We start from the raw sequence: 55,211 nt of genomic DNA on the forward strand, positions 1-55,211 counted from the left end.
TATCTCGGCACCGCTGCCACGCAGCGCCTGCAGGGGAATCGCGGGGGTGGACATGGCTGGTGAACCTCTTTTTTAATAGCTGCTACCGCTTGATGAATAAAGATTTCAAGTGCTTTTCATGCTGAAACCAAGGAGCAGCAGGCGCAAGCAGCTCCTTTATTTTTCAAATCACCTTGACGGCTTGCCACTCCAGAAAAAGCCGGACCACCTTTTGCGCCAGCGCTTCCCCAAAGGGACGAGAGAGCAGGGCAGGGAGCGCAGCGCCTAAAACCGGCAAGACCCGGACGCTTGTATCTGCTCAGCCCTCCAGTGCCATCCACATCTCCCGGTCCCGTTCGGCCGTCCAGATGCGCGGGTCGGCATGGCCGCTGGCCTCGTCGTAGGCGCGGGTCACATCGAACGGCATGCAGTGGTTGAAGATCACCCAGTGGCCGTACTTGGGCTGGAGCCTGGCAAAGGCCGCTTCGTAGACCTTGCGCAGGTCCTGCCTGGCATCGGCCCCGGCCTTGACCTCGGCCCAGAGATCGCTGATGAAGGCGCGCGTGCCTGCAAGACCGGCCTGCACAGCGGCCGGTGTCTGCAGGGCCGCGCCGCGCCCGGGAACCAGCTTTTCGGGCTGGAGGGCGGCAATCGCATCCAGGGTGCGGGGCCAGTCCTGGAAGTAGGCGTCGCCCGCATAGGGCGTGGCGTCGAACTCCACGAGATCGCCGCTGAACAAGACCTTTTCCCCGGGCAGCCAGACCACGGTATCGCCCTTGGTGTGGCCGCGACCCAGTTGCAGGAGCTGCACCTCCAGCTTGCCCAGCCACAGCGTCATCTTGCCCGTGAAGGTCAGGGTCGGCCAGGTCATGCCCTCGGGCACGCTCTCCACGTTCTGGAAGAGGCGCGGAAAGCGGCCTATCTCGCTGGCCTTGTCCTGCTCGCCGCGCTCCACGATGAGCTCGTAGGTGTCCTGGCTCGCAATGATGTGCTCGGCGCCATAGGCTGACGCGCCGAGCACGCGCACCGCGTGGTAGTGGGACAGGGTCACGTACTTGATGGGCTTGTCCGTGACCTCGCGTATGCGGCGTATCACGTCCTCGGCCATGACGGGCGTGGCCTGGGTGTCTATGACCATGACCGCGTCATCGCCGATGACGATGCCGGTGTTGGGGTCGCCCTCGGCGGTATAGGCCCAGGCATGGGGCGAGAGCTGCTCGAAGCTGACTTTCTTGACCTCAAGATCGGCCGCAGAGGCGAAGGTCTTGGTGCTCATCGGGGTGAGTCCTTTGATTTAAACGAATGAATTCGCTTTTGTTGAATTTCTGAATGCTAGATAGAAATTCAACAATAAACAATCAATTTGACATAGTGAAAAACCCGGAGTGAGCAAGGGTGCAAGGCCTGGGCTCACAATGCGCCCATGCCCGAGACATCCGCTTCCGCTTCTGCCGCCGGTCTGGCTGCCGGCCCACTCCTGGTTTGTGAAGACGAGCCCGTGCGTGCGCCGCGCGGCATCCAGAGCGTGGAGGTCGGCGGCCAGCTGCTCAAGGTGCTGGCGCGCACGGGTCGGCGCATGGCCTTGAAGGACCTGGCGCGCGAGGCCGCCATGAGCCCGGCCAAGGCCCATCCCTATCTGGTGAGCTTTTGCAAGCTGGGCCTCATGGAGCAGGACCGGGCCAGCGGCCATTACGGCCTGGGGCCGCTGGCGATACAGCTGGGCCTGATCAGCCTGCAGCAGGCCGATCCCGTGCGCCTGGCGGTGGCCGACCTGCCGGACCTGGCCCAGGAGCTGGGCTATACGGTCTCGGCCGCGATCTGGAGCCCGCAGGGGCCGGTCATCATTCGGGTCGAGGAAGGCCCGACCCATGTCTATGTGGCCATGCGCCATGGCACGCCGGCCTCGCTGCGGCATACGGCCACGGGCAAGATCTTCGCGGCCTTCGGGCCCGCCGCGCGCATCGCGCCGCTGCTGCAGGCCGAGGGCTACAGCCTGGAGGAGAGCGCCTTCGCGCATGAGCTGCAGGTCATACGCGCGCAGCATCTGAGCCATGTGGAAAACCAGCTTCTGTCCGGCATCAGCGCGCTGGCGGCTCCGGTTTTCGACGGCTTCGGCCATCTGGTGCTCGCGCTGGCTGCCATAGGCCCTTCGGTCACGCTCGACGTGAGCCCGCAAGGGCAGACCGCGCAAAAACTGCAGGCCCAGGCGCGGGCTTTGTCGCTGCGTCTTGGGTATGGCGTTCCTTGCTGACGGTCTTTCCGCCCGATGCTGCAAGGCCCATCGGCCTTTGGGGCTGACACAGAACTGTTACGTAACCGTCGTCCATATTTCATTTTTGCTTTGCAAAATGCCTGGGTGCAGGCAAGTGGCAAAGGCTGCGGGCTGTGCTCACCACAAAGAGGGAGAACAGGTCTATGGACGCGCATACACTTCTTGGCAGCCAAATACCCGAGCCCGCTAAATCCTCTTACGCTCCACTGATTTCTCCTGCCGGGGCCGGGGCTTCGCCCTCCAGGCTGGAAGTCCGCTGGGCGCGGCATCTGGATGAAGTGCGCCAGGTGCAGCGCCTGCGGCATGCGGTTTTTGCGGGGGAGATGGGCGCCAGGCTGCAGACCTCGCTGCCCGGGCATGACATCGATGCATTCGACGACTTCTGCGAGCACCTCATGGTCTGCGATGCACAGCGGGGCGTGGTCATAGGCACCTACCGGCTGCTGACACCTGCCCAGGCGCAGCGCGCCGGCGGCCTCTACAGCGATCAGGAGTTCGATCTCGCCGCACTGCAGGCCTGGCGTCCGCGCATGGTGGAGCTGGGGCGCAGCTGCGTTCATGCCTCGCACCGCCAGGGCGGCGTGATCCTGGCCCTGTGGGGCGCACTGGCCGAGTTCATGCAGCGCAACCGCCTCGATGCCATGGTGGGCTGTGCCAGCATCCCCATGCAGTACCCGGGCCTGGCCCATGGCGAAGGCCCGGCACGCGTGTGGCAGCAACTGCGTCAGACCCATCTGGCCGCCCCGGAGCTCCTGGTCACGCCACGCGTGGCACTGCCCGAGCAACTGGCCCATGTGAGCGCCGGCGAGGCCTCTGTGGAGCCGCCGGCCCTGATCCAGGGCTATCTGCGCACGGGCGCCAAAGTGCTGGGGGCGCCGGCCTGGGACAGCGATTTCAACACCGCCGATCTCCCCATCATGATGCGCATGCAGGACCTGCCTGCACGTTATCAGCGGCTGTTTTCGCGCCGCCCGTAAGCGGCTGGCCGCGACAGGTCGCAAGCCCCGGGGCTTGGGCACAATCCCTTCCTTTTGCGAACAACAAAAAGGGGGAGCCATGGGATGGACTCTGTCGGTTCCTGCATTGCAGAGCTTTACGCTGGCCATCGTGCTGTTTTTCATCGGCCGGCATATGGCGCAGCATTTTGCGGTGCTGCGCCGCTACAGCATTCCCGAGCCGGTGCTGGGCGGCGTCTTTTGCGCGGGCCTGGTGGGCCTGATCTACGGCCTGGCCGATGTGCGCATCGAGTTCGACCTCGAGATGCGCAATGTCTTGCTGCTGTATTTCTTCAGCGCCATAGGGTTGAATTCCGATATCCGCAGCCTGCGCGCAGGCGGCAAGCCCCTGCTGGTGTTGCTGGTGCTCGCGGCCCTGTTCATCGTGCTGCAGAACTTGCTGGGCATGAGCGTGGCCCGACTCTTCGGCCTGGATGCGAGGGCCGGTCTGATGACGGGCTCCATCTCCCTGACCGGTGGTGTCGGCACCACGCTGGCCTGGGGCCCGCACTTCGTGAACAAGCTGGGCATCGCCCAGGCCGTGGAGCTGGGCATGGCCAGCAACATGGTGGGCCTGGTCGCGGCCTGCGTGATCGGCGGGCCCATGGCCAGCTTTCTGATGCGCCGCCACGATGTGCGCGGCAGCGCGGCGCTCCCCCTGGATGTGGGCGTGGCGGCCGTGCAGACGACGGTCTCTCTGGACTATTTCGGCGTGCTCAGGGCCTGGCTGTGGCTGAACCTGGCCTTGATGCTGGGCAGCGGCCTGAACTCCTGGCTGCTGGGCACGGGCCTGCAACTGCCCGAATTCGTGGGCTGTCTTCTGGCCGGCATCGTGCTGCGCAATACGGTGGGGCAATGGATGGTGAGCCGCAAGGAGGGCAGTCTGGCCGGCGAGCACTGGAGCAGCATGCGCGGCGGGCTGGCGCTGATCTCCGACCTGTGTCTGAGCATGTTTCTGACCATGGCCCTCATGGGCCTGCAGCTATGGGTGCTGCAAGGCGTCATGGGCTTTGTGCTGGCGGTTCTGGCGCTGCAGATTCTGCTGGCTGCAGGCTATACGTTGTTCGTGGTGTTCCCGCTCACCGGGCGGGACTATGAAGCTGCGGTGATTTCGGCGGGCTTTGGCGGTATCGCCCTGGGCTCGACGGCCACGGCCGTGGCCAACATGACGGCGGTCACGCGCCAGCATGGCGCCGCACACAAGGCCTTCATCGTCGTGCCCCTGGTCTGCGGCTTTTTTGTGGACCTGGCCAATGCCGTGGTGATCCAGTTTTTTGCGAGTTGAGCGCGGTCTGCATTTCCATCGCCATGGAGATGGCTCATGGAACTGTCACAAAAGTCCGGCATGATGGCTGGCGTGGGCTGATGCAGACTCCGGACGGACACAGGCAACCTGTGCCGCATTGTTCCGGGCCTTGGTCCACGCCAATACCAGGCCGCAGCCCTTTGGGCTGCGGACCGATCAGCTGCAGAGCAGGCGCTGGTGCTCGATCTTGACGCAGCGATCCTCTACCGCAACCAGGCCTGCGGCTCTGGCCTTTTGCACGGCTGCCTCGTTGAAGATCTCCTGCTGCAGCCAGAGGCAATGTGCGCCTATGGCGATGGCCTCGTCGGCAATCGGCGGGATGTCCTGGCTTTTGCGAAAGCAGTCCACCATGTCGATCTTTGTTCCCTGGGCTGCCAGAGCCGCAGCAGCTTCGGTCACGCTGGCATAGGCCGGCTCTCCCAGAATCTGTCCGCCTTCGCGTGCAACCACGGGGTTCACGGGAATGATGCGGTAGCCATGCTGCTGCATGTAGCTTGAAGCCTTGTGGCTGGGGCGCTCGGCCTGGGGGGACAGGCCTACCACGGCCAGGGTGCGACATTGCGTGAGCAGGCCGCGCAGTTCGTCATCGGTTGTCGTGTCGTTCATCGCGCCAGTGTAAGCAGGAGAGACCAGCCCATGCACCTTGTGGAGCGGGGCATGGGCATGCGCCGTGCTTATTCGCGCGCCACATGCTCGGGAGCCAGCTCTTCGGTCAGCAGGCCGAGAACCGACAGCACCAGCATGAAGACCAGAAAGAGATAGGCTGCAGTCGCCATGCCCAGGCTCAGGCTGAAGCCCCAGCGCAGCAGCGAGCAGGCCGTATCCGCGCCAGAGTACAGGGCCAGGCATTGGCCGGGGTCCGGCATGTGTACATACCAGGTCACGGCCAGCCACATCGCGGCTGCAACCACAAGACCATTGCGCCAGCCATGCGGGTGAGGATGGTAGAGCGCGTAAAGCAGAGCCAGCGGAACGGCCAGTCCCCAGGCAAACATCAAAAGCCAGCTTGCCACGGGCATGCCCCTTAAGGCGGATTGCAGCCATTGCATCTTGGGCAGGCTGTTGATCAGACCCAGCACATCCCAGATCAGGGGCAGAACAATGCCTGCAGCGGCCAGGCTACCCAGCGTGAGAATCAGCAGAAGACCTCGGGCGCGCGTGCGGTGGTGTTCCGTGGAAGCTTTATGTGACCGAGCAATGAGTGCATGCATGGCCGACCTCCTGTGCATGTCAGTCAGGGCGGGCAGTTGCCGCTGGAAAAGGCGGATCCGGAACAAAGCGGCAGCTGCAGCGCCGTGCAGTAACAAGGTTTCCGGATATGCCCAGTCTAGGCCTGGCGGCATGACTTTGTACGTAGGTCTAAACCTCGCCCGACGCGCCAGAGTCTCGGGGTTTGTCCGAGGCCTCAAAAGCCCAGGCTGGCCAGCAGATCGTCCACCTGGGATTGGGAGGTCACCACATCAGGTGTGCCCTGCGGATCGACCACGGGGCCCGCCAGCTGCTGCGCCGGCTTTTCCTGTGCGCTGCTCAGGGCTGGAGGATGGGGCGAGGTCTGTATCAGCAGCTCCACAAGCTGAGCCTCGAGATCGGCGGTCAAGGCCACGACGCGCGCGATGACCTGGCCCGTGAGATCGTGGAAGTCCTGGGCCATCATGATCTCGGTCAGATGCTCGTCCGCCTGGCCGGTGCTTTCCTCTACTTCCTGCAGGAAGTTCATGAACCGGCCCTTGGCCACGGCCGCGACGGGATCCTGGACCAGCTCGGCACGCATGTTGCGTACGCGTTCGGCCAGCAGATCCTGGTGGGTTTTGGCCTGTTCCACGCTGCCCAGGACCTTCTCGGCAGCGGCGCCCGTGAGGCGTGCGATATAGGACAAGCGGTTTTGGGCGTCGGGTAGTTCATCCATGCTGCCGCGCAGGCGGCTTGCATAGCCGAGCTCGTTGAGCGAGTCGTGCAGTTGGCGCGTCAGAACACCGATTTTGTTGTGGACGCTATCGGGGACATCCTGGCTGTTCATGATTTACATGCTGAGCTTCTTGAGGATGAGATTGACCTTCTCTTCAAGAGTGGCCTTGGTGAATGGCTTGACGATGTAGCCTGCAGCCCCTCCCTGTGCTGCTGCCACGATGTCCTCCTTGCGGGCTTCGGCCGTGACCATGAGTACAGGCAGATGCCTGAGCTTGTCATCCTGCTTGATTTCCGTGAGCAGTTGAAAGCCGTTCATATTGGGCATGTTGATGTCCGTGACCACGAAGTCGAACTTGCTGTTGCGCAGCTTGTGCAGCGCAGCAACGCCGTCCTCGGCTTCATCGGCCTCGGTGTACCCGCTCTCCTTGAGCAGGTTGCGCACAATGCGGCGCATGGTGGAGAAGTCGTCAACGATCAAAAAACGCAGGGCATTAGCCACGTCAGGCCCTTTCAGTCGGAAGATGAGGAAACGCTGATAACAAGTGCAAGCTGTTAAGGCGATGCGCGGGAGTTTTCCAGGTTTTCGGTGGATTCGGTGAGCAACCCAAGCTCTGTTACAAACTTGTCGTCGGTCGCGGCGGGCGTACTGCTTGGATCGGGGGCTGCTTCAGGCTTGCCCAGCAGGCGTTTTTCGGCCTCCAGGGTCAGAACCGTAATCGTGATGCGGCGATTCTGGGCGGCACGTGGCTCGGCAGGATGCAGCAAGTCGCTGTCGGCAAGCCCGACGATACGGGCCAACTGCTTCAAAGGCATGCCTGCGGCCACGAGTTCGCGGCGTGACGCGTTCGCCCTGTCGGCCGAAAGCTCCCAGTTGCTGTAGCCACGATCGGCATTTCCATAAGGCGCTGCATCGGTGTGGCCCGAGAGACTGATGCGGTTTTCTGCCCCCGCCAGAGCGTTGCCGACCTCGCGCAGGATTTCACGCATATAGGGCTTGAGCTCGGCGCTTCCACTGTCGAACATGGGACGGTTTTGGTCGTCCACGATCTGGATCTGCAAGCCGTCGGGGGTCATCTCGGTATGAATCTGCGAGCGAAATTCATGAAGGCGCGCGTTGCTGTTGATCAGGGTTTCGACCTTGTTCTTGAGCGCGTGGATGCGGCTGGCGTCCTGTATGGCCTGTTCGGTGCGGCCTGCATCCTGGCTGTTGCGACGGTTCGAGTTCTCGGCCGACTCGGAGCGACGCACCTGGCCGTGGACCTTGGACAAATCATTGCCTCCGCCGGGGATGATGCTGGAGCTGTTTCCCGAGCCGTCGCCTCCGGCCATGGCGACCTTGAGCGGTGAGGAAAAATAGGCGGCAATGCCCTGCAGCTCGCCCTTGGCGGTCGAGCCCAGCAGCCACATCAGCAGAAAGAAGGCCATCATCGCGGTCACGAAATCCGCATAGGCGATCTTCCAGGCGCCGCCATGATGCGCATGGGCTTGCCTCTTGACGCGCTTGATGATGATGGGCTGGAGCTTTTTCTCGGCCATGGCGGTACGGCTTACTTCTTGCTCTTGACGTGGGCTTCAAGCTCCAGAAAGCCTGGGCGCTCGGTGGAGAACAAAACCTTGCGGCCGAATTCAATGGCCGTTGCCGGGTTGTAGCCCTGCATGCTGGCGAGCAGCGTGGCTTTGATGCACTGCAGTTCCTTGGCCGCATCCTGGGAGCGCTGCTCCACCAGGCCGGCCATGGGTTCAACCAGCGCATAGGCCAGCAGGATGCCCAGGAAGGTGCCGACCAGGGCCGAGGCAATCATGCCGCCAAGTACCGATGGCGGCTGGCCGACCGAGCCCATGGTGTTCACCACGCCCAGAACGGCTGCAATGATGCCGAAGGCAGGGAGTGCACCTGCGAGCCGGTTGAGCGCATTCACCGGTCCGTGGGCCTCTGCATGGTGAGCTTCGATCTCGCTGTCCATCAAGGCTTCGATTTCATGCGAGTTGAGGTTGCCGGAGACCATCATCCGCAAATAATCGGTCAGGAACTCGATCACGTGCGGGTCGGCCATGAGTTCGGGGTAGTTGCTGAAGATCGGGGATTCTGCTGGGGCTTCCACATCGCCCTCTATGGACATCAGGCCTTCCTTGCGAGCCTTCTGCAAGAGCTCGTAAAGCAAGGCCATGAGCTCCATGAATCGCTCCTTGGTGTGGCGCGAGCTCTTCATCACGGAGGGGATGGCCTTGACCGTGGCTTTGAGCACCTTGGGTGGATTGCAGACGATAAAGGCCCCCAAGGCCCCTCCGCCGATGGTGACCATCTCGAACGGCAGGGCCTTGACGATGACACTGACATTTCCGCCATGCAACACGTACATGCCGAAGATGCAGCCGAAGGCGACGACATAACCAATGATGACAAGCATGGGAATGGATTCTGGCGAAGCCTTTTGAGGATAAAGGCCAGAAGAGACTTGTAAAGACAATCCAGTTTTTGCATTGGGTCTTAGCGTGTTCACGATCTCCTTGCGGCGCGCCTGCGTAGAGATCGTGAGCACGCTCTTAGCTGCCGTCTGGCGGCGGCCTGGCAGGCCCGGAATTGATGAGGCGCGAGCCGCTTGGGCGTGCTGAAAATCGCCTGAAGCAGCGCGGCACAAGTGCGTGCGTGCATCGTTCCCAGTCTTGCTCTCCATCCTGCACCACGCAGGCTGATTCAGCGTCGCTCCCAACCCGGCTTTCAGGCGACCGGCTGCCGATGACCGAGCGCAAGGCGCGTTGCACGGCCAATACCAGGAGAGCTGGCAAGCAATGCAAGCCGGCGATGCGCTTCGAGTGCCTGCGCAGGCCGAAAGCCACTGGATGACGCGACATTCGGCGCCCTTGCAAGGGCTGAAAAGGGCGGTGAAGGCATGTTTGATTCAGCCTGCACAAAGGCACTCTTTCCCCGAGATCGCCTGAATGCTGGAGGCGCACAGTCCAACCTGCATTCACTTTGGCTGCCTGGCTGCCCGTGCAAACTGGCCAGGCGGCATTGCCGAGGTCTGTCCCAATGTCTTTTGTTCTTTCGGAACCGGCTGCCAAGCGGCTGGATATGGTCAGGGAGCTGGCTCGCATACGTCAGATGGTCGAACGCATGCAGTTCCTGGAAGCTCTTGGTGATCTGGCGCAACTGCTTGCCCAGGATCCGCACAACGCCCAGGTCTGGATGCACATAGGGTTTGTCTATGTGCGCATGAGCATCTGGCCCCAGGCCATGGAAGCCTTGCAGGCCGCCTTGCAGATCGAGCCCCGAATGCCGGATGCCCAGCGGCTTCTGGCCATGGCTTACTTCTGCATCGGTCAGCGTCAGCGTGCTTGTGAGCTGATCGACGAGGCCGTGCGCAGCAAGAAGGGCGATAGCGCGCACTGGATGACGCGAGCCTATATCCATGCGCATATCAGCAGCGACCCGGTCAAGGCCCTGGCGGTTGCACGGGACTGGGGGCGACGCTTTGCCGATCCGCTTACGCGGCAGGCCAAGCCCCTGGTCGTGCGTGACCGCAGTCCGGGAAAGCGTCTCAGGATTGGGTATGTCACCGCGGATTTTCGCCAGCACTCAGTGGCGTTTTTCATGCAGCCCGTGCTGGAGCATCACGATCCGCAAAACGTGGAGGTCCATGTTTACTCCAGCGGTCAACCGGACCACTTCACCGAGCGCATGCGAGGCCTGGTGCCTTTCTGGCACGAGGTCGGCGACTTGACTGAGGAGGAGCTGCTGCAGCGGATCCGCTCCGATGGCATTGACGTACTGGTTGACTTGTCCGGCTATACGCAAGGCAACAGGTTGGGGGTTTTTGCGCGGCGTGCGGCTCCGGTGCAGGTGACCTGGATAGGCTACCTGCCGACTTTGGGCATGAAGGCCATGGATTACCGGCTTGTGGACGAGAGCATTGCGCCTGCCAGCCATGCAGCGTATTACGCCGAGTCATTGTTTCAGCTGTCCTGCAGCGCCAGCTATGTACCGCCCGATTATGCGCCGCTGTGCGAGCAGCCCCCGATGCTTGACAACGGCTATCCCACGCTGATCTCTCTCAACAGCTCGGCCAAGATCACGGACGACATGCTCAGGCTCTGGGCGCGTGTCTTGAACGAGAGGCAGGATGCGCGTCTCATCATCATGGTCAAGGAGCAAAGCGGCGATGCCGCACAGGCCCACATGCAGCCCAGGGTGCAGGCTGCGGGCATGCCGCTGGACCGGGTTTCGGTGCTGCACCAGCAGTCTCTGAATCGATTCATGGAAACCGGCCATATCGCTGACGTGGCTCTGGATACTGCGCCAGTTTCAGGCGGAACCACAAGCTTGCATGCGCTGTGGATGGGCCTGTCCATTGTCTGTCTCGATGCCGAGCGCGGCGTCGAGGCCTGCACCGCAAGAACACTGCAAAGCCTGGGGGCCGGCGGCATTGTTGCCAAGAATGAGGATGCCTATGTGCAGGCGGCCCTGGAGCTCATGAATGACCCCGAACGCCTGCAGTTGCAGCGCCTGCACTGCCGGGCGCAAATGCAGGCCAGTCCCTGGATGGACCATGCAGCGAGGGTGAAAGAGGTGGAGAAGGCCTATCGCCTCATGTGGCTGAACTGGCTGGATGGCAAAAAAAGCCGCTTGAACGCGGGCCTGGACCTAGGTCTGGGGCCGCTGCAATCTGGCCTTGAGGAGGATTCCATATGACACGGGCTTTAACGTCTGAACCTCTTGCTTTTCACCAAGTGTTTGAGGGCGGCTATCTCCCCCCATCCATGCTCGAGATGGAAACAGCGCCTTGCTCTGCGGCTGAGCCCATTCATGTGACTCAGCCGGAACTGCCTCCCTTGGGCGAGTTCGTGGACTATCTCGAAAAAATATGGAGCAGCAAGGTTCTCACCAACGGCGGAACCTTTCATCAGCAGCTTGAGCAGGCGCTGTGCGAGTACCTCGGAGTGAATCATCTGGCCCTGGTCTCGAATGGAACGCTGGGGCTGGTGCTTGCGCTCAAGGCCTTGAGAATCGTAGGTGAGGTGATCACCACCCCGTACTCCTTTGTGGCCACAGCACACTCCCTGCTGTGGAACGACATCACGCCTGTTTTTGTGGACGTGGACCCGGCTTCGCTCAATCTGAATCCGCAAAGCATAGAGGCCGCAATTACCCCGAGAACCACGGCAATCATGCCGGTGCACTGCTATGGCCGGCCTTGTGATGTCGACGCAATACAAAAAATAGCAGATAACTACAACCTGCGCGTTATCTACGATGCCGCTCATGCATTTGGCGTCAAGGATGAGCAGGGCAGCATCTTGCGCCATGGAGACCTGTCCGTTTTGAGCTTCCATGCGACCAAGGTTTTCAACACCTTTGAAGGTGGAGCAATTGTTTGCCCTGACGCAAAAACCAAGCAGCGCATAGATCACTTGAAGAACTTTGGCTTCATCAATGAAACAACCGTGGTTGCGTCAGGAATCAACGGGAAGATGAGTGAAATCAATGCTGCCATGGGACTTTTGCAGCTCAAGCGCATTGATGAGGTCATAGAGAAGCGCAGAAGAATAGATATTCTCTACCGACAGAAGCTGAGCGCTATCAGGGGCATTTCCTGTCTTCCCTACCCAGTCGGTGGATTATCAAATCATGCCTACTTCCCAGTCATGGTTGAGACCGAATATCCGATCAGCCGTGACCAGCTATACGATCATCTCAGGGCAAGCCATATCTATGGACGGCGCTACTTCTACCCGCTTATTAGCGACTTTCCCATGTATCGAGGTCTGCCCACAGCAGACCGATCTCAGCTGCCGGCTGCCACTGCTGCAGCAGAGAAAATAATATGTCTGCCCATGCATCCTGGTCTGAATGCCGAGCATGTTTCCTATGTGGTTCAAAAGATTCATGAGGCTGCCTGATGAGGATTGCAATCATGCAGCCTTATTTTTTTCCTTATATAGGATATTTCCAGTTATTGAGCTCTGTTGAAAAATTTATCTTTCTTGATGACGTCAATTACATCAAGAATGGATGGATCAATAGAAATCGTATTTTGATGAACGATCGTGCAAAATACATAACCGTGCCAGTCATGCGTGCCAGTTCATTTGTGAAGATAAATGAAACAAAGATTCATGATGCAGATGGCTGGAAGATAAAAATTCTTTCCCAGTTGAAACAAGCTTATAGGCGTGCGCCTTATTGCCGTGAAGTGATTGCTCTGGTTGAGGAGGTTTTTCAGGAGAAATCTGAAAATATAGCCAATATTGCAAAAAAAAGCGTTCTCAAGGTATCCAATTATCTGTCTTTGGAAAAGATCTTTTGTTTAAGTGCGAGTGAATACAAAAACCAGCATCTCAAGGGAGAGGCAAGAATTCTGGATATATGTAGGCAAGAAAAAGCCTGTCAATATATCAACTTGCCCGGTGGCAGGGGTCTTTACTCTTTTAAGGTATTTTCGGATGCAGGTATTCTTTTGAATTTTTTGGAAAAACCTTATGAAGTTTACGCTCAAACAGGGAGTGATTTCTTCCCTGGGCTGTCTATTCTAGATGTGCTGATGTTCAATCACCCCTCGAAAGTCGTGGAGATGCTGAAGGTATGAGTCCGGGGAAGAGAGCCATTGGTGGCTACTTTGAGTTGGAGATGGCTCCTGCTGGATACTATTTTCAGCAGAATTTCTATGCCTATCAATCGGCGCGATCTGCCTTGCTCGCATTGCTGGAGAGGTTGCAGCCTAGCCGGTTGTGGTTACCTCATTACATATGCGGCTCTCTTTTGAAATCCATTCATCGGGCTGGAGTGAGGATGGAATTCTATTCCATTGGATCGGGCTTCGAGGTTTTAGAGGATGTCTGTCTTGGTGAAAATGATTTTTTTTATTATGTGAATTATTTCGGATTGTGCATGGGGAATGTGAGACAGTTGTTATCAAAAATATCTCCTAAGCATGTCATTTTGGATTTTGCCCAGGCATGGTTTGAAAAACCTCCTGAATGTCAGGCCGCAATATATTCCCCCAGGAAGTTCTTTGGTGTTCCTGATGGAGGGCTTCTATATACTCAGATGACAATGGAGAGGTTGAGTTTTGAGACAGGCTTGGAGATGCAAAGCATGAGCCACTTGTTATTGCGACTTTGCGCTGAACCTGAGGCAGGCTATGAGGCATACAAAAATTCAGAATCAGCTCTGAGTGATGTAGGTATCAAGTCCATGTCAAAAATGACGCATAAAATTCTGGCCTCCATTGATCATGAGAGAGTTTGTGCAGCAAGAAGTGAAAATTACTTGACTCTACATAGGCTGCTGGGGGCAAATAATCTACTCGATCTACCCGTCTCTGCGAATGGGCCGCTATGTTATCCATTTCTCATGGAAGACGATAGGCTGCGCCAGAAGTTAATGGAAGAAAGAGTGTTTCTTCCCACTTACTGGAGCGATGTACTGTGCAGAGTCGGGCAAACTTCTGTGGAAGCTGGCTTGTCCAAGAATCTTCTGCCGATTCCTCTTGATCAGCGTTATACGAGTGAAGATATGGAGAGAATTGCCCATGTCATCAATCCATAAAAGATTGAAAATACTTGTTTTTCCATGTGGCGCAGAGAATGCCATGGAGATATTTGATGCCTTGAGATACTCTGTCCATGCGGAGGTCTTTGGAGCATCTTCCGTTGAGGATCATGGCCGCTATGTCTTTGACAACTATATTGGGTCTGTTCCGAATATAAACGCTGAAAATTTCGATGCTGCATTCAGCAAAATAATTTCAGAGCGGGAAATAGATCTGGTGTTTGCAACCCATGATTCCGTGATTGAGCATCTTTCAGTCAGGGCACCATTCATGGGATTTTATCTGGTTAATGGTGATCCTCAAACCACGGCGATTGCGAGGAGTAAGTCCGCAACCTACAAAAAATTTTCAGCCCATGCATGGGCACCTCGATTTTTTTCAACCCTTGAAGAGATAGACCAGTGGCCCGCCATCATAAAGCCTGATCGAGGCCAGGGTGGACAAAATGTTCAGCTCGTTCACAGCCTGCGAGAGGCAAGACTTTGTGAGCTCACAGTGGAAAATCCAGTCTGGATGGAGAATTTGCCTGGGAAAGAACTGACCGTGGACTGCTTTACCGACCGAGAGGGGATACTGAAGTGGTGCTCGGCAAGAACCCGGGAAAGAGTCAAGGCTGGTATTTCCATGCACAGTAGATTTCTGTCTCAGGAAGAGGAGATAGAAAGCATTGCTGCAGATATCAATCGGCAGGTGAATCTGAGAGGTCCATGGTTTTTCCAGGTCAAGCAGGATGCAGGCGGCTGCTGGAAGTTGCTGGAGTTTTCATGCCGGGTGAGCGGAACCATGGTGGCCCAGAGAGCCAGGGGCGTGAACTTGCCATTGATGGCATTGCATGATTACTTGGGGCGCAGTGTTTCAGCCATGCCCATGCCATGCATCAAGGCTGTGGACAGGCGTATCTCGACCAAGGCGCTGCTGGACCATGAATATCACACAGTGTTTATGGATCTTGACGATACGCTGGTGATTGCTGGGTCCGCTGTTCCCATCGCCATGGCCTTTGTTTATCAAGAAATATCCAAAGGGAAAAAGATAATTTTAATTACAAGGCATGAAGGAGATGTCTTGGCTGAATTACATAGAGCCAAAATTCATGAAGGGATCTTTGAAAAAATAATACACATTGATGATAAAAGCCATAAGTCACAATATGTGCATGAATCTTCGATATTTGTCGACAATCACTTCCCGGAGAGAAGCGATGTCTTTCTAAACTGCCAGGTACCGGCCTTTGATCTGGATGCTCTGGAATTCTTGATGAGGTGATCATGGAAAGTGTTGACTGGCATTTGAAAAAATCCGGAAATCCAGAAGAGTTCATTGAGATTCTCAGATCCGAGCGCAGAGATATTCTTGATCGACTCAGGGAAACAAGATTCAGTCTTTTGAAAAATGGCTATCCCCATAGTCAAGTCATACCCTACGCAAGCTATTCTCCGTGGCTTGCTGACGAGCTATTTCTGAATGTGTTCAGCATGGCCAAAGAAAATACCATGGTGGACATTTATCGTTGCTATGAGCTCTATTGTTTTGCCAAGCAAATGGTTGATGTTCCTGGGGCGTTTATGGAGGTTGGGGTATGGCGTGGCGGCTCGGCAGCTGTCCTGGCCAGCGCCGCCCCTCACAAGGAGGTTCACTTGTTTGATACCTTTAATGGCGTGGCCAAGGCAGACCATCGCTTTGACACGCTGTATGTGGGGGGGGAGCATGCCGATGCCAGCGAACATCAGGTCATGCAGATATTCGAGAAGATGGATCTGAAATGCCATATCCATGCTGGAATTTTTCCTGAAGAAACACTGTCCGGGCTTCCTGAATGTATTTCCTTCGCACATATTGATGTGGACACCTATTCTTCTGCCAAGGACGCATTCAGGGCGATATGGGCAAGAGTGTCTCCTAGTGGCATGGTGGTTTTTGATGATTACGGGACCTTCGGCTGTGAAGGTGTTTCCCAATTGGTGCAGGAGCTTGCACAGGCGTTCAGAAATGCGGTTTTCATTCACAACCTGAATGGCCATGCCATTTTTGTAAAAAAGCATTGAGCCTGTGCGGAATATCGACAGGCAGCGTCATTCGAAACCCCCGCACGATTGGTGAATGCTCATGAGTCTTACAAGTGGTCTGGATGAGTTTCAGCGGGCCCAGCAACTGCTTGAGCAGTGGCAGCTCGAGTCTGCCCACGAGGCCTATGCCCGCGCGTTGGAGCTGGAGCCCGAGCATGCAGAAGCCTTGCATGGAATGGGTTTGCTGCTGGGCTTATACATGCTGCGCAGCGCTGAAGCGCTGCCTTATCTTGAAGCTGCGATAGGTGCCAGACCCAGAGAGTTTTCTTTCTGGCGCACCTATATCCACACGCTGCTGCGTGAAGGCTTGTCGGACATGGCTTGTTCGCTGATCGAGGTCGCGCGCACGCATGGCATGCAGGAAATAGCACTGGAGCAATTGCAAAAAGAGGTAGCCCTGGTCCAGGGCGCTCAGGCGGCGAGCTTTCTGGAGCAACAGGCTGCCCTTTGGCCCTTGGGCGAATCCACTTGCGCTGCAGGCGAAGCCACGGCCCGGGCGGATATGTGTGGCTGTCGCGTGCCCGACGCACAAATCGCCTTGCTGCAACAACTTTTTTTCGAGAAAGAGCATCGGCAACTGAGCCTGCTGGCGTCTCAACTGCTGTGTATTCATCCGAACAGCGGTGTGCTCTGGAAATTCAAGGCTGCAGCGGATAACGCGCAAGGTCTGCTGGAGACTGCCTTGGAGGCCGCCAGAAAGGCTGCGAAGCTGTTGCCCAGCGATGCTGAAGCACACTTCAATCTGGGTGGGGTTTGCTGGCAGCTCGAGCTTTGGACTGAAGCTGAACAAGCCATGCAGGATGCGCTGGCGCTGAGGCCCCATTGGGCCCAGGCCTTTATGTACCTGGGTGATGTGCGAAAGGCGCAAGGCCAGGTTGCTGGCAGCTTTCCTTGTTACGTCAATGCTTTGCTGCTGGAACCTGCGAATGTCAAGGCCCTGTTGCGGCTGGCTGCTGCTTTGCAGGAAACGGGCAGGCAGGATGAATGTGCCCAGTTTCTGGCGTTGCTGCTGCGCGAGCCTCATCTCTCTTCCGAGCTGTGTCTGGTCTGCGGCAATTTGCTGCGCAAGTCGGGCTGGCTGCTGCAGGCCGAGACGGCCTATCGCATGGCCTTGCATGAGCAGCCCGAACATGTGGAGGCCTTGCTGAGCCTGAACCATTTGCTGAGTCACAGCGGCCGCATGCATGAGGCCGAAGTCTGCTTGCGTCGGGCCTTGGTGCTGGCGCCAGAGCGGCAGGAATTGATCTGCGAGTTGGGGTTTCTGTTGTTTGCTCAAAAAAAATGGGACCAGGCCATGACACGGCTCGAAGCCCTGTTGCAGGAGAGGCCAGACTTTGGCCGGGCCCATTTTGTGTATGCGATGGTGTTGTTGGAGCGAGGGGATTTTGGCGGGCTGGATCAGGCCCTGACCCGAGGACTTTCGCGTCTCCCTGATGACCGCAATCTGATGTTTCTGCGCGCAGGCTATTGGGACAAGATGGGCCATGGGGAGCACCGCCTGCAGCAACTGCAGGACTTATTGCTCAAACATCCCGACTACGAGCCCGCCCATAGCGCCCGCTTGTTTGCCCTGCTCCATGCTCCAGGCGCCACGGCACAGAGCGTTGGGCGCAGTTGCCGGGATTACGGGGCCTTCATGAAGCAGCGTTATGCAGGCCAGGTCAGGCTGGAGCATGGCAATAGCCGGGACAAGGCCAAGATCCTGCGCGTGGGTTTCGTTTCAGGGGATTTGCGCGGGCATGCCGTAGCCACGTTTTTCCTGCCGGTCATGTGCAAGCTGGCCCAGCGCAAAGATCTCGTATGCGTGGCTTATTGCAATAACGAGGTGTATGACGATACGAGCAAGGCGTTCCAGCGCATGTTTGCCTTGTGGCGCGGCATACGTGACATGGAGGTCTGCGCCCTGGCCGACCTGGTGCGTGCAGACGGTATAGACATACTCATCGATCTCAGCGGCCACACCAAGGGGAACAGGCTGGACCTGTTCGCCATCAAGCCGGCTCCTGTGCAACTGACATGGATCGGGAATCCAGCGAGCACCGGGCTGGAAACCATGGATTACCTGGTGTGCGGAAACCCTATGCTGAAGACTTCGCAGCTCAAGGCCCAGATCACGGAGCAGGTGATGCGTCTTCCCATGGCCTATGTGTTTGAAGGCGGGTTTCATCAGCATCCCGTCATGCCTTTGCCGGGCCTGTGCAATGGCCATCTGACCTTTGGCTCGTTCAACCGTCATATCAAGATCAACCGTCAGGTGATTGCAGTCTGGGGCCAGGTGCTGCGGGCCCTGCCTGCTTCTCGGCTGGTGCTGGGCTGCTGTCCTGCCACAGGCCCGTCCAAGGACTTGAGGGAATGGCTGAGCGAGGAGGGCGTGGACGAGGCACGTGTGCGCTTTGCTCCGCATATGGACTTCGATCAGTACCTGCAGGCCCATCATGAAATAGACCTTTGTCTGGACACTTTCCCGTTCTCTGGCGGAGTGGTCACCAATCACGCCCTGTGGATGGGAGTGCCGACATTGACCTTGGTGGGGGATCTGCTGGCTGGTGCGCAGTCGGCAGAAATCCTGCAGCGGGTTGGGCTGGCTGAGGCGTTTGTTGCTGCAGATGTGCCCCAGTTGTTGCTCAAAGCCAGGCACTGGAGTGAGCATCTGCCGCAGCTGCAGGCCATACGCCAGGGCTTGCGGGCGCAACTGGAGGCCTTGCAGCCCACGCAGGCCGACATCGTGGCTCAGTCGCTGGTGCTAGGGCTGCGCCAGGCGTGGGAGCGCTGGTGTGAAGGTTTGCCGGCTGCCGACCTTTGTGCCAACCCGGACGGGGTGACTTTTTGAGGCCATGACGGGGATGGCGGTTTCCGAGGTGTGCGATCTGGCAACGAAAAAATCACAGCACCTCTAAAGTTTGAAATCCAGACACCGAAAAACAACTCAGCACAAGGACAAGAGTCCTGGGCCCGCCAAGCACCGTTTCACCTTTGAACGCAAGCGGTACTAGGTCGGTAGTGGGGTCGCCGCTTGCTCTGCTGGATAAAGAGAATGTGGCGGCGATGTCTTGATTTCACTAGGAGCTGTCATCCATGGCCATGACTATCAACACCAATCTGCAATCGCTCAACGCTCAACGCAACCTGAGCACTTCGCAGTCTTCGCTGAGCACCACCATGCAACGCCTGTCCTCGGGCCTGCGTGTCAACAGTGCCAAGGATGACGCCGCCGGTCTGGCGATTGCCGAGCGCATGAATGCGCAGGTGCGCGGAATGAATGTCGCCGTGCGCAATGCCAACGATGGCGTGTCCATGGCGCAGACCGCAGAAGGCGCGTTGTCCAAGGTCACCGACGCCCTTCAGCGTATGCGTGAGCTGGCCGTGCAGGCTCGCAATGGAACCAACGGTGCCAAGGACCAGGTGTCGCTGAACAAGGAGTTCGCTGAACTGGGCAAGGAAATCAGCCGCGTCGTTTCGGGGGCCGACTTCAACGGCAAGAAAATTCTGGGTGCCGATGCCACGGCGATCACTTTCCAGGTGGGCGCCAATACCACGACCAATGACGTGATTACGGTCACAACCTCCAATCTGTCGACGGATGCCACGATCACGGCGGTCACCGGTGCCTCGATCGGCCCGGCCGATGCAACGGCAGCAGCCTTGGATGCCTCGGCCCTGGGTACGGTGATTGGTAACCTGGATGCGGCTCTGGACAAGGTCAACACTGAGCGGGCCATGTTGGGAGCAACGCAGAATCGTTTCGAGGCAGTGGTCTCCAACCTGCAGGTTGCGTCGGAAAACACAGCGGCCGCGCGCAGCCGCATCATGGACGCAGACTTCGCGGCAGAAACGGCCAACCTCAGTCGCACGCAGATCCTGCAGCAGGCTGGTACGGCCATGGTGGCCCAGGCCAACCAGCTGCCACAAGGGGTGCTGGCCCTGCTGCGCTGAGCAAGAGCGATGAGGTGAGAAGTTGGAACTTTGGAGCCCCGGACCCTGGTCCGGGGCTTTTTGATGGATAGCGCGTGGGAAATGGCGCCGATTCGCGGCTTTTATTTCCGCTTTGGCGTTGGGGCATATGAGCAAAATCATTGGCATCAGATAGGCAAAGCTGGAGATGCTGGCGTGCTGTCTGGCGTTTGGCGACTTGGGTCGCCAAACGATTGGCCATTGTTCATGCCTAACAAGGAGCTGCCCATGGCATCCATCATCAACACCAATCTTGTCTCGCTGAACGCTCAGCGCAATCTCAGCACGTCACAGGCGTCATTGAGCACGACGATGCAGCGCCTGTCTTCAGGCCTGCGCGTGAACAGTGCCAAGGACGATGCCGCAGGACTTGCGATTGCCGAGCGCATGAACGCCCAGGTGCGCGGAATGAACGTGGCCATGCGTAATGCCAACGATGGCATTTCCATGGCCCAGACTGCAGAAGGTGCGCTTGGAAAAGTCAGCGATACCTTGCAGCGCATGCGCGAGCTGGCTGTTCAGGCTGCGAACGATACCAACGGCTCTACGGACCGCAGCTCGCTGAACAAGGAGTTCCAGCAGTTGGCCCAGGAGATCGCGCGTGTCGTTGGGGGGACGAGCTTCAACGGGCGTCAACTGCTCAACAGTACCGAGCCGACGGTGTTCCAGGTCGGGGCGAATACCGGGCCTGACAACCAGATCACCATTTCCGCCGTCGATCTGAGTGCAGCCTCCGCGCTGGATCTGAACACTGCAGGTACACCCCCCTCTCTCAACGGCGGGCTGGGCAGTTTGCTGGGTGCCGGAAGCTCTGCCGCAGATGCACGCATTTCCATGGAGGCCATCGATGCAGCGCTGGACCTGGTCAACAACACACGGGCCACGTTCGGAGCTGCGCAGAACCGGTTTGAAGCCGTGATCTCCAATCTGCAGGTGGCGGCCGAAAACACCACGGCTGCACGCTCGCGCATCATGGATGCGGACTTTGCCGCAGAAACCGCAAACCTCAGCCGTACACAGATACTGCAGCAAGCCGGCACAGCCATGGTGGCTCAGGCCAACCAGCAGCCGCAAACCGTGCTCAAGCTGATTCAGTAAACCCTCTTCAGTTGAAGACAGTGCTGCCGATAAAAGGCTGGAGGGATGCCTTTGGAGGGGGTCTTGCGTTGCTGAGCTGAAAGCGATGCGAGGCCGGGCATGGTGCAGCTTGGACTAGAAAGGATTGGCTATGGCATTGACCGCAGCAGGCATAGGCAGTGGCCTGAATGTTGAGAGCATGATCACGCAATTGGTGGCGGTGCAAAAGCAGTCGCTCCAGCCGTTGCAGCAAAAAGCCACCGTGCTTGATTCCAAAATATCTACATTTGGACAGCTCAAGTCATTGATGTCTCAGCTATCGGATGCGGCCAAGGCCTTGGCTGCTCCAGATGCCTGGCGTGTCAGCAGTGTCGCTTCATCGGGCACTGCCGTTGCAGCAACCGTGACCGGCACCGGCGCGCTGTCCGGTGCAGCAGAAGTGACGGTGAGCCAGCTGGCCAGAGCTCAGACCGTGGCTTCCGGCGTCATGGATGCAGGCACGCGCTTCGATGCCGGCGGCAGCCTGACCATTTCAATGGGACGCTGGAGCGAGAATGCGAGCCAGTTCACAGGCAGTGGTACCAGTGTGACCATCAATATTGCACAAGCTGCCACGCTGGAAGACGTCGTTTCCAGCATCAATGGCCAGAATTCAGGTGTGGTCGCTTCGGTGCTCAAGGATGCCCAGGGCGAGCGCCTGGTGCTGCGTTCGCGCGAGACGGGTGCGGACGCAGGCTTTAGCGTCTCCACAAGTGGCGACCCTGGCCTGTCCCAGTTGGCCTTCAACGGGACGCCGGCGAGCGGCGCGACCGTTCAGATGGCACAAAATGCCAAGGCTGTTGTCAATGGCATTGACGTCGAGTCGACGACGAATGAGCTCAAGCAAACCTTGCCTGGGCTGAGCCTGACGCTCAATCAGATCACGAGCGCTCCGGTTACCGTGAGCGTGAGCTCGGACACGGAAGCCTTGAAGAAAAAGCTGCAGACTTTTGTGGACGCCTACAACGCCCTCAATGACTTGATGGTGAATTCGACGAAATACGACGCGGAGTCCAAAAAGGGCGGCGTATTGCAGGGGGACTCGACCACGGTGGGTATGACCAACGGCTTGCGCTCGGTTCTGGCCGGAACCGTGGATGGGGCGACGCTGGGCCGGCTCTCGGACATGGGCTTGCAGATAGAAAAAGGTGGCAAGCTCAGCTTTGGTAGCTCGGCGAGCGACAAGGCCAAGTTCGAGGCAGCGCTGAAAAATACCGAAGCCTTGGGCCAGCTATTTGGTGCGGCAGGGGTAGAGGGCCAGTCGACAACACAGGGACTGGCTGTACGAATGCAGGAATTCACCCGGCAACTGCTGGAGTTCGACGGCACCATCGACCTCAAGAACAAAGGCCTGCAAGAGCTCAAGAAAAGCAATGGCAAGGCCCAGGAAAAGGTCAACGAACAGGCGGTCGCACTCGAAAAGCGTCTGCGGACCCAATATGCAAGCCTGGACTCGAAGATGGCCAATCTTTCAAAGCTCAGTGCATACATGAGCCAGCAGGTGGCGCAGTGGAACAAAGGGTGAGGGCTGCTCGCTCGCGATGTGCGTATCCTCAAGCAGCCGAAACCTCTAAATTTCCATAGGCAGCAGCCGAAAAGCAAGGCATACAGGACATGAATATGTACACATCGCTCAATCGTCGTGCTGCCAATGCCTATACCCAGGTCGGAGTCCATTCCGTCGTGGAAGGGGCTTCCCCGCATCAGTTGATCGTGCTGCTTTTCGACTCTTTGAACAGTGCACTGAATGCAGCCAAAGGGGCCATGCTGCGCGAGGAAGTCGTCGAGAAAGGCCTGCATATAGGCAAGGCCGTGCGGATTCTGGAGGAAGGCCTCAAGGCCGCAGTGGACGTGCAGCAAGGCGGCGAGCTTGCTCAGAACTTGATTGCAATCTACGACTACAGCATCACCCAGCTCACCTTGGCCAATCTGCGCAACGATGTTGCCCTTCTGCAGGCTGCCCAGGATGCTGTGGAGCCTGTGGCAAGCGGATGGCGTGAAATTGCCAACGTGTCTGCGGTCACAGGGGCATGAATATGGAGTTGACGTTGATTGATTTCTATCTGGCCATAGAAGACAGCAGCAGCAAGATGCTCAAGGCCGCGCAGAGCAAGGACTGGGAAGGTGTGGCTCGCTACGAGGGCACTTGTGCCTTGCTCATCGAGCAACTGCGCTTCAGGGCCCAGCAAGAGGAGCTGGCACCGGAGCTGCGCAAGCAAAAGGCCCTCATCATGCAGCGCATCCTGCGCAATGACGCACAGATCCGCACACTGGCCGAGCCCTGGATGGCGCAGTTCGAGCACATGTTCGATGGCCAGCCTCATGTAATGCATTAAGAGCCGCTAACACAAGCCTTGATGCGTCGTTGCCTGCCTTGTCGTACTTTGGTACTGCCTGCGGCTTCGCGCCTCGTCTTCAATGCAAACCTGCGGTTTGCAGGGTTGTGTTAGTCGCTCTCAGAACGTGTTTTCCAACAGATCAAGTACGCGAAGCTGGAGTCCCGACAGCCGGGAAATCCTGCGCTACAAGCACAGCCCAGGCTCAGGTGCCAAGCCATGGTGCTCGGTCAGCGTGGTGTGCTGAAGGGGCCGCATGGACAGCTGCATAAAAACCGCACGGCTTCCACGTCAGGGCCCATGGCAAACGTGCGCCCATGATGGGCAAGGCTGCAGTCCATCATCTGCTCTGCCCGCAGCGCATGGCTATTGGAGTTGTGCAAGCTGATTGGCATTGACCGCCTTGGCGGTTGAGGTATCGGTCGCAGAGGCCGGAGCCTGGTCGAATCAAGCGCTGGCCTCATGCGAGGCCTTCACTTGCTGCTCGCTCAACATGCGCAGCAACAGGCGGTTGACTTCTTCGCCTTCAAGGCCGTGCTCTTCGCGCAGCTGGCGTATCGGAGCCGGGTCGTTGGATTCCAGGGCCATGGCCATGAGCAAGGGGGGGGCATAGGGACCGCTATGGGCGAGGATGGCGTCCAGAATGCGCTCCGACAGGGGCAGGCGACGCAAGGCCATGGCCAAAGGGGTTCCCAGCAGCAAATCCAATTGAGAGAACAGACCGCACAAATAGACTTCGCGCTGCAGCTCATGGCTGACGCCTGCCTGGATCAGCCTGTCCGCCAGCATGGCACGCAGTTGCATGGTCGTGCGCACAGGCCTCAGGTCAGGAGCTGTACTGCTATGAGGCAGCAGGTCGGTCAGCCAGCGCCGCAGCGTGCCGTAGCCCAGCATCACCAGGCCTCGACGCAGCGAATCCACGCTGCCTCGCAGACCCAGTGCTGCGGAGTTGGTGTAGAGCAGAAAGCGGTAGGCGAGCACAGGGTCCTGATCGAGGATCTGCTCGAACATTTCCAGCGATTGCTCGGCATCGATGGCCTGTATCAGCGCCAGAACGATTTCCCGGCTCGGCGGTGCCGGCAGGGAGCGCTCGGCAGACAGTGCATCTGCGACAGGCCAGCCCGCAATGGCGCCGGCCCGGTATCTGTCAAGGCACAAATGGGCCAGGGCCAGGCTTTCCAGGCCTGTGTACATCTGTCCTTCGAGCAGCCGGGGGGCGCTGGGGTCCGCCATGATGGGCTGTACTGGGGTCTTGCCTGGAAACAATGCGTCCTGGGCCGCCTGTCGCTGCTTTTGCTGGCTCAGGTTTGCCTCGCCGTCAGCTCCTTCAGGAGGCAGCTCAAGCAGGCTGCTGGAGAACCAGAGGGTTGCCGGAGGGAGCGGAACGTTGGTCAGCAGGCCGCTCCAGACCAGCATCAGCCCTCGTGCATGGGCTTGCTGCGCCAGGGCGTAAATGCCGGAGTCCTGCAGCCATTCGCCTCGAACTGCAATCCAGGGGCTGCCTTTTGGAGCGTGCTCCAGCAGGCTGCACAGAATCTGCCGTGACTGAGGCGACAGCAGCAGTGGCGGTGAATGATGGCTCCAGGTTTCCTGGAGCAGGCGCAGAAAGTGGGTCCAGTCGGCCTGTATGCCCGGGTCTTCGTGAAGATACAGCTGCAGGCCGGCAAGGCGCCTGGAACGGTTCCAAAGCGGCTGGTAGCCGAGAGTCAGATTGCTCAGAACGGACTGAACCATGGGTGCGCCATCAAACAGCTATCAGCCGATGAAATTGAACAGGGAGAGCTTCTGGATCTGGGCATATGATTGCAGCGCAGCCTGCATGCCCACCTTTTGCATATCAACCTCGGACAAGGCCTTGATCATATCGAGGTCCTCGGAGCGCGAGCGGCTTTCTTCCTGGAGCAAAGCCTGGCTTTTGAGCTCGCTGTCCAGGCGGTCGGCCCGGTTGAGCTGGTCGCCGGCAAAGCTGCGCATGGCCGCGACTCGGTTGCTGCCGGCATCGAGCTCGTTGAGCCCGTGATCGAGCGCCTGCCTGAGCTCGCCCGGAGCCTGTGCTCCATTTCTCACCGCCGAGATGACTTTGTCCAGCACGCTGAATAAATCAGTGCGTGTGCTGGGGGCAAGCTCAAAACTGTCGCCGTTGGCCGGCTCGCCCGAGAACTGCACGGCCATGCCGCCTACCGAAATGCTTTGACCTGGCGTGAAAGGCGTGCTCGGCACGACGGTGCTGCCATTGGACTGTATGGAGTAGCTCGCCGCCTGGGTCACGGGGTCCTTGGAGAAAAGAATCTGGTAGCTGTCGCCGGTGATCTGCCCGGGATCGATGACAGCACCCAGCCCGGCCGCTGCCGTGCTGGAGCCTGAGCCCAGGCGTGTGACCATGAAGACGCCATTGCCCGTGGGCACGTTGAGCCAGGTGGCGTAGCCGTCGAGGGCAATCGGCAGTCCACTGTCGTTGCCCGCAGGCTGGCCGCTCTGCAACTGCGAACCGGCTCCTGCGTTGCCACTCAGGAACGGGGTCTCCTGACTACCCAGACCTCTGAAAATCGGCAGGCCGTTGAGATCTCGGCTATTGGCCAGGGACAGGATCTGGTCGCGCAGACTGCTCATCTCTTGCACCAGGGCATCGCGAGCCTTCTGGTCGTAAGAGCCGTTGCCGGCCTTGAGGATGAGGTCGCGAAAAGAGGTCAGCGCCTCCTGAGCCGTGCCCAGCACCGATTCGCCGCGGGCCATGAGATCGCGCTGGGCGCCGAGTACACGCTGGTCGTTTTCCGAGCGCTCCATGCGCGTGCGCGCGCGCTCGGCCTGGGCCGCTGCCACGGGGTCGTCGCTGGGGCGTACCACGCGCTTGCCGGACGAGGTCTTTTCCATCAGGTCGACCAGGTTGCTCTGTCTTGCTCCCAGGTTGTTGATGGTGTTGTCATACATGTTGGCGGTGCTTACGCGGGCAATGCTCATGGGACCTCCTGTGCTTTGTTCTGTCAGCGGCCAACGGCCTGCAACACGCTGTCGAAAATGCTTTGTGCAACCTGAAGCATCTTGGCCGAGGCCTGGTAGGACTGCTGGTACTGCAGCAGCTTGGCCGCTTCTTCGTCAAGGTTGACACCAGAGACCGCAGAGCGGTCGGATTCAAGGTTTCTGGCCACAGTCTCCGATAGCGATGCCGCGTACTTGGCGCTTTGCGTACGCGTTCCCACCTGGGCCATGGCCGTGGAAAAGCCATCGGTCAGCGAGGTCGAGCCATCGAAGAGCTTGGCATCGCGCAGGTCCAGAAAGGCGCTGGCGTTGCCTGCATCACGCTGGTAGGCCTGACCGTACTGGGCATCCGTTGCCAGACCCAGCTGGATCTTGTCGCTGTCGCTCCCGGAAAGGCTGGGTGTGCCGCTGAGGGTTATTTGCAGACCCGGAGCCAGGCTGATGGGCTGGCCTGTGTAATACACGCCGCTGGCGGCGACGCCGGCTGGCGGCGGGCTGATGCTGTACTCGATCTGCTGGGTCGTGGGGTTCTTGCTGAATGACAGCGTAAGGCCGGAAAAGCTCGCGGCATCGAAGCCGGCGCCGACCTTGAGGCCGACCAGGCGCAGGCTGGGGTCACCCAGCGACTCTATGCTTGCCGCAACCGGATTGGCTGCCGCAAGATCATTGGCCGAATGCGCTGCCGCCTGTATGCCGTGAGCCACCTGGGCCAGCGGTCGAAACAAGATGCTCTGGCCCGGGCCGCCTTCGGCCGCGATGTCGAAGCGCAGCCCGTCTATGCGCTTGCTGTTGAGATCGGCCATATCGTTGAATTCGGTGATCTGGCCGTCCGACAGTCGCACAACCCTGCCCTTGGGGGCATCGCTGCCGAAGATGATCTGGTAATCCGAAGGCTTGAGCGCGCTCGAGTCCTCCACCGTCGCCTGAGGCGTGTTGGGGGCCGCCCATTGAGGGCCCGTGGCCGAGCCCTGGGTGGTCTTGTTCAACTTGAACAGGTCACTGCCATTCTGGCCCGAGGGCGTCAGGCCCAGGCGGTTCTGTTGATTGAGGGCATCGCCAATCGCCAGGGCCATGCGGCCCAGGAGGTTGCGTCCTTCGGTCAGGTCGTTGTTCTGAAACTGCAGCAGGCCGGAAATCTCACCGCCGCCCAGCATCGAGGGCGTGAGTTCCGTGCTGTGCCCGCCCGGTTGGTTGAAGTGCAGGGCCAGGCGGCCGCTGCCAGGGTGCTGGCTGGAGTCCTGCAGGCTCAGTTGGGCGGCATTTCCTCCCATGACCAGGGGCTGGCTGCCGCCCACGAAAAGACTCAGCGTGCCGTCGCTGGCCATGACCTGGGTGGTCTGCACATATTTGTTGATGTCGCGGATCATTTGATCGCGCTTGTCCAGCAAGTCGTTGGGCGCGTGACCCGTGGCCATGGAACGGCTGATCTGCATGTTCAGCGCCGCGATCTGGCCGGCCAGGCTGTTCACCTGGGTCACGTTGTTGCTGATCTGCTGGCGCGTGTTGTAGTCCAGTTCGTCAAGCTGGGCGGCGGCCGAGCGAAAGCGCGCTGCGACTTCGCCCATGCGCGTCAGCACGACCTGGCGTGCCGACGGGTCTGCAGGAGACGTGGCGACGTCGCCAAAGGCGTTCATCATGCTGTTGATGGCTGCACCCAGGCCTGCGCTGCCACCGGCAAAGATTTCCTGCATCTGCGCGAGGGACTGGGCACGCACGACATCGCCAGCGCTCACGGAGCCGGCCGTCGTGGACTGCCGTGACAGCAGGTCGCTGTAGTTGCGCATGATGGTGGCCACATCGACGCCATTGCCGATGTAGCCCGATCCCAGGTTCTGGCCAGGCGAAGTCTGCTGAACCACGTTTTGACGCGAATAGCCTGGCGTGTTGACATTGGCAATGTTGTGCCCCGTGGTCTGCAGGGCAATCTGATTCGTCATCACGGCGCGGAGACCTACGTTCAAAAGGCTCATAGTCATGTCTCTTCTTGTTGAGGCCGAGCAGAGGCTCAGGCGGCGTTTGAAGGAAGTGTCTGAATTGCGTTCTGGGCGGATGCGCTCTGCATGGCGCTTTCTATGGCTCGGCCAAGCTTGCTTGCGTATCTGGGGTCTGTGGCATAGCCGGCTTTTTGCAGTTCGCTCGCATAGGCCAGGGCCGATCCGGTAGCACTCATGGCTTTTTCGTAGCGTGGGCTGCTGGTGATCAGGCGCGCATAGTCGCGAAACGATTCCTCGTAGGAGTCGTAGGCGCGGAATCTGGCCGTGATCTTGCGTGGCGTGCCGCCTATGTATTCGGTGGTGGTGATCTCGGCGACCTTGCCATCCCAGCTTTTGTCTGCCTTGATACCGAACAGGTTGAAGGAGTTGCCGCCGTCTGCCATGCGGATCTGGCTCTTGCCCCAGCCGGTTTCGTGGCCGGCCTGCCCCAGCATGAAGGCGGCGGGAATGCCGCTTGCCTGAGCCACCCGCTGGGCGGCGGGCGCATGGTGGGCGACAAAGCCGTCGCGTCCCCTGGGCGCATTCACATAGGCATCCAGCGCCGCTTGTGGACGAGAGACCGTCAGGCTGCTGTGGCGCCAGGTGTTGCGGCTCAGTCCGAGCGTGGAAGAGGGCGTGAGCTCGGTCTGTTCGGAGGCTTCGACGCCCATGCTGCGTGCCAGTTGACGTGCGATCGCATCGGTCAGGCCGCCGCTCTGGCCCGACATGAGCACCGAGAGTTGCTGGTCGAGCAGATCGGTGCCCAGATTTTCCTGGGCACTGTCGTGCAGGCCGGACTTGAGCGTCGCGTCGCGCATGCTTTTGATCATTTCGCGCATGAACAGCGACTCCAGCTGTCTTGCGGTCTCGCGGGTTGCATCGGGGCTGTTGCTGCCCGCAGCGGCCTTGAGTGCATTGAGCGAGCGTGCATCGGCGGCCAGTGCATTGCTGCTGGTCAATTGTGAGCCCGTGGGCAGACTCATGCTCATATCACCTCCAGTTCGGCGTTCAGCGCGCCTGCGGCCTTGATGGCCTGCAAGATGGCCAGCAGATCCTGAGGGGTTGCGCCCAGCGTGTTGAGCGCGCGCACCACATCCGTGAGCTGGGGCGAGCTGGGCATGCTGATCACATTGCCGGGCTCCTGCTTGATCTGGATGTTGGCCTTCTCCGCCACCACGGTCTGCCCCTGGGAGAACGGCCCGGGCTGGCTGATCACGGGTGTGGAGCTGATGGTGATGGCCAGATTGCCATGGGCAATGGCGCAAGGGCCGAGGGTCACGGCCTGGTTCAGGACGATGGAGCCTGTGCGGGCATTGATGACGACCTTGGCCGAGGGGCGCGAGGCCTCGATGGAGAGCTCCTCGATTTCGGCAATCATGCGCACGCGTGCGCCAGGTTCCTGCGGGGCATTGACATAGACCGTGCGGGCATCCTGGGCCTGGGCCGTGCCCAGGCCAAAGCTCTGGTTGATGGCTTTGACCACCTTGTCCGCAGTCTGGAAATCGCTGGCGTTGAGTCCCAGGGTGATGCTGCTGCCTTCGTGCAGGGGCGATGGAACGGAACGCTCCACCTGGGCTCCCTGGGGAATGCGGCCAGCGCTCAGGTGGTTGATCTGCACCTTGGAGCCGCCTGCTGCAGCGCCTGCGCCGCCGACCACCACATTGCCCTGGGCCAGGGCGTAGATTTCGCCATCGGCCCCGCGCAGCGGCGTCACCACCAGGGTTCCTCCCTTGAGGGATTTGGCATTGCCCATGGAGGAGACGCTGACGTCGATGGCCTGGCCGGGCTGGGCAAAGGCCGGCAGCTCGGCCGTGACGATGACGGCCGCCACGTTCTTGAGCTGCAGCTGGGCTGCATTGCCGGTGGCCGGCAGGGTCATGCCCATTTGCTCCAGGTAATTTGCGAGCGCCTGCTTGGTGTAGGGCATTTGCGTGGTCTGGTCGCCCGTGCCGTCCAGGCCGACGACCAGTCCATAGCCCGTGAGCTGGTTGCTGCGAACCCCTTGAATGGAGGCCACCTCCTTGATGCGCATGGCCTGTGCACAGGGGGCCAGCGCGGCGGCGAGCAGGGCCACGACCCAGTACAGCGCACCGAACCGGTGGCGTCGCTGTGAGGATGGGGGCAGAAAAGGGACTGTCATATCGGTCATTCTCTGGAGAACCCAAATCGGGTAAGCCCCAAAAAGAACCTGTACCACCGGTCAATTGCCCGCACACGGCGGATGCGGTATTTGAGCCGTTTTTTGCGCGCTGCAGGCGGCTTGCGCGACGGCCGTGATGCAGTCCGGGCAAGGCCTGGGCAGGTCCCGGAGCGGTCTGGAAAAGCTCGTGTGGATGGGGCTTGCAGTAGCCCTTCTAGACGCTTTCATGCAATGCCGGACAGGCTCGGTGGCGCGGGGCGAGCCGGCGGTGGCGCCCGTTTACGGGCGCCGTGCTGCGTCAGAACGGCGTCACGTTGAGGAAAAAGCGCGACAGCCAGCCCATGGACTGGGCCTCGCCCGCTTGCCCGCGGCTGCGCGACTCCACACGCACATTGGCCACCTGGGTGGAGGCGATCACGTTGCCGGGCTGCAGGGCCCGCGGGTCCACCGTTCCCGAGAAGCGCAGCACATCGACGTTGTGGTTCACGCCGATCTGCTTCTCGCCGGTGATCAGCAGATGGCCGTTGGGCAGTACATCGGTGACGGTGGCGCTGATGGAACCCGTGAAAGTGTTGTCGCTGCTGGTCGAGCCTGAGCCGTCGAACTTGGCGTCATTGCTCACGCCGATCTTGGAGCGGCTGGCCAGATTGCTTGCGGCATTGCCGGAAAACAGCGGCAAGGCCGTGATCCCGGCCTTGATCTCGTTGTCGCGGCCGAGCTTGGAGTTGGACTTCTGGCTGGCCGAGACGCGCTCCACGATCTGTACCGTGACCAGGTCGCCAGCCAGGCGCGCGCGCCGGTTCTCGAAAACGGGCCGATAGCTGGCCGTGTTGAACAGTCCCCCTGTGGGCTGGGCTGCCGACGGGGACGCAGGCTGCAGCACCGGCGGTGCGGTGGCCGGCATGTCCACGGGCGGAGGCTCGTTGAGCGAGGCGCAGCCGGAAAGCAGCAGGACCAGGCCGATGCCGGTCAGTGGCAGAAGATGAGGGGTGTAGGTCATGGCGTTCTTACCTGGTTTGCTTGGGGCCGGTGGGCGTGGCGGCTGGGCATGCATGCGCCAAGCCAGAAGCACTGGCACGGAAGCCGACTCAGGGGGAAGCTCTTCACAGCTGCGACAGCTTGGCCAGCATCTGGTCCGAGGTCTGGATGGCCTTGGAGTTCATCTCGTAGGCGCGCTGGGTCTGGATCATGGTCACCAGCTCCTGCACCACGTTGACGTTCGAGGCCTCGATATAGCCTTGCTGTATGGTGCCCAGGCCATTCGTGCCGGGCGTGCCCTGCTGGGGCTGGCCCGAGGAGGCGGTCTCAACGAACAGGTTCTGGCCGCGCGGCTCCAGGCCTGCGGGGTTGATGAACTGGCTCATGGCGATGTTGCCCACTTGCTGGGGCGCGGCCTGGCCGGGCATGGTCGCGCTGACCACGCCATCGGCGCTGATGGAGACCTTGGTTGCGCCCTGGGGAATGGTGATGCCGTTGGCCACGGGCAGGCCGCTGGCGGTCACGAGCTGGCCCTGGGAGTCGACCTGGAAGGAGCCGTCGCGCGTATAGGCAATCGTGCCGTCGGGCATGTTGACTTCGAAGAAACCATTGCCGTTGATGGCCACATCCAGTGCATTGTTCGACTGCTGCAGGCTGCCCTGCAGAAAGTTGCGCGTCGTGGCGACCGTGCGCACGCCCAGGCCCAGGTGCAGACCCGTGGGCAACTGGCTCTGCTCGGTGTTCTGGGCGCCCGACTGGCGCAGGTTCTGGTAGATCAGGTCCTCGAAAACGGCGTTGGCACGCTTGTAGCCTGTGGTCGAGACATTCGCAAGATTGTGGGAGATGACATCCAGCTGGGTCTGCTGGGCCTCCATGCCGGTCTTGGAGATGAACAAAGAGTTGATCATGAGACTTTCCTTTCAGTGATCCAGGGTGCAGAGCGCTCCTCCGGAGCCCAGCAGCCAGGCTGTCGCACAGGGCGTCAGGCATTCACGCTGAGCAGCTGGCTGGCGGTCTTGTCATTGGCTTCTGCGGTCTGCAGCAGGCGCATCTGCTGCTCGAACTGACGCGAGGCGGCGATCATGCCGACCATGGTTTCCACCGAGTTCACGTTCGAGCCCTCGATCGAGCCCGCCAGCAGGCGTGCGTTCTCGTCGTTGGGCAGGGCGTCGCCCGTGGCATCGCGAAACAGGCCGTCATCGCCGCGTACCAGGGGCATGTCTTCGGTGGGCGTGACCAGCTTGATGCGGCCCACGGCCACGGGCAACTGGTTGCCGCTCTTGGCGGTCAGCGTGCCGTCCGCACCCAGGCTCACCGAGGATTCGGGTGGAATGTCCAGCGGAGCGCCGCCGTCGGAGAGCACGGCCTGCCCCTTGCTGTTGACGAGCTGTCCTTCGGGCGAGACTTCGAAGATGCCGTCGCGCGTATAGGCCTCCTGCCCATCCAGGCCCTGCACTGCAAACCAGGACCGGCCCATGGCCATGGCATCCAGGGCACGGCCCGTGCGCTGGGCTGGCCCGGGCGTGTCCAGATAGCCCGAGGTGGCCTCCAGCGCAAAGACCCGCGTGCCCGAGCCGCTGCCCTGCAGGGGAACGGCGCGGAAGGTGGACATCTCCGCGCGAAAGCCATTCGTGCTGGCATTGGCCAGGTTGTGGGCCAGCACGGCCTGGCGCTGGGCGGCCGCGTTGGCGCCCGTCATGGAGGTGTAGATGATGCGGTCCATGCGGGCTCCTCAATTCAAATGGTTTGCCATGGCGTCTGCGCGCAAGCCGGGGCTCACCTCAGGTTCACCAGGGTGGAGAACACCTGGTCCTGGGTCTTGATGGTCTGGGCATTCGCCTGGTAGGCGCGCTGGGCCACCATCATGTTCACCAGCTCGGCCGTGAGATCCACGTTCGAATCCTCGAGCGAGCCGGCGCGCAGCGAGCCCAGCGAGCCGGTCTCCGCCGTGCCGTTGAGCGCCGGGCCCGAATCTGCTGTGGCCACCCATTTGTTGCCGCCGACTTGGGCCAGGCCCTGGGCATTGGTGAAGTCGGCCATGGCCAGCTGGCTTTCCACGCGCGTGAGGCCATTGGAGTAGCTGGCCGTGATCGAGCCGTTCTGGCTGATGCTGATGCCTGTGAGCATGCCCGTGGCATAGCCGTCCTGCTGCAGGCCGTTGTTGGCGAACTTGGAGCCGTATTGCGTGGTGCTGCCGAAGTCGAAGCTCACGGGGAATGGCGGCAGGCCATTGGGGTTGGCCGTGCCTCCGTCGATGGGCAGGATCAGCTCGGTGCCCGAGCCTGTGGCCGGGGCCGTGGGTGTGAGGCTGGTGAGCTTGCCGCCGGTATCGAACACGGCCGTGCCTATGCTGGGCGCGGCCGGGTCCAGCGAGTTGTAGATCTCCCAGGTGTTGCCGGTGGCGCTTTTCTCGAAGTAAAAGCTGGTGTGGATCTCCGTGCCCTGGGCGTCAAAGACCGTGATGGCCGTGCCGTAGGTGGCGCGCGGCGTCGGTGGTATCGGGGGCGTGGCCGTGGCATCGCCGGCGGCAGGCTGGGCGCGCGAGTCCAGGTTCAGCGAGATCTGAGCCTTCTCGGTCTGCTTGGCCGCGATGCTGCCCGTGGGAAAGCTCAGCGCCATGGGCGCAGCGCCGGTCTGCACCTTGCCCGTGGCGGGGTCGACCGGATAGCCCATCACATAGTCGTTTTGCACGGTGCGCAACTGGCCCTGCTTGTCGGCCACGAAGTTGCCGGCTCGCGTATAGGCCGTGCTGCCATCGGGCTGGCGCACGACGAAGAAGCCGTTGCCATTGATGGCCACGTCCAGGTTGTTGCCCGTGGTCGAGTACGGTCCCTGGCGAAACTGCTGATTGATGGCGGCCACGTTCACGCCGATGCCGCTGGCCTGGCCGCTGGCCGAGCCGATGGCACTGGCCACGGCTTCGGCGAAGTCGGTGCGCGAGGACTTGAAGCCCGTGGTGTTGGCGTTGGCAATGTTGTTGCCTATGACGTCCAGGTTCTTGCTGGCAGCGTTCAGGCCCGAGAGGCCGGTTTGAAATCCCATGATGAGCTCCTGCGAAACTGGTGATGAACAAGGCCGGCGCCTGACCGGCTGGAACGACTGTTGCGGCTATGCCTTTTCCGTGCTGCCAAGCGGCTAGTAGACGGCTCGGACATCGCCGTAGGAAATGCTTTTGCCGTTGCTGAGCTCCAGCATCAGCCGGCCTTCGCTGGTGCCCGTGGCAATCACCTGATGCGGTGACAGCGTGGTTGCGGAGACGGCCTGGCCTGCGTTGTCGGCCTGCACCGAAAAGCGCAACTGGCTGGTATCGCCCGTGTATTTCTGTGCATCCCAGCTGAAGTAATTGCGCCCGGCCTCGGCCGGGCCGAGCTCGATGGTGTCGACCAATTCACCGCTGGCCGTGGTGATCTGCACCTTCACGCTGGCGGCCGGGCCGGCCAGCTCGAAAGCCGCCATGTGCTTGTCCTCTACGGCCTGGCCCAGAGTGTTGCCCTGGACCAGCACCGCGCGCCCTATCATGGTCGTGCCCTGCATGGCTTGCAGGGCCGAGAACTGGCCGGCCATGCCCTGCATGGTCTGGTTCAGCTGCTGGATTCCCGACACGGTATTGATCTGTGCCATCTGCGTGGTCATCTGCGCGTTGTCCATGGGGTTCATGGGATCCTGGTGCTTGAGCTGGGCCACGAGCAGCTTGAGAAACCGGTCCTGGGCGGCCGCAGGGTCGGTGACCGATGTCTTGCCGGTGCCGGATTGCTGCTCTGCGAGCGCGCTGGTATCGCCTATGCCGTAAATCATGAACGTACTCCTGAGGGGCGGCTCATTGGCCCATTTGCAAGGTCTTGAGCAGCAGCGATTTCGCCGTGTTCATGACTTCCACGTTGTTCTGGTAGGAGCGCGAGGCCGAGATCATGTTCACCATCTCGTCCACGGCGCTGACGTTGGAGTGCGTGACATAGCCTTCGGCATCGGCCAGCGGGTGCTGCGGGTCGTGCACGCGCCGACCCGGAGTGCTGTCCTCGCGTATGGCGCTCACGCGCACGCCGGAGCCGCTTTCGTCTTCCAGCGGCGTGGTCTGAAACACCACCTGGCGTGCCTTGTAGGCCTGGCCGTCGGGGCCGGCCACGGCATCCACGTTGGCAAGGTTGGAGGCCACGACGTTGAGGCGCTGGGATTGGGCGCTGACGGCACTGCCCGAGATGTTGAAGATGGAGAACATGGACATGGGGTCGGCTCCTGTCGGGTATCGGGGCTTACTGGCCTTGTATGGCGCTCAGCAAGGTCTTGGCCTGGCCGTTGATGAAGCGCAGCGTGGCCTCGTAGCGCACGGCGTTGTCCACGAAGTTGGCGCGTTCGCGGTCCAGGTCCACGGTGTTGTTGTCCAGGCTCGGCTGCGAGGCCACGGAGTAGCCCAGCTGTCCTGGCGCCTCATGCCCGGAAGCGGCGGCGGGCAGGGGAATGTGGCCGTTCGCGCCTGCGCCTGCGCCGGGCTGGGCCAGTGGCGAAGAAGCCGGCGTGCTCGCGAGCAGGGCGCGGCGAAATTCGAAATCGCGCGCCACATAGCCTGGCGTGTCCGCATTGGCGATGTTGCTTGCAATGGTGCGCTGGCGCTCTGCGCGCAGTACAAGTGCCTGGCTTTGAAAATCCAGCCGTTCTGTGATCTTTTCGAACATGTCGGCCTCGGGCGAGTTGGTCTGTGATGCGGGGTGTCGGGGGCGGCAGCCCACGGACTGCGGATGCGCTGATTATGAAAATCCACCTGCCGAAACTAAAGCGCGAAGAGAGCGTGTTTGGCCTTGCAGTTCGCTGCATGCGCAGGAGTTCGAGGGCTCTATATTTCGGGCTATGAATCAAGGACTTCGCCTTCTTCGCTGCACTCCCGGCCAGGCCCTGGCCGGTGCGCTGCTGGCGTTTTCGGCGATGGCCGCTGCGGCGCAGCAGGAGCCCGACGGTGCCGCGCAGCTGGTGCGCATAGGCCAGCACTTTGCCGACGAGGCCGTGCTGCAGGTCCAGGACGCCGGCACGGGACTGCGCCTGCAGGTGCAGGTGGGCCAGCTCGACTCCCGCCTGCGCCTTGCGGCCTGTGCCAGGGTCGAGCCCTATCTGCCGGCCGGCACGCGCCTGTGGGGGCGCAGCCGCATAGGTCTGCGCTGTCTGCAGGGACGGGTGGCCTGGAATGTGTTCCTGCCGGTCACGGTCAAGGCCCTGGGTCCGGCCTGGGTCTTGCAAAACAGTGTGTCCGCCGGGCAGGTGCTGCAGGCCGAGGATGCGATCGAGGCCGAGGTCGACTGGGCCGAGGAGGCCTCGCCCATACAGGCCAATGCCCGGGCATGGATAGGCCAGGTGGCGACGCGCCCTCTGGCTGCGGGCCAGGCCTTGCGCCAGAACATGCTGCGCCCGGCCCCCTTGTTTGCTGCGGGCACTCAGGTGAAGGTCATGCTCGGCGGCGGTGGATTTTTGGTGACCTCTTCCGGCAAGGCCATGGCCGCCGCCGGACAGGGGCAGACCGTGAGAGTGCGCCTGGACAACGGACGCATGCTCTCCGGTGTGGTCGATCCCGAAGGAGCTGTACAGGTGCAGTAGTCGTGCAAGTGCCCGGGCAATGCCCTCAAGTTCTGCAGGCCTTGGCCGAAACCAGGAACACCCCCTGGGCTGTTGTGTGGGCGATAGGAGAATGAACCAATGATAAAGATCGGACAAAAATCTGAACTGCCAGCCTCTTCGCCTGCTGCGGCCAAGCAGCAGGCGAAGACGGAAAACCCCGGCGCTGCAGAGGAGACCGGCCAGGCCAGGCCCGCAGGGGCGGCTGGCGTGCCGGTGTCTTTTTCCAGCTCGGCCCGGGCCCTGGAGCAGAAAGACCGCACGAATGCGGACTTCGACGCCGAGCGTGTCGAGTCCATGCGCGCGGCCATTGCCGACGGCAGCTTTCGCGTGAATGCCGAGGCCGTGGCCGACAAGCTGCTCAGCAATGCCGAGGAGTTCATGACCCATACGCGGTCGTGAGCGCCGGTTCTGGCGCCCTGCAATTTTTCTTCAACGAAACGCCCGCTTTGAGGCGATTGCCTGACTGGGTCCCGCTGCCCAGGAGTCCTTTATGAAACTCGATGAAATGCTCGATGCCCTGGAAAAACAGCTGGGCGTGGTTGCCCAGGCCCTGGGTTCCCTGGATGTGACGGATCTTGAACAGGCCAGCGGCCAGATGCGCGAGGCCATGCTGGCCTTTTCGGAGCTGGCGCGCCGCTTCCCTGCGCTGGAGTGGACGCCCTTTCAGCGCCGCCGCTCCCAGGTTTTCGGCCTGCAGTTGACGCAACTGCGTGAGCAATTGACGCGCCTGACGGTCCAGACCCAGCGCCAGGCCGAAGTCCTGGTGCCCCAGGTCAAGAGCCGGGAAGCCACCTACGGTCAAGGCGTTTATGGCCAGCCCCATACGGGCCAGGGCCGGGCCCATATCTACCAGGGTGCGGGCTAGTTCGTACCGTCTCTTCTGGCCATGGCCGCTGCGATGACGGCGGCCGGTCTTGCATGCAGCTCTGCAAAAACAAGAGCTGCCAGCGCTTGATAGCGCTCGTTTTTTATATTGTTCATTGCTGAAATCAAGATGTGGCAAGCGCAAACAGCTCCTGAATCAGGAGCTGTTTGCGTTGGAGGCTATGCCGCCCGCAGGCGGCGAAGAGCGGCTCAGACCTGCATGTTCATCACGTCGGTATAGGCCTGGACCAGGCGGTTGCGCACGTGCAGCGCGGCCTGGAAGCCGATCTGGGCCTTTTGCAGCGCGACCATGGTCTGCTCCAGGCTGACGGCGGGGTTTTCCAGCTGGACCTCGCGCTGCATGTCGCCAGCCCGGTTCTGAGCCTGGCTCACGGCCTTGAGCGCCCCTTGCAGGGCCTGGTCGAAGCCGGGTGCCGACGCCTTTGGGGTGCGGCGCAGGCCGATGTTCTGCGCCAGCTCGGTGCCGTAGACAGACGGGGTGCTGCGGGGGAAGCGTAGGTCCATGACGGTTTCCAGGTGAATGCTGATTTATGCCTGCATCGTAGGCCGGAGCCGGCGTGCACATGGCTGCAAAAAGAGGCCAAAGCGCGTGCTTATCGGACAAACATCGAGGGCCGGGATTTGAATAATCCATGGCAAGCCAAAGCTCTGCATGTCCAGGGCCTACACCGATGGGAAAAAGATGTCCGCTGTTGCCGAAGCACCTGTTTCCGTGATCACTCCTGCACCTGGTTCCTCGCTGCAGCAGCGCTGGACTGCCATGGGGCGCGGCCAGCGCCTTGTGACCGGGGGCGGATTGGCGCTGTTGTTCGTGGCCCTTGCGGCTGCGGCCATGTTCTACCGCCAGCCCGATTACCGGCTGCTGTTCTCCAATCTCGGCGACAAGGACGGCGGAGCCATCGTGGCCCAGCTCACGCAGATGAACGTGCCCTACCGCTATACCGAGGGCGGGGGCGCGATCCTGGTGCCGGCCGAGCGCGTGCACGATGTGCGCCTCAAGCTCGCGACCCAGGGCCTGCCCAAGGGCTCGGTCACGGGCTTCGAGCTCATGGAGAGCAGCAAGTTCGGCATTACCCAGTTCCAGGAAAGGCTGAATTTTCAGCGGGGTCTCGAAGGCGAGCTCACGCGCTCCATACAGGCGCTGGCCGCCGTGCAAAGCGCACGCGTGCACCTGGCCCTGCCCAACCAGAACGGGTTTTTCCGCGAGCAGCAAAAGCCCTCGGCCTCGGTACTGCTGAGCCTTTATCCGGGGCGCGTGCTGGATCGCACGCAGATCGCGGGCATCGTGCACCTGGTGGCCTCCAGCGTGCCCGAGATGCAGCCCACGGCGGTGAGCGTGGTCGATGATTCCGGCAAGCTGCTGTCGCGTTCGCCCGAGGAGAGCGCTCAGGGCGTCGACCTGCAGCAGCTGGCCTATACCCAGCAGGTCGAGCAGCAGTATGTGCGCCGCATCCTGGACATTCTGGAGCCCGTGGTGGGCAAGAACAATGTGCGCGCCCAGGTCTCGGCCGTGATGGACTTCAGCCAGACCGAATCGACCTCGGAGCAGCACACCCCGAATCAGACGCCGGACAGCAGCGCCGTGCGCAGCCAGCAGGTGGTGGAGAGCTCGGGCGAGCCGCGCCCGCCCCTGCCCACGGGGGTGCCGGGCGCGACCAGCAACCAGCCACCGGCTGCGGCAACGGCGCCCGTCAACGGTGCCAATCCCGCGCCCCAGGCCGCCGACGGCCAGCAGAACACGGGTGCGGCGCGAGCCGCGAGCAAGCGCGAGTCGATCACCAACTACGAGGTCGACAAGACCGTGCGGGTGACGCGCGCCAGCACCGGCAACATCAAGCGCCTCACGGCGGCCGTGGTCATCAATGTGCCCGCCGTGCCAGCCAGTCCCGAAGCGCCCGCGACGGCGAATGCCGCGCCCGGCGCCGAAGCCGGCGGCGCGCGCAGCTTCACGGCCGAGCAGCAGGACCAGCTGCTGACCCTGGTGCGCGAGACCGTGGGCTACAGCGCCGAGCGCGGCGACTCCGTGAACCTGGTCAGCGCACCCTTTGTGAATACCGAGGAGCCCGAGGTCGTGCTGCCGCTGTGGCAGCAGCCCGAAGTGCGCGAGATGGCGCGCAGCCTGGGCCTGCCCCTGGGGCTGGGCCTGTTTGCGGCCATCGTGTTCATCGCCCTGGTGCGGCCTCTGCTCAAGGGACGCAAGACCGAGCCCGGTGCCCAGCTCAGCGCCATCGAGGGCGATGAGCCCGAGCGCCCGGCCCTGCCTGCTCCGGCCGTGGATCTGTCCCCGACCCAGGAGCAGGTGCGCCTGGAGCAGGCCCGCCAGTTGGCCAAGCAAAACCCCATTGCCGTGGCCAATATCGTCAAAACCTGGATCAACGGCGAGAACAGCTAGCCGTTGGCGTAACCGACCACATTCATCATGGACGAACGAGGCCTGAACGACGCTGCCATCTTGCTGGTTTCCCTGGGCGAAGAGGAAGCGGCCGAGGTGTTCAAACACCTGAGCCCCAAGGAAGTCCAGAAGCTTGGCGAAACCATTGCCCATATGCGTGGCGTCACGCGCGAGAAGGTGGACTTCGTGGTCAACCGCTTCGCCGATGACGCTGCAGCCCAGAGCCTGCTGGTGGACGATGCCAGCGGCTACGTGAAATCCGTGCTCAAGCGCGCCCTGGGCGACGACAAGGCGGCCCTGCTCATAGACCGCATCCTGCAGGGGGGCGATGTCTCGGGCATAGAAAGCCTCAAGTGGATGGACCCGCTGTCCGTGGCCGAGCTGCTGCGCGGCGAGCATCCGCAGATCGTGGCCGCCATCCTGGTGCATCTGGAGTATGAGCAGGCGGCGGCCGTGCTCATGCAGCTGCCCGAGCGCTTTCGCAGCGAGGTCATGCTGCGCGTGGCCACGCTGGAGGGCATACAGCCGACGGCGCTCAAGGATTTGAACGAGGTCTTGTTCAAGGTCCTGGCCGGTGGCGACAAGATCCGCAAGACCTCGCTGGGCGGTGTCAAGACGGCGGCCGAGATGATCAACAACCTCGGCAGCAATGCCGATGTGGCGGTGCTGGACACGATTCGCAGTTACGACCCCGATCTGGCCCAGAAGATCATGGACAAGATGTTCGTGTTCGACGACTTGGTCAAGCTCGATGACCGCTCCATGCAGCTGGTGCTGCGCGAAGTCGTCTCCGAGACGCTGATCGTGGCGCTCAAGGGCGGCTCCATGGAAGTGCGCGACAAGATACTCGCCAACATGTCCATGCGTGCGGCCGAGTCGCTGCGCGAAGACCTGGAATCGCGCGGCCCCATGCGGCTGTCCGAGGTCGAGGCCCAGCAAAAGGAAATCCTGAAGATCGTGCGCCGCCTGGCCGAGGAAGGCCAGATCACCATCGGCGGCGGTGCGGAGGACAGCTATGTCTAGTGTGGCCCACTCGCGCTTCATCCCCGGCGAAGAGATCGACGAAGGCCGGGTGGCGCAATGGCAGTTCGAGCCGGTCGGCCAGGGCGCGGGCCTGCAGGTGCTGCAAAGCCTGTCCCTGCAGGGCTGGCCGCTGGGGCAGTTGCTGGGCGAGCCCGCAGCCGCCGAAAGCGAGGCCCAGGCACCGGTCGAGCCGCTTCACGACGAGCAGCAACTGCAGCAGATGCTGGAGGAAGCGCGTGCCCGAGGCCATGAGCAAGGGCTGGAGCAGGGCCGCAGCGAGACCGCCCGGCAGTGGCAGCAGCGCCTGGACGACTATGTGGCCGGCCAGGGGCGCGAGACTCTGGAGCAGGCCCGGGCCCTGTTGGCCGGCATGGATGCCGGCCTCAAGCAGCTGCAGACGAAGATGGCGGCCGAACTGCTGGACCTGGCCTGCGACATTGCGCGCCAGGTCGTGCGCCAGGAACTGCGCAGCCAGCCCCAGGCCTTGCTGCCCGTGGTCCGCGAAGCCCTGGACATGCTGGTGACCGAGGGCCGGGCTGCCACGGTACGCCTGCACCCTGCAGATCTGGCCTTGATCGAGCCGGCCTTGGAGGCCGAGCATGGCGCTGCAGGCCGGGTGAGGTGGCTGGGCGATCCTGGCCTCAAGCCTGGCGATGTGCATGTGGAGGCCGGCGCGGCCCAGGTCGATGCCGGCCTGGACAAGCGCTGGCGCCGTGCCGTGGCCGCGCTGGGCCTGGTGTCCAGCTGGTATGAAGGGCAGGCCCATGAGCTTTGAGCCTCAGTCGCGTACAGACCCGGGCTGGCCCGAATTTCTGGGCAATGCACGCGCCCGGCTGCTGCCCGGCGTATCGCTGGAGAGCAATGGCTCGCTGACGCGGCTGACAGGCCTGGTGCTGGAGGCCGCAGGCCTGCAGGTGCCTGTGGGCGCGCAATGCTGGATCTGCCAGGGCGCCCAGGATCCGGTGCTGGCCGAGGTCGTGGGCTTTGCGGGGGAGCGTGCATTTCTCATGCCGGCGGCCGACATGCAAGGTCTGTCCAGCGAGGCCAAGGTGGTCCCGGCCCAGGCCTTTGTGCCGTTGCTGCGCTTCGGCGATGGACCAGAAGCCCCGGTCTCCCTGGCGGCAGGCGTGCTGAGCCTGCCCATGGGCGAAGGCCTTCTGGGGCGCGTGGTCGATGCCCAGGGCCAGCCTCTGGACCATGGCGGGCTGCTGGATCAGGTCCAGGCCCGGCCACTGGAGAAGAACCCCATCAATGCCATGGAGCGCGACCCTGTGCGCGAGCCGCTGGACACGGGGGTGCGGGCGCTGAATGCCTTGCTCACCGTGGGCCGGGGCCAGCGCCTGGGCCTGTTCGCGGGATCGGGCGTGGGCAAAAGCGTTTTGCTGGGCATGATGGCCCGCTATACCCAGGCCGAGGTCATCGTCGTGGGCCTGATCGGCGAGCGCGGCCGCGAGGTCAAGGAATTCGTCGAGGACATTCTCGGGGTGCAGGATCGCTCGCGCACCGTGGTCGTGGCCGCGCCGGCCGATGCGCCGCCGCTGCTGCGCATGCAGGGTGCGAACTATGCGACCGCGATTGCCGAGCATTTCCGCGACCAGGGCCGGCATGTGCTGCTGCTCATGGACTCGCTGACCCGCTATGCCATGGCCCAGCGCGAAATCGCCCTGGCCATAGGCGAGCCGCCGGCGACCAAGGGCTATCCGCCTTCGTGCTTTGCCAAGCTGCCCCAGCTCGTGGAGCGCAGTGGCAACGGCCTGAACGGACAGGGCTCGATCACGGCCTTCTACACCGTGCTCTCCGAAGGCGATGACCAGCAAGACCCGATTGCGGATGCGGCGCGTGCGATTCTCGACGGTCATATCGTGCTCTCGCGCGCCCTGGCCGAGACCGGCCATTACCCGGCCATCGACATCGAGCAGTCGGCATCGCGGGTCATGCACAACGTGACCACGCGCGAGCATTTCGAGCAGGCCAGGCGCTTTCGTGCCGTGTATTCGCGCTACCAGAAGGGGCGCGATCTGATCCAGGTCGGCGCCTATCTTGCGGGGTCGGACCCGCTCATGGACGAGGCCATACGCCTGCAGCCGGCCATGACGGCGTTCCTGCAACAAAGCATGTTCGAGCCTGCATCCATGCAGGCCAGTTTGTCCGCCATGTCCGGCCTGCTCCAGGGGCCGGAGTCCAGCTAGACCCATACCGAAAGGGAAATACAGCATGTCCTCTCTTCAGGCCTTGTCCGTGGCTGTGGATGTTGCAGCCCGCAAGCGTGATGAGGCACGCCAGACGGTGTCCGAGCGCCTGCGCTCCCAGCAGGCGGCCCAGGCCCAGATGCAGCAGCTGGAAGGCTATGTGCGCGAGATGCAGCAGCGCTGGGGGGCGAGCGAGGGGTGTAGCGTGCAGCCCGAGCTCATGCTGCACCAATACCAGTTTCAGAACCGCATCGAGCACGCCATAGGCGTGCAGGCTCAGGTCCTGAGCGATCTGGGCTTGCGCCTTGAGGCTGCGCAGAAGGCCTTGATGGCCTGCGAGCTGCGTCTGAGCAGCCTGGTCAAGGTGGTCGACCTGCGCCGCCGCACCCAAGCCCGGACGCTGGTGCAGCGCGAGCAGAAAGAAACCGACGAGCGCGCGGCCCTGCAGTTCTATCACCGCAGCTTTGGATTGCGGCTGGAGGAGTAGCAACTATGAACAAACCCGATTTGCAGCCGCGCAGCCAGGTCGCAGCCCCCGTGCACCCCATGGCTGGTGCGAGGGCCGCGACCGCCAGCCGCAGCGATGCCGCCGAGCCCGAAGCCAGCTTTGCGCTGCTGCTGGCCGGCCTGGGCCAGGCCCAGGCCTTGCCGGACGATCCTGCACAGGCCATGAACACGCTCTTGCCGGACGGTGAGGAAGAGCCGGCTCAGGGGCTGCTCTTGCCGCAGCAAGCGGCCACGCTGCTGTCCGGCATGCCGCTGTCCGATAGCGCGCTTTCCGGTTCGCCGCAGATCGGCATGACTCAGGCGGGCATGGCGCCGGCTGGTGATACGGCCGCGATGGCCGCCGCCCACATGCCCTGGCTTGGGCTGGTGGCACAGACCCGGCAGATCGACACCCGCAGCGACATCGACCTGCGCCAGGGTGCGACCAGCGACTGGCTGTCGGGCCGTGCGAACGCAACCCTGGCGGCCCTGCGCCGCGAGCAGGGTGCCAGCGCCCATGCGGCCTTCATGGCGCCGGCTGCGGGTCTGGGTGCTCCTGGCCTGTCAGAGGACGGCAGTGTGGGTGAGGGCGATGCCGGCGCTGCAGACACCCTGGCCGGCCCCGGGCTGTCCGGGCCGCAGCGCAGCCTGGCGTCTGGCGCGCTGACGGGCTTTGCCGCAGTGCCCGATGCCGATGCGCCGAAGGCCGTGGCCCAGAGCCGGGCCGCCATCGCTGCAGGCGAGCTTCAGGGGGCCGAGCCTTGGCGCGCCGAGGCCGCAAGAGCACATGCTCCCCAGGGCCTGGACATCAGCCAGATGCAGGCCGTGGAGCCTGAGCCCTTGCTGTTTGCCAGAAGCCGGCCTGGCGCCGGGCCTGATCTGGGCCTGTTTTCCGAGACTGGCGCGCTCCAGGTCGCTCCTGCGAGCCCGTCCTCGGGCCAGGGCGGCTTGCCGAGCCCGGGTCAGGGGCCGGCGGGGGCCGGCGAGCGTGCGCAGCAACTGGCCCAGCAGGTCGCCGACCAGATATCGGAGCAGATATCGGAACAGATGGCCTACTGGGTCCACGGCAAGGCGCAGAACGCGGCCTTGTCCGTGGGGCATGAGGGTCGGGCCATTGAGGTGCAGCTCAGCCTGCAGGGCCAGCAGGCCCATGTGCGCTTCGGCAGCGACCAGGAGCAGGCCAGGCTGTGGCTGGACCAGGCTCAGTTGCAACTGCGTGAGCTGTTGCAGGCCCAGGGCCTGGAGCTGGCGGCGGTCAGCGTGGGGCCCAGGCGCGGTGAGGGCGGGGAGGGCGAGCCGGCTCGGGGGCGGCAAGAGCCGCCGGGCCGAGAGGGCTTGGATGGGGAGCGCCGCCTGGGCCGTGTCAGTCTTTCCCGCGACGACTCCATGGACACGCAGACCGGCTTGCCAGGAGGCGCTTCGCCTGGCATAGATTTGTTTGTGTAAGTACCTCAGGAGGCGCGGAGAAACGAGGCTTTAGCGCTTGTTTTCGGACTATGACGCAGCCCGTGCCGCCTGAATAATTTCTCATATGAACCCGGCCTGCTCAAGGAGCCTGGCAGTCCGGCGGTCCCGACCCATCTTGAGGAATTCTCTGTGCCTGTGAACTCTGATGCCACAAGCTCTCCCGCACCGGCTCCTGCCAGAGGCAAGAAGCTGATCATTGCGGTCATCGTCCTGATCTTGCTGCTGGCCGCCGGGGCCTATGCGCTGCTGCTGATGCGCCACGGAGGCTCCGATGACGAAGAGGGGGGGCGCGCTGCCGCAGCGGTTCTGCCCACCTTTCTGCCGCTGGAGAGCCTGGTGGTCAACCTGGCCGACCCTGGCGGTGATCGCTTTGTGCAGATCGGCATCACCCTGGAGCTGGCCGACGAGAAGACGGCCTCCCTGGTCAAGCAGTATCTGCCCAGCATCCGCAACGGCATTCTGATCCAGGTCTCGCAGCGCACGGCCGATGAGCTGCTGACGCGCGAAGGCAAGGAAAGGCTGGCCGCCGATGTGCAGGCCGAAGTCGCTGCGCCTTTGGGCTACGGGCCGCTGCGCAAGAAGCGCGCGCAGGATGGCGACGAGGATGAGGGCGAGCAGGGGAGCCGCAAAAAGGCGGCTGCCAATCCCGTGCGCCGGGTGCTGTTCTCCAGCTTCATCGTGCAGTAGGGAGAACACGGCATGAGCGATTCCTTTCTTTCCCAGGAGGAGGTCGATGCCCTGCTGGAGGGCGTGACCGGCGAGAGCCAGAAGTCCGCCGTCGACGAGGTGGAAGCCAGTGCGGTCCGCAGCTACAGCATCTCCAGCCAGGAGCGCATTGTCCGCGGGCGCATGCCGACGATGGAAATCGTCAACGAGCGCTTTGCGCGCAACTTCCGCATAGGACTGTTCAACTTCATACGCAGAAGCCCCGAGGTCTCGGTGGGCACGGTGGCCGTGCAGCGCTACAGCGCCTTTTTGCGCCAGCTGGTCGTGCCCACCAACTTCAACATCGTGGCCATACGGCCCTTGCGCGGCAACGGCCTCGTGGTCTGTGATCCGTCGCTGGTGTTCGGTGTCATCGACACCTTGTACGGCGGCACGGGCCGGCTGCAGACGCGTATCGAGGGGCGCGACTTCTCGCACACCGAGCAGCGCGTGATCAACCGCCTGGTGAACGTGGTCTGCGAGGAATACAAGAAGGCCTGGCACGGGATTTATCCGCTGGAGCTCGCCTATCAGCGCTCGGAGATGCAGCCCCAGTTCGCGAACATCGCCACGCCCAGCGAAATCGTGGTCTCCACGGCGTTCCAGCTGGAGATCGGCGACATCTCGGGCTCCATCCACATCTGCATGCCCTATGCAACCCTGGAGCCGATACGCGATGTGCTGTATTCATCGACCCAGGGCGACTCCATGGAGGTGGACCGGCGCTGGGTCAAGGTGCTCACGCGCGAGATCCAGGCCGCCGAGGTCACCCTGGTGGCCGAGCTGGCACGCGCCGATGCCACGGTGGAGCAGTTGCTGGCCATGCGCGCCGGCGACTTCATCGAGCTTGAGCGCGACCCGCTGATACGAGCCTTCATCGGCGGGGTTCCTATTTTTGAGTGCCAGTACGGCACGCACCACGACAAGTACGCGATTCGCGTGGAAAACTGCCTGCGCGGCCCCGAGGCCGGCTGGGTGGGAGAACACAATGGCAACTGAAGAGAATCAGAAACCCGCTGGCGACGACCCGTACTCGGGCTGGGCCGACGCGCTGCAGGAGCAGCGCGAGCGCGACGACAACGCTGAAGACGCCGAGCAGGGCGGGCCGCTGACCGGCGAGCCCATGCGTCCCTATGCGGGCGGCGGCGAGGTGCCGGTCAACGACATCAACATGGTGCTCGACATCCCGGTGCAGCTGTCGGTGGAGCTGGGCCGCACCAGGGTGCCGATCAAGTACATCCTGCAGCTGGCCCAGGGCTCGGTGGTCGAGCTGGATGCGCTGGCCGGAGAGCCCATGGACGTGCTGGTCAATGGCTATCTGATCGCCCAGGGCGAGGTCGTCGTGGTCAACGACAAGTTCGGCATACGCCTGACCGATGTGGTCACGCCGTCCGAGCGTCTGCGCCGCGTGAGTCGGGGCTGAAGGCTGCTCATGACTTCACTGTGGCCCTCCATCCTCACGCTCACGGTCCTGGTCGCGGCCATGGCCGCCCTGCCATGGCTGTTGCGCAGGCTGCGCGAGGCCAGGCCCGCAGGCGCGGGCGGCCAGCCGCCGCGCGTGCTGGGCGTACTGGGTCTGGGGCCGCAGCAGCGTCTGGTGACCGTGGAGGTCGGCGAGGGTGCGCAATGCGTGCGCCTGGTGCTCGGGGTCAGCGCACAAGGCATTCACTGCCTGCATGTACTGCCCGCTGCATCTGTGTCGGCGCCTGCATCGCAGCCGGGCTTTGCCGCCATCGCGCAAGATGCGCGGCTGCAGGCCCAGGGGGCAGAGCATGACTAGGCCCCGCTTCCTGCGCCATGGCCTGGCCGCGCTGCTGGGCGCGGGCCTGCCCGCGCTGGCCTGGGCCCAGGCGGCCGGGCCGGCCAGCCTGCCCTTGCTCGTGGGCCAGGGTGAGGGGGGCTCCAGTTACTCGGTCCCGATCCAGACCCTGCTGTTCTTCACGGCCCTGTCCTTTCTGCCGGCCGTGCTGCTGCTGATGACGGGGTTCACGCGCATCGTCATCGTGCTGTCCCTGCTGCGCCAGGCCCTGGGCACGCAGTCGGCTCCGCCCAATCAGGTGGTGGTCGGCCTGTCCCTGTTCCTGACCCTGTTCGTCATGGGGCCGACGCTGGACCGCGTCTACCAGGACGCCTATGCGCCTTATTCGAAGAACGAAATTGTCTTCGAGCAGGCCGTGGCCAAGGCCGAGGCTCCGATGCGCGAGTTCATGCTGCGCCAGACGCGGCAGTCGGACTTCTCGCTGTTCGCGCGGCTGGCGCGGCTGGACGAGGGGGTGACGGCCGAGACCGCGCCCTTGCGCGTGCTGGTGCCAGCCTTTGTGACCAGTGAGCTCAAGACCGCGTTCCAGATCGGCTTCATGATCTTCATCCCGTTTCTGGTCATCGACATGGTCGTGTCCTCGATTCTCATGTCCCTGGGCATGATGATGCTGTCGCCCGTGCTGGTGGCGCTGCCGTTCAAGCTCATGCTGTTTGTGCTCGCCGATGGCTGGAACCTGCTCATAGGTTCACTGGCCGCGAGCTTTTCCTAGCCGGAGGCGCCCATGAATGCCCAGTTCGTTCTCACCCTCGGCCGCGATGCCCTGCTGCTGCTGCTGACCATTGCCCTGCCCGTGCTGGGCACCGTCATGGCCGTGGGCCTGACGGTCAGCGTGTTCCAGGCCGTGACCCAGGTGCACGAGGCCACGCTGGCCTTCGTGCCCAAGCTGATCGCGGCCGTGGCGGTGTTTGCGATCGCCGGGCCGTGGATGCTGTCCACGCTGGTGGACTTCATCCGCCGCACCATCGAATCCATCCCGCGGGTGCTGGGCTAGGAGCAGGGCATGCAGGAGCACAGCGCATGATCACGATCAGTCAAGCCCAGCTCATGGCCTGGCTCTCGCCCGTGCTGTGGCCGTTCGTGCGCGTGCTGGCGCTGTTTTCCGTGGCGCCGCTGTTCTCCCAGCGCGTGATTCCCATGCGGCTCAAGGTGGCGCTGGCCCTGCTGGTCGCGGTCTGCGCCCAGCCCGTGCTGGGCCTGCAGCCCGTGGTGGGCGTGGATTCGCCCCAGGCGCTGGGCACCTTGATACAGCAGGTGGGTGTGGGGCTGGCCGTGGGCTTTGCCGTGCGGCTGGTGTTTGCGGCCGTGGAAGTGGCCGGCGAGAGCATCGGCCTGCAGATGGGACTGAACTTCGCGGCCTTCTTCGACCCGAGCAGCAATGCCCAGCTGAGTTCGGTATCGCGTTTTCTCACGCAGGTCGCGACGCTGCTGTTCATCGTGGTCAACGGCCATCTGCTGGTGCTCATGGCCGTGCTCAAGAGCTTCGAGGCCTTCCCCGTGGATGGCAGTTTTCTGCAGGCCCTGGCCGCGATGCGCCTGCATGAAATGGGGAGCGCCCTATTCGCGAGCGCGTTCTGGATCGCCCTGCCCATGATTTCCATGCTGCTGTTCGTGAACCTGGTGCTGGGCATCATCTCGCGCGTGGCGCCGCAGATGAACATCTTTGCCGTGGGCTTTCCGGTCACGCTGACCGTGGGCCTGAGCGGCCTGGTCGCGACGCTGCCGCTGCTTGAACAGCCCCTGCTGGCCCTGCTGCAGCGCGGCCTGGACTTGTTTGGCGTGAACCTGCAGGGGGCGCTATGAAGAACATAGTGCATAGCGCCAACCTTGCCTTGGTTTCAAGTGCTTTTTGGTCTGAAAACCGTATTGGATGCGTGGTAGGTGCTATGGTTTCTGCTGGTCTCTCAGCCGTCCACCTGGATCAGCTGGTTGCGTATGGCATAGGCCGTGAGTTCGGCATTGCTGGTCATGCCCAGCTTCTCCAGCACGCGGGCCCGGTAGACGCTCACGGTCTTGGGGCTGAGCATGAGCTCCTGGGCGATGTCGGTGAGCCGCTGGCCTGCGGCGATCTTCACCAGGGTCTGCAGCTCGCGCTCGGACAGGCTTTCATGAGGCACGGCCTGGGCGGGCTGGGCCAGGCTGTCGGCCAGCATCTGGGCGACTTCGGGGGTCAGGTATTTGCGCCCTGCGGCCACGCAGCGCACGGCCTCGATCAGGGCCGTGGGCTCGCCGGCCTTGTTGGCATAGCCCTGGGCGCCGGCCTTGAGGCAGCGCAGCGCGTACTGGTCCTCGGGGTACATGGAGACCATGATGACCTTGATCTGCGGATGGGTCTCGCGCACGCTGACCAGGGCTTCGAGGCCGTTGCGGCCCGGCATGTGGATGTCGAGCAGCAGCACGTCGCAGTTTGCGCTGCGCAGGCAGTCGCGCAGCTCGGCATAGCCGCCGGCCTCGGCCGTGACCTGTATGTCTGCGGCTTCGGCCAGCGTGTCGCGTATGCCTCGGCGCAGCACCGCATGATCGTCGCACAGCACCACGTGAATCAAGTTCTCTCTCCTGAAGATGGGGGCTCAAAGCCAGATGTTAGGGCATGTATGTACATGGGGCAGCGGAATCGAGGCAATCACCGAGGTGCCTTTGCCCGGCTGACTGCTCACATCCAGCCAGCCCTGAATCGCGCGCACGCGCTCGTCAAGACCGCGCAGCCCGAAGGATTCTGGCTTGTCGCGCGCATCGGGCGCCAGGCCCTGGCCGTTGTCGTTGACTTCGAGCGTCAGAAACCCCTCTTGATCGCTGAGGTCTATGCGCACGCAACTGGCCTTGGCATGCTTGATCACATTCATCAAGGCCTCCTGGGCCACGCGGTAGGCCACGACCTGGATGTTGCCGGCCATGTCCATGGTGTCGGCACTGGCCTGCAAATGGGTGCTGATGCCGGTGCGGGCCTCGAAGTCCCTGGCCAGCCATTGCACGGCGGCCACCAGGCCCTGGTCCAGAACCGGGGGGCGCAGGTCCAGCATGATGCGCTGGCTCGCGCCCAGAGCCTGCTCCAGCATTTCCAGCGCCGCGAGTGCATGCTGATGCAAGGCGCCTTCGGGCGTGTTGCGTGCGATCCAGGCCAGATCGAACTTGACCGAGGTCAGGGAGCCGCCGATGTCGTCATGGATTTCACGTGCAATGCGCGTGCGCTCCCCCTCGATCGAGGACTGCAGATGGGCCGTGAGCTCGGCCAGACGGCGCTCGGAGACCTGCAGCTCGGCCAGGGCGCGCTGGCGTGCGCGCCGCGCCTCGTGGACCTCCAGCGCATGCGTGACGACATGGGGCAGGCGCGTGATGTGGTCCTTGAGCAGATAGTCGCTAATGCCTTCGCGCATCACGCTGACGGCCGCCGTCTCGCCGATGGCGCCCGTGAGCAGCACGAACGGAGGGTGGCCGGCGCGATCGCGTACCAGGGCCCAGACGTCGAGTGCGGTAAAGCCCGGCAGGTGGTAGTCCGCGAGGATCAGGTCAAAGTGCTGCGCATCGAGCGCGGCGCCGATGGCCTCCAGCCTGTCCACGGAGACGATTTCGCAATCGAGGCCGCTGCGCTGCAGGCTCAGCCGGGCAAGCGCGAGATCGGCCGCAGAGTCCTCGATGTGCAGTATGCGCAGCGTCTGCCGCGGAGCTTGCTGCTGTGCGGGGGCGTGATGAGAGCCTACATTTTTGAGCATAAAGAAGAGGGAGTCGTATGCCTTGGAGGGCGGGTGGCGCCAGGGTGTGCGATGCGTGCGATTGCCAAGAACCAGCCATGCCACGAGAAGTGGCGAAGGGCCGGCCCGATACGCAGGTGGAGTCACAATGCAGCCAATACCAAAGCCTTTGGGGGAGCCTGCCGTAGCCATGCCAGTCATGGTGGCGGCCGATATGCAGGATGCCTTGTTGGTGGCGATGCGCGATCTGCATCGCCTCGAGGGGCTTTTGAGTCATGCCACGGAAAATCTGCTCGTGCGCTTTGACGAAACCCATGATCAGCTCGCGGGCCAGCCGCTGCAGACCTGGTCCGCGCTCGATGCTGCGCGGGCCTCGCTCAAACTGGCGGTGACGGAGCTGCAGTTCCATGACATGTCCTCTCAGCTGATTGCCCATATTACGCAGACTTTGCAAGCCTGTGCATTTCGTCTGGCCACGGTGACCATGGGGGTGGACGAGGGCGAGGATGAGTCCCAGGCCGAGGAGCTGGCACCTATCCCTGAGCGGCCAAACCCCGTGACGCAAAGCGAGATGGATGCGGGCTCCATCGAGCTGTTCTAAGACCGTTGATGCGCTCAGATTTTTCTTACTGCCTGTTTGTTGGAGCAACACATGCGATCGATTCTGGCTGTTGATGATTCTCCCTCGATGCGAAAGATGGTCGCCTTCACCCTGGCAGGTGCGGGCTTTCGGGTGGTCGAGGCCGTGGATGGTGTGGATGCGCTCGAAAAAGCCCAGGCCGAGAAGGTGGACCTGGTGCTGGCCGACCAGAACATGCCGCGTCTCGACGGCATCGGCCTCACGCGCAAGCTGCGCGAGAACCCGAGCTACCAGAGCACGCCGATTCTGATCCTGACCACCGAGTCCAGCGACCAGATGAAGCAGGCCGGGCGTGCAGCCGGTGCCACGGGCTGGCTGGTCAAGCCCTTTGACCCCAATCGCCTGATTGAAGTCATTCAAAAAGTAATTCGCTGAGCCGATAAACCAGGTTAATAGCAAGCAGGATTCACGATGGCTGATCTCAACCACGAAGGTGCAGGAGCGGGGGCGGATTTCGATCTGACCCAGTTCTTCCAAATCTTTTTCGAGGAAGCTGCGGAAAATCTCGACCAGATGGAGCAGATGCTGCTGAGTCTGGATCTGTCCGCAGCCAACGACGAGGAGCTCAACGGCATCTTTCGCTGTGCGCACTCGATCAAGGGCGGCGCTGCGACCTTCGGCTTTTCCGATGTGACCGAGCTCACGCACCGCATGGAGTCCCTGCTGGACAAGCTGCGCCGCCACGAGATCACGCCGATCCCCGAAATGGTCGATGTGCTGCTCGAATCCGCCGATGCAAGCCGCAGCCTGCTGGCCAGGCACCAGGCGGGCGGTGCCGGCGAGGCCTTGTCCACCACGGCCCTGGTGGCGCGCATCGAGTCTCTGGCCGCAGGCCAGGGAGGGCCAGCGCAGGCGGCCAGCCAGCCGCCCGTGGTGCTCGAACCCGTTGTGGCACCGGCGGCGCCGGAGACGCCCCAGCCGGCCTGGTCTGAGCGCGCTCCCGAGCCTGTGCGCAGCATCGTGGGTTCGCCTCCCGCCCCAGGGCACAGGGCTTTGCAGATCCGCATAGGGCCGCTGGAGCGCATGGAGATGGCCGATGCCATCAAGGATTTGTTTCGCGATATTCCCGGGCTGGGAAGCATCGAGGACCTGCCGGGCGAGGCGCCAGGAATGCGCTGCTTTGCGGTGCATACGGCATCGGCCGACGAGGATTTGCTGGACCTGTTTGCCTTTCATGTGAGCAAGGAGCAGGTGCAGATCGTGCCCTTGCCGGCGCCCGGCGCCGAGCCCCCTGCGGCCGGCGAGTCGCCGGTGCCTGCGGGCCGGGCCGACCCCGATGCCCTGCTCGAGTCCTCCATGATCCCCGCCGGCCATGAGGCTTACGGGTTCTTCAACGGTGCGCCCGGCATTCCGGGCGTGGAGGCCGCCGCCCAGCCCGCTGGCGGCATCAAGCCTGTGCCAGGCAGGGCCGCAGGCCCGGCCCAGCAGGCCCAGATGGAGTCCACCAGCATCCGCGTGGCCGTGAGCAAGGTGGACCAGCTCATCAACCTCGTGGGCGAGCTGGTCATCACCCAGGCCATGCTCGCGCAAAACAGCCGCGACCTCGATGCCTCGGTATACCAGCAACTGCTGTCGGGGCTGGCCGATCTGGACCGCAATACGCGAGACCTGCAGGAATCGGTGATGTCGATCCGCATGATTCCCATGTCCACGGTGTTCAGCCGCTTTCCGCGCATGCTGCGCGACCTGGCCGGCAAGCTGGGCAAGAAGATCGACCTGATCACCCTGGGCGAGGCCACCGAGCTCGACAAGGGACTGGTCGAGAAGATCACCGATCCGCTGACCCACCTGGTGCGCAACAGCGTGGACCACGGCATAGAAATGCCCGATGAGCGGCAGGCGGCGGGCAAGTCCGAGCACGGCACGCTGACCCTGGCGGCTTCGCACCAGGGTGGCTCCATCGTCATCGAGGTGCGCGACGACGGCCGTGGCATGAACCGCGAGCGCATTCTGCGCAAGGCGCGCGAGCGCGGCATGGATGTCTCCGACAGCATGCCCGATGGCGAGGTCTGGCAGCTGATCTTTGCGCCGGGCTTCTCCACGGCCGATGTGGTCACCGATGTCTCGGGGCGCGGCGTGGGCATGGACGTGGTGAAGCGCAACATCACGGCCTTGGGCGGGTCGGTGGAGATCGACTCCACGGCTGGCCAGGGCATGCGCGTGTCCGTGCGTCTGCCGCTGACCCTGGCCATCATGGACGGCATGTCGGTCAGCGTGGGCCAGGAGGTCTACATCCTGCCGCTGTCCTCGGTGGTCGAGTCCTTCCAGGTCCGGACCGAGGACGTGAACACCGTGGCCAACGGCACGCAACTGGTCAAGGTGCGCGATGAGTACATGCCCGTGATCGCGCTGGAGCGCATCTTCCAGGTGCCGCGCGAGGATGCCTCCCAGGCCAGCAACATCATGGTCGTGGTCGAGTCCGATGGCAGCCGCGTGGCCCTCATGGTCGACGAGCTGCTGGGCCAGCATCAGGTCGTGGTCAAGAACCTCGAGAGCAATTACCGCAAGGTGCCGAATGTCTCGGGTGCCACGATTTTGGGCGATGGCACGGTGGCCCTGATTCTGGACACCGGCTCCATGGTGCGCAGGGCGCGCCACTGAGAGCTGATGCGTAGAGAGCGGAGCGGCACGGCCCCGTCTGTGCCGATTTGAAAACCATGGTCAATGCCCGCAGCAAGGGCCTTGTCGTTGAGGAGTTGAGCAATGAGCGTGATCGCCAAGACTGCAGAAGGCGTTGCCACCGGCGCGCGTGAGTACCTGACCTTCCGC

At 62.1% G+C, this 55,211-nt stretch carries 58 protein-coding genes (2 of these 58 only partly in view); 35 read left to right on the top strand and 23 right to left on the bottom strand.

Features of this window, described 5'->3' with window-relative positions:
• Together G486_RS0111920 and G486_RS0111925 are read right to left on the bottom strand one after the other, a co-directional pair.
• On the bottom strand, window positions 1–54 hold the beginning of the coding sequence (locus tag G486_RS0111920) for an FAD-dependent oxidoreductase (RefSeq protein WP_027015742.1). Its footprint begins 1,629 nt before the window's first position; 54 of the gene's 1,683 nt are visible here — the first part of the coding sequence; it begins with the start codon at window positions 52–54; its stop codon lies off the left edge, out of view.
• A 244-nt stretch (window positions 55–298) separates the two neighbouring features.
• The gene (locus tag G486_RS0111925) at window positions 299–1,255 is read right to left on the bottom strand and encodes an MBL fold metallo-hydrolase (RefSeq protein ID WP_027015743.1); all 957 of its coding nucleotides are present in this window, start codon (window positions 1,253–1,255) and stop codon (window positions 299–301) included.
• Window positions 1,256–1,402: 147 nt separating this feature from the next.
• On the opposite strand from G486_RS0111925, the gene G486_RS0111930 reads away from it, so the two are divergent.
• The 3 genes from G486_RS0111930 (at window position 1,403) to gltS (ending at window position 4,531) form a co-directional block, all read left to right on the top strand.
• Complete coding sequence (locus G486_RS0111930; RefSeq protein ID WP_027015744.1) at window positions 1,403–2,230, top strand: IclR family transcriptional regulator; 828 nt, start codon at window positions 1,403–1,405, stop codon at window positions 2,228–2,230.
• A 164-nt stretch (window positions 2,231–2,394) separates the two neighbouring features.
• Window positions 2,395–3,228, top strand: coding sequence for a GNAT family N-acetyltransferase (locus G486_RS0111935; protein ID WP_027015745.1), 834 nt, complete (start codon window positions 2,395–2,397; stop codon window positions 3,226–3,228).
• 79 nt (window positions 3,229–3,307) lie between these two features.
• On the top strand, window positions 3,308–4,531 hold the full coding sequence (gene gltS / locus G486_RS0111940) for a sodium/glutamate symporter (protein ID WP_051303461.1): 1,224 nt from the start codon (window positions 3,308–3,310) through the stop codon (window positions 4,529–4,531).
• A gap of 177 nt (window positions 4,532–4,708) precedes the next feature.
• Here the strand turns inward: gltS and G486_RS0111945 are convergent, their stop codons facing one another.
• From G486_RS0111945 to motA, 6 genes are all read right to left on the bottom strand, one after another.
• Window positions 4,709–5,158 carry a CoA-binding protein gene (locus G486_RS0111945; protein WP_027015747.1) on the bottom strand — a complete coding sequence of 150 codons (450 nt, stop codon included), beginning with the start codon at window positions 5,156–5,158 and terminating at the stop codon, window positions 4,709–4,711.
• 68 nt (window positions 5,159–5,226) lie between these two features.
• Complete coding sequence (locus G486_RS0111950) at window positions 5,227–5,763, bottom strand: hypothetical protein (protein ID WP_027015748.1); 537 nt, start codon at window positions 5,761–5,763, stop codon at window positions 5,227–5,229.
• Window positions 5,764–5,957: 194 nt separating this feature from the next.
• Complete coding sequence (locus G486_RS0111960; RefSeq protein ID WP_027015749.1) at window positions 5,958–6,569, bottom strand: protein phosphatase CheZ; 612 nt, start codon at window positions 6,567–6,569, stop codon at window positions 5,958–5,960.
• Window positions 6,570–6,572: 3 nt separating this feature from the next.
• Window positions 6,573–6,959, bottom strand: coding sequence for a chemotaxis response regulator CheY (gene cheY / locus G486_RS0111965; protein WP_027015750.1), 387 nt, complete (start codon window positions 6,957–6,959; stop codon window positions 6,573–6,575).
• 53 nt (window positions 6,960–7,012) lie between these two features.
• Window positions 7,013–7,996 (bottom strand): flagellar motor protein MotB, encoded by a 984-nt coding sequence (gene motB, locus G486_RS0111970; RefSeq protein WP_027015751.1) that lies wholly within the window; start codon window positions 7,994–7,996, stop codon window positions 7,013–7,015.
• A gap of 11 nt (window positions 7,997–8,007) precedes the next feature.
• Entirely contained in the window at window positions 8,008–8,868 is an 861-nt protein-coding gene (gene motA / locus G486_RS0111975) for a flagellar motor stator protein MotA (protein WP_027015752.1), read from the bottom strand.
• A 623-nt stretch (window positions 8,869–9,491) separates the two neighbouring features.
• On the opposite strand from motA, the gene G486_RS22190 reads away from it, so the two are divergent.
• The 12 genes from G486_RS22190 (at window position 9,492) to G486_RS0112030 (ending at window position 23,479) form a co-directional block, all read left to right on the top strand.
• A complete protein-coding gene (locus G486_RS22190) occupies window positions 9,492–11,150 on the top strand; it encodes an O-linked N-acetylglucosamine transferase, SPINDLY family protein (protein ID WP_034387471.1) in 1,659 nt (552 codons plus the stop codon).
• A gap of 77 nt (window positions 11,151–11,227) precedes the next feature.
• The gene (locus tag G486_RS0111985) at window positions 11,228–12,358 is read left to right on the top strand and encodes a DegT/DnrJ/EryC1/StrS family aminotransferase (protein WP_027015753.1); all 1,131 of its coding nucleotides are present in this window, start codon (window positions 11,228–11,230) and stop codon (window positions 12,356–12,358) included.
• 14 nt (window positions 12,359–12,372) lie between these two features.
• Window positions 12,373–13,044: a WbqC family protein gene (locus tag G486_RS0111990; RefSeq protein WP_245587303.1), complete on the top strand. Its 672-nt coding sequence runs from the start codon at window positions 12,373–12,375 to the stop codon at window positions 13,042–13,044.
• 203 nt (window positions 13,045–13,247) lie between these two features.
• On the top strand, window positions 13,248–14,006 hold the full coding sequence (locus G486_RS24015) for a hypothetical protein (RefSeq protein ID WP_169728592.1): 759 nt from the start codon (window positions 13,248–13,250) through the stop codon (window positions 14,004–14,006).
• A complete protein-coding gene (locus G486_RS0111995) occupies window positions 13,990–15,276 on the top strand; it encodes an ATP-grasp domain-containing protein (protein ID WP_034387507.1) in 1,287 nt (428 codons plus the stop codon). Before G486_RS24015 ends, G486_RS0111995 begins: the two co-directional genes overlap by 17 nt.
• Before the next feature lie 2 nt (window positions 15,277–15,278).
• Window positions 15,279–16,055 (top strand): TylF/MycF/NovP-related O-methyltransferase, encoded by a 777-nt coding sequence (locus G486_RS0112000; protein ID WP_027015756.1) that lies wholly within the window; start codon window positions 15,279–15,281, stop codon window positions 16,053–16,055.
• 61 nt (window positions 16,056–16,116) lie between these two features.
• Entirely contained in the window at window positions 16,117–18,906 is a 2,790-nt protein-coding gene (locus tag G486_RS22195; protein ID WP_084455236.1) for an O-linked N-acetylglucosamine transferase family protein, read from the top strand.
• 245 nt (window positions 18,907–19,151) lie between these two features.
• Window positions 19,152–20,009 (top strand): flagellin domain-containing protein, encoded by an 858-nt coding sequence (locus tag G486_RS0112010; protein ID WP_027015757.1) that lies wholly within the window; start codon window positions 19,152–19,154, stop codon window positions 20,007–20,009.
• 246 nt (window positions 20,010–20,255) lie between these two features.
• Window positions 20,256–21,125: a flagellin domain-containing protein gene (locus G486_RS0112015; RefSeq protein WP_027015758.1), complete on the top strand. Its 870-nt coding sequence runs from the start codon at window positions 20,256–20,258 to the stop codon at window positions 21,123–21,125.
• Window positions 21,126–21,255: 130 nt separating this feature from the next.
• The gene (gene fliD / locus G486_RS0112020) at window positions 21,256–22,668 is read left to right on the top strand and encodes a flagellar filament capping protein FliD (RefSeq protein WP_034387473.1); all 1,413 of its coding nucleotides are present in this window, start codon (window positions 21,256–21,258) and stop codon (window positions 22,666–22,668) included.
• A gap of 95 nt (window positions 22,669–22,763) precedes the next feature.
• The gene (gene fliS, locus G486_RS0112025) at window positions 22,764–23,177 is read left to right on the top strand and encodes a flagellar export chaperone FliS (protein ID WP_027015760.1); all 414 of its coding nucleotides are present in this window, start codon (window positions 22,764–22,766) and stop codon (window positions 23,175–23,177) included.
• A gap of 2 nt (window positions 23,178–23,179) precedes the next feature.
• Window positions 23,180–23,479, top strand: a complete 300-nt coding sequence (locus tag G486_RS0112030) for a flagellar protein FliT (protein ID WP_027015761.1) — start codon at window positions 23,180–23,182, stop codon at window positions 23,477–23,479.
• A gap of 447 nt (window positions 23,480–23,926) precedes the next feature.
• On the opposite strand, the gene G486_RS0112035 is transcribed toward G486_RS0112030, so the two are convergent.
• The 12 genes from G486_RS0112035 to flgB all read right to left on the bottom strand — a co-directional run bounded on the left by G486_RS0112035 (window position 23,927) and on the right by flgB (window position 36,216).
• Window positions 23,927–25,213 carry an HDOD domain-containing protein gene (locus G486_RS0112035; RefSeq protein ID WP_027015762.1) on the bottom strand — a complete coding sequence of 429 codons (1,287 nt, stop codon included), beginning with the start codon at window positions 25,211–25,213 and terminating at the stop codon, window positions 23,927–23,929.
• A gap of 21 nt (window positions 25,214–25,234) precedes the next feature.
• The gene (gene flgL, locus G486_RS0112040) at window positions 25,235–26,437 is read right to left on the bottom strand and encodes a flagellar hook-associated protein FlgL (protein ID WP_027015763.1); all 1,203 of its coding nucleotides are present in this window, start codon (window positions 26,435–26,437) and stop codon (window positions 25,235–25,237) included.
• A gap of 23 nt (window positions 26,438–26,460) precedes the next feature.
• Complete coding sequence (gene flgK, locus G486_RS0112045) at window positions 26,461–28,425, bottom strand: flagellar hook-associated protein FlgK (protein ID WP_027015764.1); 1,965 nt, start codon at window positions 28,423–28,425, stop codon at window positions 26,461–26,463.
• Between the two features lie 35 nt (window positions 28,426–28,460).
• Window positions 28,461–29,417: a flagellar assembly peptidoglycan hydrolase FlgJ gene (flgJ, locus tag G486_RS22200; RefSeq protein WP_051303465.1), complete on the bottom strand. Its 957-nt coding sequence runs from the start codon at window positions 29,415–29,417 to the stop codon at window positions 28,461–28,463.
• On the bottom strand, window positions 29,414–30,568 hold the full coding sequence (locus G486_RS0112055; protein ID WP_027015765.1) for a flagellar basal body P-ring protein FlgI: 1,155 nt from the start codon (window positions 30,566–30,568) through the stop codon (window positions 29,414–29,416). The genes flgJ and G486_RS0112055 overlap by 4 nt, the downstream gene beginning before the upstream one ends.
• 298 nt (window positions 30,569–30,866) lie before the next feature.
• Window positions 30,867–31,568 (bottom strand): flagellar basal body L-ring protein FlgH, encoded by a 702-nt coding sequence (locus G486_RS0112060; RefSeq protein WP_034387476.1) that lies wholly within the window; start codon window positions 31,566–31,568, stop codon window positions 30,867–30,869.
• A gap of 103 nt (window positions 31,569–31,671) precedes the next feature.
• Entirely contained in the window at window positions 31,672–32,454 is a 783-nt protein-coding gene (flgG, locus tag G486_RS0112065) for a flagellar basal-body rod protein FlgG (protein ID WP_027015767.1), read from the bottom strand.
• Window positions 32,455–32,528: 74 nt separating this feature from the next.
• A complete protein-coding gene (locus G486_RS0112070; RefSeq protein WP_027015768.1) occupies window positions 32,529–33,269 on the bottom strand; it encodes a flagellar basal body rod protein FlgF in 741 nt (246 codons plus the stop codon).
• Between the two features lie 53 nt (window positions 33,270–33,322).
• Window positions 33,323–34,588, bottom strand: coding sequence for a flagellar hook protein FlgE (gene flgE, locus G486_RS0112075; protein ID WP_027015769.1), 1,266 nt, complete (start codon window positions 34,586–34,588; stop codon window positions 33,323–33,325).
• Window positions 34,589–34,681: 93 nt separating this feature from the next.
• Window positions 34,682–35,341 (bottom strand): flagellar hook assembly protein FlgD, encoded by a 660-nt coding sequence (locus G486_RS0112080; protein WP_027015770.1) that lies wholly within the window; start codon window positions 35,339–35,341, stop codon window positions 34,682–34,684.
• 22 nt (window positions 35,342–35,363) lie between these two features.
• A complete protein-coding gene (flgC, locus tag G486_RS0112085) occupies window positions 35,364–35,768 on the bottom strand; it encodes a flagellar basal body rod protein FlgC (RefSeq protein WP_027015771.1) in 405 nt (134 codons plus the stop codon).
• A 28-nt stretch (window positions 35,769–35,796) separates the two neighbouring features.
• Complete coding sequence (gene flgB / locus G486_RS0112090) at window positions 35,797–36,216, bottom strand: flagellar basal body rod protein FlgB (RefSeq protein ID WP_027015772.1); 420 nt, start codon at window positions 36,214–36,216, stop codon at window positions 35,797–35,799.
• A 172-nt stretch (window positions 36,217–36,388) separates the two neighbouring features.
• Between flgB and flgA the strand changes: the two genes are divergently transcribed.
• The 3 genes from flgA (at window position 36,389) to G486_RS0112105 (ending at window position 38,012) form a co-directional block, all read left to right on the top strand.
• Window positions 36,389–37,126: a flagellar basal body P-ring formation chaperone FlgA gene (flgA, locus tag G486_RS0112095; protein ID WP_027015773.1), complete on the top strand. Its 738-nt coding sequence runs from the start codon at window positions 36,389–36,391 to the stop codon at window positions 37,124–37,126.
• 102 nt (window positions 37,127–37,228) lie between these two features.
• Entirely contained in the window at window positions 37,229–37,546 is a 318-nt protein-coding gene (gene flgM / locus G486_RS0112100) for a flagellar biosynthesis anti-sigma factor FlgM (protein ID WP_027015774.1), read from the top strand.
• Between the two features lie 91 nt (window positions 37,547–37,637).
• Window positions 37,638–38,012, top strand: a complete 375-nt coding sequence (locus G486_RS0112105) for a hypothetical protein (RefSeq protein ID WP_027015775.1) — start codon at window positions 37,638–37,640, stop codon at window positions 38,010–38,012.
• Between the two features lie 209 nt (window positions 38,013–38,221).
• On the opposite strand, the gene fliE is transcribed toward G486_RS0112105, so the two are convergent.
• Window positions 38,222–38,536: a flagellar hook-basal body complex protein FliE gene (gene fliE, locus G486_RS0112110; RefSeq protein WP_027015776.1), complete on the bottom strand. Its 315-nt coding sequence runs from the start codon at window positions 38,534–38,536 to the stop codon at window positions 38,222–38,224.
• A gap of 178 nt (window positions 38,537–38,714) precedes the next feature.
• Here fliE and fliF point away from each other — a divergent pair, with 178 nt between their 5' ends.
• From fliF to fliR, 13 genes are all read left to right on the top strand, one after another.
• Window positions 38,715–40,424, top strand: coding sequence for a flagellar basal-body MS-ring/collar protein FliF (gene fliF, locus G486_RS0112115; RefSeq protein ID WP_027015777.1), 1,710 nt, complete (start codon window positions 38,715–38,717; stop codon window positions 40,422–40,424).
• Between the two features lie 27 nt (window positions 40,425–40,451).
• Window positions 40,452–41,447 (top strand): flagellar motor switch protein FliG, encoded by a 996-nt coding sequence (gene fliG, locus G486_RS0112120; RefSeq protein ID WP_027015778.1) that lies wholly within the window; start codon window positions 40,452–40,454, stop codon window positions 41,445–41,447.
• Window positions 41,440–42,222: a FliH/SctL family protein gene (locus G486_RS0112125; protein WP_027015779.1), complete on the top strand. Its 783-nt coding sequence runs from the start codon at window positions 41,440–41,442 to the stop codon at window positions 42,220–42,222. The genes fliG and G486_RS0112125 overlap by 8 nt, the downstream gene beginning before the upstream one ends.
• Window positions 42,212–43,636, top strand: a complete 1,425-nt coding sequence (gene fliI / locus G486_RS0112130) for a flagellar protein export ATPase FliI (RefSeq protein WP_027015780.1) — start codon at window positions 42,212–42,214, stop codon at window positions 43,634–43,636. The genes G486_RS0112125 and fliI overlap by 11 nt, the downstream gene beginning before the upstream one ends.
• 25 nt (window positions 43,637–43,661) lie before the next feature.
• Window positions 43,662–44,123, top strand: coding sequence for a flagellar export protein FliJ (locus tag G486_RS0112135; protein ID WP_027015781.1), 462 nt, complete (start codon window positions 43,662–43,664; stop codon window positions 44,121–44,123).
• A gap of 5 nt (window positions 44,124–44,128) precedes the next feature.
• Window positions 44,129–45,568 (top strand): flagellar hook-length control protein FliK, encoded by a 1,440-nt coding sequence (locus G486_RS0112140; RefSeq protein WP_027015782.1) that lies wholly within the window; start codon window positions 44,129–44,131, stop codon window positions 45,566–45,568.
• Window positions 45,569–45,724: 156 nt separating this feature from the next.
• Window positions 45,725–46,276, top strand: a complete 552-nt coding sequence (locus G486_RS0112145; protein ID WP_027015783.1) for a flagellar basal body-associated FliL family protein — start codon at window positions 45,725–45,727, stop codon at window positions 46,274–46,276.
• A gap of 12 nt (window positions 46,277–46,288) precedes the next feature.
• Window positions 46,289–47,293, top strand: coding sequence for a flagellar motor switch protein FliM (gene fliM / locus G486_RS0112150; protein ID WP_027015784.1), 1,005 nt, complete (start codon window positions 46,289–46,291; stop codon window positions 47,291–47,293).
• Entirely contained in the window at window positions 47,283–47,717 is a 435-nt protein-coding gene (gene fliN, locus G486_RS0112155; RefSeq protein ID WP_027015785.1) for a flagellar motor switch protein FliN, read from the top strand. The genes fliM and fliN overlap by 11 nt, the downstream gene beginning before the upstream one ends.
• A gap of 9 nt (window positions 47,718–47,726) precedes the next feature.
• Window positions 47,727–48,074 (top strand): FliO/MopB family protein, encoded by a 348-nt coding sequence (locus G486_RS0112160; RefSeq protein ID WP_027015786.1) that lies wholly within the window; start codon window positions 47,727–47,729, stop codon window positions 48,072–48,074.
• Complete coding sequence (gene fliP, locus G486_RS0112165) at window positions 48,067–48,825, top strand: flagellar type III secretion system pore protein FliP (protein WP_027015787.1); 759 nt, start codon at window positions 48,067–48,069, stop codon at window positions 48,823–48,825. Before G486_RS0112160 ends, fliP begins: the two co-directional genes overlap by 8 nt.
• Before the next feature lie 12 nt (window positions 48,826–48,837).
• A complete protein-coding gene (gene fliQ / locus G486_RS0112170; RefSeq protein WP_027015788.1) occupies window positions 48,838–49,107 on the top strand; it encodes a flagellar biosynthesis protein FliQ in 270 nt (89 codons plus the stop codon).
• Window positions 49,108–49,133: 26 nt separating this feature from the next.
• On the top strand, window positions 49,134–49,916 hold the full coding sequence (gene fliR, locus G486_RS0112175; protein ID WP_027015789.1) for a flagellar biosynthetic protein FliR: 783 nt from the start codon (window positions 49,134–49,136) through the stop codon (window positions 49,914–49,916).
• Window positions 49,917–50,017: 101 nt separating this feature from the next.
• Here fliR and G486_RS0112180 read toward each other — a convergent pair whose 3' ends face one another.
• Window positions 50,018–50,659: a response regulator gene (locus G486_RS0112180; RefSeq protein WP_027015790.1), complete on the bottom strand. Its 642-nt coding sequence runs from the start codon at window positions 50,657–50,659 to the stop codon at window positions 50,018–50,020.
• A gap of 24 nt (window positions 50,660–50,683) precedes the next feature.
• Window positions 50,684–51,823 (bottom strand): hybrid sensor histidine kinase/response regulator, encoded by a 1,140-nt coding sequence (locus G486_RS0112185; protein WP_027015791.1) that lies wholly within the window; start codon window positions 51,821–51,823, stop codon window positions 50,684–50,686.
• A 127-nt stretch (window positions 51,824–51,950) separates the two neighbouring features.
• On the opposite strand from G486_RS0112185, the gene G486_RS0112190 reads away from it, so the two are divergent.
• From G486_RS0112190 to G486_RS0112205, 4 genes are all read left to right on the top strand, one after another.
• Window positions 51,951–52,403: a hypothetical protein gene (locus G486_RS0112190; RefSeq protein WP_027015792.1), complete on the top strand. Its 453-nt coding sequence runs from the start codon at window positions 51,951–51,953 to the stop codon at window positions 52,401–52,403.
• Window positions 52,404–52,454: 51 nt separating this feature from the next.
• Window positions 52,455–52,817: a response regulator gene (locus G486_RS0112195; RefSeq protein WP_027015793.1), complete on the top strand. Its 363-nt coding sequence runs from the start codon at window positions 52,455–52,457 to the stop codon at window positions 52,815–52,817.
• A gap of 36 nt (window positions 52,818–52,853) precedes the next feature.
• Complete coding sequence (locus tag G486_RS0112200) at window positions 52,854–55,043, top strand: chemotaxis protein CheW (protein ID WP_027015794.1); 2,190 nt, start codon at window positions 52,854–52,856, stop codon at window positions 55,041–55,043.
• A gap of 102 nt (window positions 55,044–55,145) precedes the next feature.
• Window positions 55,146–55,211, top strand: the 5' end (the start) of a protein-coding gene (locus G486_RS0112205) for a chemotaxis protein CheW (RefSeq protein ID WP_027015795.1). The gene runs 423 nt beyond the window's last position; the window shows 66 of its 489 coding nt (coding positions 1–66); the start codon lies at window positions 55,146–55,148; the stop codon falls past the right edge of the window.

Origin of the sequence: Comamonas composti DSM 21721 (assembly GCF_000429845.1) — a bacterium.
Lineage (GTDB): Bacteria > Pseudomonadota > Gammaproteobacteria > Burkholderiales > Burkholderiaceae_C > Comamonas > Comamonas composti.

Coding starts and splice junctions, on each gene's coding strand:
- fliG (WP_027015778.1), top strand. CDS start 40,452: ATGGACGAACGAGGCCTGAACGACGCTGCCATCTTGCTGGTTTCCCTG.
- fliF (WP_027015777.1), top strand. CDS start 38,715: ATGTCCGCTGTTGCCGAAGCACCTGTTTCCGTGATCACTCCTGCACCT.
- G486_RS0112140 (WP_027015782.1), top strand. CDS start 44,129: ATGAACAAACCCGATTTGCAGCCGCGCAGCCAGGTCGCAGCCCCCGTG.
- G486_RS0112185 (WP_027015791.1), bottom strand. CDS start 51,823: ATGCTCAAAAATGTAGGCTCTCATCACGCCCCCGCACAGCAGCAAGCT.
- flgK (WP_027015764.1), bottom strand. CDS start 28,425: ATGAGCCTTTTGAACGTAGGTCTCCGCGCCGTGATGACGAATCAGATT.
- motA (WP_027015752.1), bottom strand. CDS start 8,868: ATGCTTGTCATCATTGGTTATGTCGTCGCCTTCGGCTGCATCTTCGGC.
- G486_RS0111995 (WP_034387507.1), top strand. CDS start 13,990: ATGTCATCAATCCATAAAAGATTGAAAATACTTGTTTTTCCATGTGGC.
- G486_RS0112030 (WP_027015761.1), top strand. CDS start 23,180: ATGGAGTTGACGTTGATTGATTTCTATCTGGCCATAGAAGACAGCAGC.
- G486_RS0112135 (WP_027015781.1), top strand. CDS start 43,662: ATGTCCTCTCTTCAGGCCTTGTCCGTGGCTGTGGATGTTGCAGCCCGC.
- G486_RS0112060 (WP_034387476.1), bottom strand. CDS start 31,568: ATGACCTACACCCCTCATCTTCTGCCACTGACCGGCATCGGCCTGGTC.
- G486_RS0111925 (WP_027015743.1), bottom strand. CDS start 1,255: ATGAGCACCAAGACCTTCGCCTCTGCGGCCGATCTTGAGGTCAAGAAA.
- G486_RS0112190 (WP_027015792.1), top strand. CDS start 51,951: ATGCAGCCAATACCAAAGCCTTTGGGGGAGCCTGCCGTAGCCATGCCA.
- G486_RS0112160 (WP_027015786.1), top strand. CDS start 47,727: ATGACTTCACTGTGGCCCTCCATCCTCACGCTCACGGTCCTGGTCGCG.
- G486_RS0112200 (WP_027015794.1), top strand. CDS start 52,854: ATGGCTGATCTCAACCACGAAGGTGCAGGAGCGGGGGCGGATTTCGAT.
- G486_RS0112000 (WP_027015756.1), top strand. CDS start 15,279: ATGGAAAGTGTTGACTGGCATTTGAAAAAATCCGGAAATCCAGAAGAG.
- G486_RS0111960 (WP_027015749.1), bottom strand. CDS start 6,569: ATGAACAGCCAGGATGTCCCCGATAGCGTCCACAACAAAATCGGTGTT.
- G486_RS0112055 (WP_027015765.1), bottom strand. CDS start 30,568: ATGACAGTCCCTTTTCTGCCCCCATCCTCACAGCGACGCCACCGGTTC.
- G486_RS0111935 (WP_027015745.1), top strand. CDS start 2,395: ATGGACGCGCATACACTTCTTGGCAGCCAAATACCCGAGCCCGCTAAA.
- G486_RS0111990 (WP_245587303.1), top strand. CDS start 12,373: ATGCAGCCTTATTTTTTTCCTTATATAGGATATTTCCAGTTATTGAGC.
- G486_RS0112105 (WP_027015775.1), top strand. CDS start 37,638: ATGAAACTCGATGAAATGCTCGATGCCCTGGAAAAACAGCTGGGCGTG.
- G486_RS0111985 (WP_027015753.1), top strand. CDS start 11,228: ATGGAAACAGCGCCTTGCTCTGCGGCTGAGCCCATTCATGTGACTCAG.
- flgE (WP_027015769.1), bottom strand. CDS start 34,588: ATGGGATTTCAAACCGGCCTCTCGGGCCTGAACGCTGCCAGCAAGAAC.
- G486_RS0112080 (WP_027015770.1), bottom strand. CDS start 35,341: ATGATTTACGGCATAGGCGATACCAGCGCGCTCGCAGAGCAGCAATCC.
- G486_RS22190 (WP_034387471.1), top strand. CDS start 9,492: ATGTCTTTTGTTCTTTCGGAACCGGCTGCCAAGCGGCTGGATATGGTC.
- fliE (WP_027015776.1), bottom strand. CDS start 38,536: ATGGACCTACGCTTCCCCCGCAGCACCCCGTCTGTCTACGGCACCGAG.
- fliI (WP_027015780.1), top strand. CDS start 42,212: ATGAGCTTTGAGCCTCAGTCGCGTACAGACCCGGGCTGGCCCGAATTT.
- G486_RS0112070 (WP_027015768.1), bottom strand. CDS start 33,269: ATGGACCGCATCATCTACACCTCCATGACGGGCGCCAACGCGGCCGCC.
- G486_RS0112195 (WP_027015793.1), top strand. CDS start 52,455: ATGCGATCGATTCTGGCTGTTGATGATTCTCCCTCGATGCGAAAGATG.
- flgC (WP_027015771.1), bottom strand. CDS start 35,768: ATGTCCATGTTCTCCATCTTCAACATCTCGGGCAGTGCCGTCAGCGCC.
- fliD (WP_034387473.1), top strand. CDS start 21,256: ATGGCATTGACCGCAGCAGGCATAGGCAGTGGCCTGAATGTTGAGAGC.
- G486_RS0112035 (WP_027015762.1), bottom strand. CDS start 25,213: ATGGTTCAGTCCGTTCTGAGCAATCTGACTCTCGGCTACCAGCCGCTT.
- motB (WP_027015751.1), bottom strand. CDS start 7,996: ATGGCCGAGAAAAAGCTCCAGCCCATCATCATCAAGCGCGTCAAGAGG.
- G486_RS0111950 (WP_027015748.1), bottom strand. CDS start 5,763: ATGCATGCACTCATTGCTCGGTCACATAAAGCTTCCACGGAACACCAC.
- flgB (WP_027015772.1), bottom strand. CDS start 36,216: ATGTTCGAAAAGATCACAGAACGGCTGGATTTTCAAAGCCAGGCACTT.
- fliR (WP_027015789.1), top strand. CDS start 49,134: ATGATCACGATCAGTCAAGCCCAGCTCATGGCCTGGCTCTCGCCCGTG.
- G486_RS0112015 (WP_027015758.1), top strand. CDS start 20,256: ATGGCATCCATCATCAACACCAATCTTGTCTCGCTGAACGCTCAGCGC.
- fliM (WP_027015784.1), top strand. CDS start 46,289: ATGAGCGATTCCTTTCTTTCCCAGGAGGAGGTCGATGCCCTGCTGGAG.
- flgG (WP_027015767.1), bottom strand. CDS start 32,454: ATGATCAACTCTTTGTTCATCTCCAAGACCGGCATGGAGGCCCAGCAG.
- fliS (WP_027015760.1), top strand. CDS start 22,764: ATGTACACATCGCTCAATCGTCGTGCTGCCAATGCCTATACCCAGGTC.
- flgJ (WP_051303465.1), bottom strand. CDS start 29,417: ATGAGCATGAGTCTGCCCACGGGCTCACAATTGACCAGCAGCAATGCA.
- G486_RS0112125 (WP_027015779.1), top strand. CDS start 41,440: ATGTCTAGTGTGGCCCACTCGCGCTTCATCCCCGGCGAAGAGATCGAC.
- G486_RS0111945 (WP_027015747.1), bottom strand. CDS start 5,158: ATGAACGACACGACAACCGATGACGAACTGCGCGGCCTGCTCACGCAA.
- G486_RS22195 (WP_084455236.1), top strand. CDS start 16,117: ATGAGTCTTACAAGTGGTCTGGATGAGTTTCAGCGGGCCCAGCAACTG.
- flgA (WP_027015773.1), top strand. CDS start 36,389: ATGAATCAAGGACTTCGCCTTCTTCGCTGCACTCCCGGCCAGGCCCTG.
- G486_RS0111930 (WP_027015744.1), top strand. CDS start 1,403: ATGCCCGAGACATCCGCTTCCGCTTCTGCCGCCGGTCTGGCTGCCGGC.
- gltS (WP_051303461.1), top strand. CDS start 3,308: ATGGGATGGACTCTGTCGGTTCCTGCATTGCAGAGCTTTACGCTGGCC.
- fliN (WP_027015785.1), top strand. CDS start 47,283: ATGGCAACTGAAGAGAATCAGAAACCCGCTGGCGACGACCCGTACTCG.
- G486_RS24015 (WP_169728592.1), top strand. CDS start 13,248: ATGGAATTCTATTCCATTGGATCGGGCTTCGAGGTTTTAGAGGATGTC.
- G486_RS0112010 (WP_027015757.1), top strand. CDS start 19,152: ATGGCCATGACTATCAACACCAATCTGCAATCGCTCAACGCTCAACGC.
- fliP (WP_027015787.1), top strand. CDS start 48,067: ATGACTAGGCCCCGCTTCCTGCGCCATGGCCTGGCCGCGCTGCTGGGC.
- flgL (WP_027015763.1), bottom strand. CDS start 26,437: ATGAGCATTGCCCGCGTAAGCACCGCCAACATGTATGACAACACCATC.
- fliQ (WP_027015788.1), top strand. CDS start 48,838: ATGAATGCCCAGTTCGTTCTCACCCTCGGCCGCGATGCCCTGCTGCTG.